Source organism: Agrobacterium sp. S7/73 (assembly GCF_019355535.1).
Classification (GTDB): Bacteria; Pseudomonadota; Alphaproteobacteria; order Rhizobiales; family Rhizobiaceae; genus Agrobacterium; species Agrobacterium tumefaciens.
In genome coordinates this window covers 57,672-115,342 of the sequence record NZ_CP072139.1, presented here as the reverse complement: position 1 = coordinate 115,342, position 57,671 = coordinate 57,672, and the positions used below count along the sequence as shown (strand labels likewise).

The following is a 57,671-nucleotide window of genomic DNA, read 5'->3' as shown; positions in this document are numbered from 1 at the left end:
GATATCTGGACGGCGCTTGCGACTTATCGCAACGTCGATCCGGCCAGCGTGCGCATCGTTATGAACGCAACCATGTGCCTGATCCGGGGCATGATTGCCCAGACGGTGCTGCGACCGGCAGACCCGACCTATTACGAAAACCTTCTGACGTTCTGGAAACAACAGGTGAGGGCTTATTTTGCAACGCTTGCCGATGATGCGGAGCGCCAGACATGAAGCCTCTTCTTCAGGTAAAAAATCTCGAGCGCGCTTTTTACGGAGTGCGGGTTCTGAACGGCGTCGACATCGAGGTGATCGACGGGTCGATTACCGGGCTGATCGGGCCGAATGGCGCCGGGAAATCGACGTTTTTTAATTGCATTTCCGGTCTCTACATGCCTGACAGCGGCTCCGTGACCTTTGCGGGCGTCGACATAACCCGCCTCAGCCCGCAGGAAAGAGTATCGACGGGCCTGGTGCGCACTTTTCAGCTTGCCCGTGGTTTTCCCAAACTCAGCGTTTTCCAGCACCTGATGCTTTATGGTCAGGATCATCCGGGCGAAGGCCTGTTTGCCAGCATCACCGGCAGCGCGGCCGGCAAGCGGCGCGAGGAGCAGCTTGCCGAGGAAGCCATCTCGATTGCCCGCCGGTTGCGCCTCACCCACGTTCTGGACAATCCGGTCACTGCCCTTTCGGGCGGGCAGAAAAAACTGGTGGAAATAGGCCGTGCGCTGATGGCGAAGCCGCGGCTCGTGCTGCTTGACGAGCCGATGGCGGGCGTCAACCCGACGTTGACGGCGGAGATTGCCGATCACTTGCGCAGCCTCAATGCCGAGGGTGTCACAATCTGCCTCATCGAACATGACATGAAGCTGATTGGCAGCCTTTGCGACCCGGTCATCGTCATGGCGGAAGGGCGCAAATTGACCGAGGGCAGTTTCGATACCGTCGTCGCCGACGAGCGGGTTCAGGAAGCATATCTGGGCGGAAGGCATTGACGATGTTGAAGGCAGAAGGCCTGGTGGCCGGTTACGGGGCCGCCGAGGAAATTCTCAAAGGCGCATCGGTCGAGGTGCATGCGGGCGAGATCGTTACAATCATCGGCCCCAACGGCGCGGGGAAATCAACCCTGCTAAAGGCGATCGCCGGGCTGGTTCCGCTGAAAGGCGGCAGCGTGGTGATGAATGGTGCGGATTTGACCAGAAAAGATGCGTTGGGCAGATCGAAAGCCGGCCTCGCCTTTGTGATGCAGGAAAAAAACGTTTTTGGTACGATGTCGGTAGCGGAAAATCTCGAGATCGCCAGCTTCGGTAATCCTTCCGGCATGTCGCAAAGGCGCGAGAGCGTCTATGGTCGTTATCCCATCCTTGCTGACAAGCGCAAAGCGCTTGCGCGTACACTGTCCGGTGGCCAGCGGCAATTGCTGGCAATGGGAATGGGCCTGATGACCGAGCCGAAGCTTTTGCTGCTGGACGAGCCGACGGCCGGGCTTTCCCCGAAGGCGGCTGAAGAGCTGTTTCAGGCTATCATCGAACTGAACCAGTCCGGCCTGCCCGTGCTGATGGTCGAGCAGCACGCTCTTGAGGCGCTCGAAATATCCACACGCGGCTACGTCATCGTCACCGGTCGCAACGCCGCCACCGGCGGCGGCCCGGAACTCGCCGCCGACCCCGAAATCCGTCGCCTGTTTCTGGGTGGCTGACATCGAATTGCCTGACATTCATTATTAAAAAAAAGGGAACAACGCATGAGCAGCTTTAAAATCAATCGTCGTGGTTTCATGGGCAGCGTCGCTGGTCTGGCCGCAACCGGCCTGTTGCCGCAGGGCGTTCTGGCGCAGACAGGCCCGATCCGGCTTGGCGCGCTGACGCCGTTGACCGGTTCCGGCGGTCCATACGGCCCGGTCATGGTCAAGGCCATCCAGGCTGTTGCCGCCGAGGTCAACAATGCAGGCGGTGTCCTCGGTCGTCAGATCGAAATCATTTCCGAAGACGACCAGACCAACCCCGAGGCGGGGGTGCGCGCCGCCCGCAAACTGGTGGACGTCGACAAGGTTTCGGCGATCCTCGGCACATGGGCATCCTCCGTCACCACAGCCGTTGCGCCCATCTGCTGGGAATCCGGTACATTGCTTGCCACCGTATCGGGTGCCGACGCCATCACCGCGCTGCCGCACCAAGGTTACATCATCCGCACCCAGCCGACGACCATTCTTCAGGGCCGCAAATTCGGCGAATTCGCCGTCGAACAGGGCGTGAAGAAGCTATTCTTCTTCTCGCCACAGACGCCGTTTGCCGAAAGCCAGTTTACCAACATAACCGCCGCCGTGACAGCTGCGGGCGGTGAAACCAAATCGATGATCTATGACGACAAGAAGCCCTCCTATCGCAGTGAGGTCGACGAGATGCTCGCCTATGAGCCTGACGTCATCGTGCTTGGCGGTTACGCAGCCGATACGACCGTTCTGCTGAAGGACATCTACCGCTCCGGCTACGAAGGCAAAAAAATCGCCTTCGCCTATTCGGTGAACCAGAAGCTGATCGACAGTGTCCCGGCGGAAATAGTGGAAGGCATCTACACAATTGCGCCTTCACCCGCGCAGTCGTCCACCGCTTACAAGCGGCTTGTGTCGCTGATCGGCGTCGAAAATCCCGATCCCTACACAACACAGGTCTATGACCAGACCAATCTCGTCATCATGGCGATGGCTAAGGCTGGTGCAGCGGACGGAAAATCCATTCGCGACGCCATCCGTTCGGTCTCCCAGGGCAAGGACGGCGAAATCGTGGATAACGCGCTCGATGGCCTAAAGCTGATCGCCGCCGGCAAGGCCGTCAATTACGAGGGCGCCTCCGGCCCCTGTGACTTTACCGACACCGGCGACATTTCCGACAGCCAGTTCCGCTACGAACAGGTGGAAGACGGCAAGCTCAAGCTGCTGAAAATCGCGTGAGGCATTGATGACAACCCTCGCTCAGGCGATACTCAACGGGATGATGACGGGAATGCTCATCGCTATTCCCGCCCTTGGCCTCACGGCGATCTTTGCCGTGCTGCGTTATGTCAACTTTGCCATAGGGGCCTATGCCACGGTTGGCGCCTTTGCAGCCTGGTATGTCAATACCAGGCTGGGGCTAGGTGTGTTCCCATCGGCGCTCGTCGCCTTCGTGGCGGGCGGGATCGTCGGTCTCGTGGCAGAGCAGACGGCGCTCGCAAGGCTTCGGCCATCGGGCGCACTGGCCGTGGCCATCGCCTCAATTGCCGTCAATCTCATTCTCGAAAATGTCATCCGCTTCATTTTCGGCAATGATCTTCAGGGCTTCGATCTGCCTGTCGCACGCGACTGGCGTTTTTCCGGCCTGCGCCTCGGCCCGCAGCAGCTGCAGACGGCGGCGATCGCCATTGCCATCATGGCGGCGGTGTTTCTCTTCCTGCGGTTCACACGCTTCGGCAAAGCCATGCGGGCAGTGGCAGATAATCCCGATCTCGGCAGATTGCTGGGCATGGATCCCTCGCGCATCGCCATGATCACCGTTGCTCTCGGTGCAGGGCTGGCGGGCGTTGGCGGTGTGCTGCTCGGCCTCGATACGGCCATCGATCCGATGACCGGCTCGCGCCTGCTCTTGTCCATCTTCGCCGCCGCCGTGCTGGGCGGGCTCGGCTCGATCCCCGGCGCCGTCGTCGGCGCGGTGATGATCGGCATCGGCGAGGAACTGGCCGTTCTCGTGCTGCCCGCCACCTATCGTTCCGCCGTCGGTTTCGCGACAATCCTGCTTATCCTGTCGCTGCGGCCTGCGGGAATACTGGGTGAAAGGAACACCTGATGCTGTCATATCTGCTTTTCACGCTCACGCTCGGCGGCATTTACGGTCTGCTGGCGCTCAGCCTCAATCTCATCTGGGGTGGCGTGGGCATGGTCAATCTGGGGCTTGCCGGCTTTTTCGCCGTGGGTGCCTATGTTTCGGCACTGGTGGCGATAGCGGGGGTTCCGCTACCGCTGGCAATGCTGCTAGCCTGCGTCATCGGCGCGCTGGCAGGCGTCATCGCCACCTTTGCAACCATTCGCCTGCGCGGCGACTACCTCGCCATCGTCACGCTCGGCTTTGCGGAAGTGGTGCGCATGGTCGCGCTGAACGAACGCTGGCTTACCCGCGGTTCCGACGGCATTTCCGGCATTCCGGCACCCTTCCGGGCCGAACTCGGCATAGACGGTTTCAACCTGTTCTATCTCGCGCTCGTCAGCGTCATCGTTCTCATCGTCTTCTTCGCCATGCGACGCATCGATGGATCGCCCTTCGGGCGTGTTCTCAAAGCTATTCGCGAGGACCAGGAACTGGCGACATTCGCGGGCAAATATGTGACCCGCTTCAAGATCCAGACCTTCGCGCTTTCCGCAGCGATCGCCGGACTTGCGGGCGCACTCTACGGACATTTCCAGACTTATATCTCGCCCGACCACTTCCAGCCGCTGATTACCATTTACATCTTTCTGGCTGTCACCGCAGGCGGTGTCGGCCGGCCGCTCGGCGCGCTGGCCGGCGCTTACCTCGTCGTATTCTTCCTTGAGGCGACACGCTTCCTTGGAGAAATCTTTCCCGGCCTCCAGCCTGGACAAGTCGCCGCGGTGCGCGAAATTCTCGTCGGACTGGCGCTTCTGGGCGTGCTGCATCTTCGCCCGCAGGGTCTTTTGCCCGAACGTATCGCCCCCGCACCCAAAACGGAGACATCACCTTGACCAATCTTCTCGCGGCTCTTTCAAGCCCCGGACAGCCGCAAACGCTGTATAGGGCGCTGGAAAAACACCTCTCGGAAACCATCGGCTTTGGCCTCTTCACTCTCCTCTACCGGGACGGTCAGGAGGTCGCCCGTGTTTATTCGACCAACGAAGAGGCTTACCCCGTCTTCGGCCGCAAACAGATGGGGCCAACGCCTTGGGGTGAAAAGGTAATAGATCGCCAGGAGGCATTTCTGGGTCCCGACAGAGAAGCCATCATCTGGGCCTTTTACGATCACGACCTGATTTTCAGCCTCGGACTTGGCGCGGTCATCAATATTCCCGTCGTTTACGATGGCGAGACAATCGGCACCATGAACCTGCTCGACAAAAGCGGCGCTTACACGCAGGAGCATCTGCGCCAGGCGCAGGCCGTGGCGCCGCTTCTCATCCCCGCCTATCTGGAAGCGCGTCGTCGCTGATACTTTCCCAGGAATGAACCTATGACTGCTATTATTTTCGAAAATGCCCGCATCGTCGATGGCACCGCCGACCGCCCGTCCGAACCCGTTCAGGTTCTGGTTGAGGGCGGTTCCATCCGCGAGGTGGAAAAGAACATTGCCTCTGCCTCGGCGCAGCGCATCGACCTTTCAGGCAAGACGCTGATGCCAGGCCTGATCGATGCTCACGTTCACGTCGTTGCCTCAACCGCCGATCTCGGCCAGAATGGCACGCTGCCAGATGCGCTGGTGACGGTGCGCGCCTTCAAAATCATGGGCGAGATGCTGGCGCGAGGATTCACTACCGTTCGCGATGTTGGCGGTGCAACCTCCGGTCTCGTGGCCGCAACCCTTGAGGCCGCATGGCCCACACCACGCCTGAACATTTCCGGCAAGGCGCTGGCCCAGACGGGCGGCCACTGTGATTATCGCGGTCCCTATAATGACGACCAGACGCGCACACGCGGCTTTGCGCTCGGTGCGTTGGGCCGCATCTGTGACGGCGTGCCGGACGTGCGAAAAGCGGCGCGCGAAGAACTGAAGAGTGGCGCGAACTTCATCAAGATCATGGCCAATGGCGGCGTATCTTCGCCCACGGATCCCATTCATTTCCTCGGTTTTTCCCGCGAAGAAATCCTTGCCGTCGTTGAGGAAGCTGAAAATGCCGGAACCTATGTTTCGGCCCATCTTTATACTGACCAGGCCATTCGCCGCGCGGTGGAGTGCGGTGTTCACTCGCTCGAACATTGCAACCTCATCGGCAGCGAAACGGCAAAATTTGCCGCCGAAAAAGGTGCTTTCGCCGTCCCGACGCTTGTTACCTATGACAAATTGTCCAGCGAAGGCGCCGCCATGGGGCTGCCTGCCGCCTCCATCGCAAAGGTAGATGACGTGCGTCTGGCAGGCATGGAATCGCTGACCATCATGCGTGAGGCCGGGCTGCAAATGGCCTATGGCAGCGATCTGCTTGGCGGCATGCATGTTTATCAGTCGGAAGAATTCGTTATTCGCGGGCGTGTCCTGCCAGCAGTAGAGGTTATCGCATCGGCAACGCATATCGCAGCCCGCCTGTTGCGCATGGAAGGCAAAATCGGCGCAGTTTCGCCGGGGGCTTATGCCGACCTGATTGTGGTCGACGGCAACCCTCTCGAGGATCTCACATTGCTGACCCATCAGGGCGCATATATGCCAATGATCATGAAGGCTGGTGTCTTCATCAAGCGCTGATTGCCTGTTGCCGACTTCAGCTGACATTCTGTACGCCCGACCAAGGCCGGGCGTCTAACAGTCCGGGGTCTTGCGCGCCCGATAAGCCGCGAGGGCTTCGCGTCATTCTGCCGGGCGCTTGCGAGCTCGGCTCGCGATTGCCGCTACGAAATGCGCACTGGCTTCGTCGTCCAGAACCATAACCGCACCTAAGACACGCGCAAAAATCGGCAGGCCGCGTCTTCGACCGCGACGGCTAACAAGGGATCGTGGGGGCGACACCCAGTCGGAAGCAATCTCGTCGGACATTATTTGATGCCGAACCCCAGGCGACGCAATGTCTGGCTCAGTTCCGCGCGACCCTTCAGGGCATCGGTGTCCTTGACGCGCTGTGCAATGGGCGCTGTCCAGCCGTTTTGTGGCAGGCCCTGTTTTTCCTGAAACGTCTTAAGGACCGCGTCATAGGAATCGAGATCATCCCGTGCGGCATCCGAATAGGTTTCATGAAACAGGATGGAAGATTGTGGCAGGCGCGGTTTGACGTCAGTCTTCACGTTCGGGTCGGGATAGCCCACGGTAAGGCCAAAGACAGCAACCGTCTCGGCGGGCAGGTTCAGTTCGCGGGATACGTCTTCCGGTCTGTTGCGAATACCGCCAACGTAGCAGGAACCAAGACCGAGTGAATCGATAGCGGCAACAGCGTTCTGCGCAGCCAGTGCCGCATCGATGGCACCGATTAGGAAGCTTTCCAGATAATCCAGCCCTTCTGCGTTGTTGCCATGGTTTGAAGCGACCGTTCGCAGCCGCTTGAGGTCTATTAGCCAGACGAGGAAAACAGGTGCATCCTTAATATGGGCGTTGCCGCCCGTGAAACCTGCCAGTCGTGCCTTGCGCTCCTTGTCCTGCACCGCCACCACACTCCACGCCTGAAGATTGGATGATGTCGGGGCAGATTGCGCGGCTGCGACCAGAAGTTCCAGGCTGCCCTCCGGCAGAGCCTTCGGCAAATAGGCGCGAGCGGTACGGTGGTTCAGCAAGGCGTCGATCGTATCATTCCAGAAAGGCGGAGAAAAATCGGCCTGCGTTCCGTAACGGGCCTCGAAGCGTTGCTGTGGGATTTCCGGTTTGGTAATCGGTCTGGACAGGGTCATCGGGTGAAACTCCATAAAGTTGGGCGCGGGAGGATGGGCTTGAGGTGCGGATTAGAAGAGCTGCGAAATACCCGCCATTTGATATGCCTCGCCAAGGTATCTGCCGAGCAATGTCCTTCTCATTTGCGATTTTTCAATGAAACAACATTTCCGCAGAAGGTCTGAAACGACCGTCGGCAAGATTTATTCGCATTTCACCATGGGTTCCAGAGACGCAACGAAGATCCAGATCAATGCCGTAATCCAGCGCAAGTTTTGGTGCTCCATTCCCTATGTATCGGAATAAAATTCCGCAAGTAACGATTTCTTTGGGCGACAGGAAGAATTTTCTTCTTAGTAATGCGCTGCTTTGCCCTGATGCTTTCCTCATCGAAACGACGTTTTCAAACGGGGATTTTCATGACGATAGGACGCCGCCAGTTCAACAAAATGCTTCTTCTGGCAACGGCAGGAACGGCCCTGCCGGGTTCGGTCTTCGCCGCAAGTGGCGATGCGAGCCGGCCCGTCTCCGGCGGTACGCTCAAGCTGCTCTATCGTGTCGATCCCGGCAACGCACTTTTCGCCATCAACACATCGTCAGGCACGGGGCAGGCGATCGGCCCGAAGATCGTTGAAGGTCTACTGACATTCGATTTCGACCTCAATCCGCAGCCCTTGCTGGCAACGGAATGGTCCGTTTCCGACGATCATCTGCGCTATACGTTCAAACTCAGGCCCAACGTGAAATGGCATGACGGCAAAGATTTTACATCGGAAGACGTTGCCTTTTCGATTTTCCGCCTCAAGGAGGCGCATCCGCGAGGCCGCATCACGTACCAGAACGTTCAGGCGGTGGAGACGCCGGATCCCCTCACTGCCATTATCGTTCTGTCCAAACCGGCACCGTTTCTGATTGCTGCGCAATCGAGTTCGGAATCGCCTATCGTGCCGAAGCATATTTTCGAAAAGCTGAAGCCGGCCGATGGCCAGACGCTTCAGACCGCTGTCGGCACCGGCCCCTTCAAACTGACTGAATGGACGCCGGGGAGCCATCTGATCTTCGATCGAAATCCCGATTATTGGGATCCCGGCAAACCTTATCTCGACCGTATCATCCTTCGCATCATCACCGACCCGGCCGCACGGGCCGTGGCGCTGGAAACGGGTGAAGTCGATCTTGGCGACAACCCCGTGCCGCTGGCAGACCTCGAACGGCTGAAGCAGAACCCCGATCTCGTTCTGGATACGAACACCTATGCCTATGCGGGTCCGCAGCAGCAGTTGTTCTTCAATTACGATAACGAAATCTTCCGCAAGAAAGATGTGCGTCTCGCCATAGCGAAGGCGATCAACCTCGATGAAATCGTTAATGTGGCGCTCTTCGGTTATGCGCAGATATCACCCAGCCCCGTCAGCACGGCCCTTCCCAACTGGTATGATGCTTCGGTCAAGGCATATGCCTACGACCCGAAAGAAGCGGAAAAGTTACTCGATGCGGCGGGATATCCGCGCAAGAAGGACGGCAAGCGTTTTCCCGTGCGGTTGACCTACAATTCGTATCTGACGCAGGGCTATGCCGATGTTCTTCGCAGCCAGCTCGAAAAGATCGGGATTGCCGTCGAAATCCGCAAATACGACCTGCCGACCTATCTGAAAACTGTCTACACGGACCGTGCCTTCGATCTGGTGGTGGAATCCCTCTCCAACACCTTCGACCCGTCGCTCGGCATACAGCGTGCCTATTGGAGCAAGAATTTCAAGATCGGGCTGCCTTTTTCCAATGCGGCAAACTACGCCAATCCAGAGGCGGATGCGCTTCTTGAGGCGGCCGCCATCGAACCGGATCCCAAGAAGCGCTGGGTAACCTGGAGCAGGTTCCAGCATCTCATTCATGACGACGTCGCCTCCGTCGATCTTGTTGCAGCGGGAAGTCAGATCGTGGCGCACAGGCGCGTCAGGAACTACGTCACCGGCGCGCAAGGGCTGAACTGGAGTTTCGGCGACCTATGGCTCGATCCGACAGCTTGAAACCAGATGTGAAAAACCAGAATTTGTCAGGAGGATATGCGATGTCCGTACATGCTGTAACCAAAGACCGCCTCATCGAGTGGCTGAGAGATGGCAAGGAACTTGCCGTTCTCGACATTCGCTCCGCAGGGGAGGTGGGGTATGCTTCGCCGCTGTTTGCGACCAACCTCCCAGGTGAAAGGCTGGATACCGAAATCGACCGCTTCATTCCGCGCCCTGCCGTGCGGACGGTTCTTGTTGATGACGGGAAGGGCAGTGCCGAGCGGGCGGCGGAACGGCTTGCCGCCAAAGGATGGAGCGATATTCATTTTCTCCGCGGTGGAATCCCGGCGTGGAACGAGGGCGGCCTAGACGCCCTGCCGACATTCGATATTCCCGGCGTTCCTTTCGCCCAAAAGGTGAGAAGTGAAAAGAACACGCCAGTGGTTTTCGCCCGTGAACTGAAGGCGTGGCAGGAAGCCGGCGAGGACGTTGTCGTCATCGACACCCGCACAATAGCGGAATATGAAAAGGCGCACGTGCCGGGCGCCATCGGCGTACCCGGTGCCGAACTTCTGCTGCGGTTTTCCGACCTCGTGCCATCACCCGACACAAGGGTTGTCGTTTCCTGCGCGGGCCTTCCGCGCGCTATCCTCGGGGCGCAGACATTGATCGACGCCGGTGTCGAAAACGATGTCAGCTATTTGCACGATGGGACGTGCGGCTGGACAGGTGACGGGTTTGAACTGGAAACGGGGCGTTCACGGATCTATGCGCTTCCGAGTGACAACGCGAAAGATGCCGCAAGGGCGCGCCTGGAAACACTCTCCCACAATGACGAACTGCTGTTTATCGATCGGGCAACAGCCGAAACGTGGCGGCGTGACACGACCCGAACGACTTATTTTCTCGACGTTCGAACGCCGGAAGAGTTCTCGGCGTCCCATCTGCAAGGTTCGATTTCGTCGGAAGGCGGGCAGCTTCTTGGTGTTGCCTATCGCACAATTGCCGTGCGCGGAGCGCGGGTCATTCTCGTGGACGACCTGCTTGGCGCACGCGCCAGGGTCGTGGCGCATTGGCTGCAACGTCGCGGTTTCGAAATCGCTCTTCATCTGCACGACTTCGAACATGGTGTCGAAGCGGCAGCCGCTTAGGCCGACTTGATTTTCGCCAACGTTTATTGAGACAGGAATTCGCCGGGCCGGAAAGATAGCCGGCACGCTGGTCATGGCAGACGAACAGCCTCGATAAAGCTGCCCAGTATTTCTGTCTCCAGACGGATCCAATCATGAAGCGCGATGTTGCAAGCATCCAGCAAACCATAGCGCGCTAGGAGTAACGGATGAGCTTCCAACTCTTCGACCTTTCGGGGATGCGGTCGTCTCAGGGGATCGGTTAAGGATGTGATATTCGGTTGTTCCTGCCGGTGATGGAAAGCTCCCTTGGCGTTCGCCGTGCAGTCTAGTAGAGCAAGTATCACGATATTGACGAGCCACACCGGGTCAAACATATACGCCAGAACTGGCTAATCGACCTCCAAAAGAAGGCGATTTTAAACCGTATGAAACACAAGTCGCTCTATATTTGGCTGCTGATGCTAGCTGTCCCTGTGTCGGTTCTGATAGCAGCTCAAGTCGATACAAGTTCTGCACCATCAATTGGCGGGGGAGGCTACGACCTTGGTCCGTTTGTGTATTCCTGGTTATTGATAATTTTCACAGCACTCTGGTCTCTCTGCGCTTTTGTGGCAGCGCTGCTTAAGAAAGGCCGAGCTTCCTCTTTTCGCGCTTTCGGCCTGGCAGGCTTTGGTGTTCTCGTCTTCACTGTAATGATGCTTTTTTACGGAGAAAACCTTTCATAACTGCTCGTCCTGAAAGCGCTTCGATGGTCTGGACCGGGAGAATGCCCCAGGGTGACGACTTATAGAACCACTCACCGTTTGCACCTGCGCGTATCGCTACGGTCCAATCAGGATTGAAAGAACATCGCCTTTTCGACAAATTGAGTTCCATAATATATGTTATGCAATTACTGTGTGTAGCCGGGTACATTCCAACCGTTCAGGCGTCCAGCACTCTGCGTTCAGGCGCGCGATGAGAACCTCTACGACCAAGATAACGGCGTTTTGCCGGCTTGCAATATCCGACCATCTCAGACGTTGTAGCCCTCCCAAAGATCGCCAATGGCAGACATTACCTTTCTGTTTTCAGCGCCCTTCGGCGGCGTATCGACAGCGACTTGATTTCAACATAGCAATGACGCCTGATCCAATTTCGAGATAGCTTGTTCAATGCGTGACAGCGACAAAACACTACGGCGGCGTCTCGTTGATGCCCTTCGCCCGCTGGCCGAGCGCGACACGCGCTTGATGCTCGAAAACGAAGATCCGCCGTTCATCTCGGCCTTCGTCGCCCGTCACAGGGAAACCATTTCCGAGCTCAGCATGCCCGCCGCCGGCCTCGTCATTGTCATCGAAGGCCGCAAAGAAGTGCTGTGGGGCGCGGAACGCAATATCTACCACGCCGGCGACGCCTTCGTGCTGCCGGCCGGTGCGGAGGTTGATGTTGTCAATGAACCAGATGCCGACACTGGCGTCTATCGCGCCCTCTTCGTCCGCTTCTCTCGCACCCTGGTCATTGAGGCGGCACGCCTTTGGCCGCAACTCACCAAGCGCGACATACCCCTCGGCTCGCCCATCACGATCAGTCCGACGCTCTGCTCGGCAATCATCCATAGTGGCGAGGCGCTGGCGGGTGCGCTCGACCTGTCCCGGCGCGTCGTAGATCACCGTGTTCTCGAGGTTCTGCTTATCCTGGCCGAACAGGGTGCGCTGCCATTGATGCCCAAATATGTCGACCGCTCAGTCACAGAAGCAGTGCGCCTCCTGATCCGCCACCGGCTCGATCACGCGTGGTCAACCGCCGCGGTCGCCGCGTCCCTGTCGATGTCAGAGGCCACCCTGCGGCGGCGACTACGGGACGAAAACCACTCACTACGCGCGCTGCTGCTCACCGAAAGAATGCATGCCGCTTACCTCATACTCTCGGATCGGGATGCCGATGTCGCCGACGCAATAGCCGCTACCGGCTATGCATCGCGTTCACACTTCTCGCGGCACTTCCAGGATGCCTTCGGACAGGCTCCTTCGACCGTTCGCAGGGCACGTAAAAAACCATTAGCCTGACCGCTTCAGGCTCATTGCTGATCAGATCGGGCCCACCCGCACTGGCATCGTTCCCTATGCTCGACTGAAATCAACCAGGCGAGACGAGATGAACAGGAATAAAAGAAGCATATGCGCCGCCATTGTGGCCGCCGCATTTTCGGCGACAGCGCCCATGGCCGCGGAATCCACGCTGTCCGTGAAGATCGAAGGGCTTGACGGTTCTGGCCGGTTTTCAGATTCCGCCGCCTTCTGCCCGCCCGGAAAAGGGGCGAAGGACGTGAGCCCGGGGGTCTCATGGTCGGCAGGCCCAGAGGGCACCAGATCTTATGTGTTACTGATGACCGATCCGGACGTACCACTCGATTTTAGCCTCATCAATAAACCTGGCACCACGATTCCAGACGACGCGCCGCGGATCAAGGTTTTCCACTGGGTTTTGGCCGATATTCCCGCCGGCATCATATCCATCGGCGAAGGTACGGAAAGCGAGGGTCTCGTGCTGGGCGGCAAGCCGGTCGGATTGACACCACACGGACTGCGCGGCGCCAATGTCTTTACGAGTTTTCTGGCCAAAACTGATGGCATGGCAGGTACCTATGGTGGTTACGACGGCCCCTGCCCGCCCATAAACGATCAGCGCGTTCACCGCTACATCCTTGAAGTGGTCGCGCTTGACGTTGTGACACTGGGCCTTGCCGGGCCGTTCACTGGCGAAGACGTGGAAAAAGCCATGGCTGGCCACATCCTTGCAAGCGGCAAGGCGACAGCGACCTATTCATTGAACCCGAGCCTGATCCCCGCCGCCACGGCGAAGTAGATTGCAATCCCGAAAGGTTCAGACACACCATGGCACCGATAAATGTTTCGTCCTTACCCGTCTTCAATCGGGATGCATCCGGCTACGACGCCCTTCGGCGAGGCCTTATTCCCTGTTTCGATACGTTTTACGGGACAGCGCTCGACTTGATCGACGACTGGCGGGACGCCGCGAAACTGCGTGTACTCGATCTTGGCGCTGGCACTGGCCTTTTCACGGCAATGCTGCTGGCCCGCCACCCCGATGCCCAGATCCACCTCGTCGATGCCTCCGAAAAGATGCTCGAGCAGGCCCGGCAACGCTTCGATGGCAATCCGGCCATTACCTATGCCGTGGCAGACATGTCAGATACCGAACTCGGCGGTCCGTGGGATCTCATCATCTCAGCGCTGGCGATCCATCATCTGGAAGACGCCGCGAAAAAGCATCTCTTCGGTGAAATTCGGAGCGCCTTGTCGGAGGGTGGCCTGTTCGTCAACGCCGAGCAGGTCCTCGGCCATGATTGCGAGGTAGAGGCCCGTTACGCCCGTATCTGGCTGCAACAGGTCAGGAGGCTGGGCGTACCAGAAGAGGAAATCACCAAAGCGCTCGAGCGGATGTCCCACGATCGTTGCTCCCCTATCGAGAACCAGTTGCAATGGATGCACGATACGGGATTTTCCGAGGTGGACTGCAGCTTCAAAGCATGGCGTTTCGCGGTGCTCAGTGGTCGGCGTCAGGGCAAGCCGCAAGCCACTACGAACTTTTGAGATAGCAGCAAGACCTGGCATCAGCGGTTTATGAAATCTGCAGGGGTTCTATAACGGGCCCCTGGCAGTTTACAGTTCCAATGATGACTTATGGTGGGCTCTGCAGTGCAGTTGCATCTTCCAGAGGGTAAAGCGGCACTGAAGGGACTGTGCCGGGCGCAATTGGCGCTGTCATGATGCATCATCTGAGAAAACGCAGTCACACTCATTGATAACCTGCGCACCATCGGCAACCACCGATCGTCCTCTTCGGCCGAGTGTTGGCAAGGCAGCCAAAGGCCGCCTTGCAAAGGCTTGTCACTTACCGGATCTCATCGCAAGGGCAAATAACCTAGCCTGCCGATCGGCGAACGCGCGCGGGTCGGCTGGTTTGTCCCCGTCAAGGATGCGGGCTTCGTCAAGCAAAAGCCACGCAGCATCCTCGCGAAACGCCTGATCGTCCATTGAAGCAATGTTTTTCACAAGTTCGCTCTGCCCATTGATCTCCAAGATCGGCTTCGACGTTGTTTGCAACCGCCCGGCGCCTTTCAGGAGTTTTTCGAGTTGGCGGTCGGGGCCATAATCCGACGCCACAAGGCAGACCGCACTTTCGGTCAACCGATCAGAAATACGCACGTCAGCGACCTCCTCACCAAGGGCGCTTCGCGCGAAATCGATGAAGGCTCCAACCTCGGGAGAAGCTTGCCGACCAGCCTCATCAGCGCCTCCCTCCCCGGCAACAGTGTTCAGATCGGCAAGACCTTGGGTGACAGATTTAAATGGCTTGCCTTCAAAATCTGGCACATTGGTCGGCCAAAAGTTATCGACACCATCTGTAAGCAGGAGGACTTCGATCCCTTTGGCCCGGAAACCCTCAAGGTGCGGCGACGATTTCAGCTGGTCCAAAGTGGAGCCGCTAATATAGTAGATCGCCGATTGTCCTTCCCTCATCGTGGCCAGGTAGTCAGCCAGGCTGCGTGTCGCCTCGCCCGATACGGTGCTGCGGAAGCGTGCCAGCTTCAGCAACTGTGAGCGCCGTTCGAAGTCCTCGTAGATGCCTTCCTTGAGAATAGCCCCGAACATATCCCAGAACTTGGCAAAGGTCTCGCCGTCGTGCTCGGCCATCTTCTCCAGCGCGGAAAGGATCCGGCTCGTCACGCCCTTTTTGATGGCCGCGAGGACCGGACTTTCCTGGATCATCTCGCGGGAGATGTTGAGCGGCAGATCCGAAGTATCAACGATGCCACGGACGAAGCGCAGATAGCGCGGTAGCAGTTCGGCATCATCGGTTATGAAGACGCGCTTCACATAGAGCTTCATCCGACCGTGTCGGTCCGGATCAAACACATCGAATGGCTGAGAACCGGGTATAAAGGCAAGAGTCGTATATTCGTGTCGGCCCTCAGCGCGGAAATGGACGTTACTCAGCGGCTCGTCGTACTGGCCTGAAACGCTGCGATAGAAATCGACATAATCCTGCTTGGATATTTCGTTCTTCTGCTTGATCCAGAGCGCTGCACCATCGGATACCTGTGAGGGCTCGGCACCCTCCTTCTCGACCAGACGGATAGGTACGGGGACGTGGCCGGACTGGTTTCGAATGATCTCCTCCACCGTCCATTTGCTCGTATATTTCTTTGCATCTTCCAAGAGATGTAACACGACGCGAGTACCGCGTGTCGGTGCTTGTCCCGGATCGACCGCAGCAATGTCATAGCTTCCTTTGCCGTCGGATGACCATTTCCAGGCCTCGTCCTTGCCGGCGCGGCGCGAGATTACTTCGACCCGGTGAGCGACCATGAACGATGAATAGAAGCCAACGCCAAACTGGCCGATCAGTTGCGCTTTCTCTCCAGCTTTGGCCGCCTCAAGCCGATCCATGAATGCTTTTGTCCCCGAGCGCGCGATCGTACCGAGCGCGTCGATCATCTCGTCGCGGTCCATGCCAATGCCGCTGTCTTCGACAACGAGTGTCTGCGCCTCTTCATTGAGCGTCACGAGAATTCCCGGCTGGATCCCATCGGCCGAGAGTTGCGGATTGGAAATCGACTCATACCGCAGCTTTTCGCAGGCATCCGCAGCGTTCGAGATCAATTCGCGGAGGAATACATCTTTGTCCGAGTAGACCGAATGCACCATCATGTGCAGAAGTCGGCTGACATCGGCTTCGAATACGTGTTGCTCGGGCTGGCGCTCTTGTACGGTCGTCATTGATACCTCCATTGCACATAAATCGCCGGTCAAATGGTTTTTCCAGAGTCATATTTCAAGCGTTATCTAGCGCTTGCGCCAGCGTTCCTGGATCGTCTTTCGACTAGATTGTTTCCGATTTTCAGTTTCCGTGAGCCTTTGAGATTGCGCCAACAACCTCCTCGCAAATAGTGCTGCGAAAAAAGATGACATTCGGTAGCTTTTTACCGGCAAGTCAGCAGAGATATATATCCGCTACCTACCGAAACTCCGGCGCAATGATGACTGGACACTCACGCGGTCCATAAATTCCCCCCTCAACTTCTGAGGTCTTGACCGCTTCATCGCCCAGCAACTCGATACAAAGTTGTTTGCTGTTGTCCTCGTTGAAATGGCGAACAGCACCGATAACCTCGCCGTCCCGGAGAACGGGTGTCTGCCCCATCCTATCGGTCCACATTGCAGATGCGGTAAAGCTAGATATCGCTGCGCGCAGAGCCGTTGGGCCGCAAATTCGTCTTTAAGCCCTGCCCGGCCATTGTCTGACAGCCTCAGAAATCGAAGCGCGGGAGGCGGCTTCCAGACACTCGATGCCTGACGCATTGGCGACATGTCACCAACCGCGATCTTTCCACCACTGCGAGCCTTAGAAATATCGAAACTGCCGCTTCTCCTTCAGCGCCCGGGCCCAGAACGCGCGCGCCCTCCCGATAAGCCCGCTGTTCCGCAGCCATGGAGATTGAAGGCACCATAGCCGGTCGGATCGGTCATTGCGCTGACCTGGCGGCGCGTGGCGGGAGTAAAGATCCCGCCACATGCCGCCCTGATGATCCATCAGAAAACTTTCGTCAATGAGACGGCGAACGTGCGTCCGCGTCCCTTATAGTCAAACACGGCTTCATTGGCCAAAGCACCATAAAGCGCGTTGGCGCGCGCGCCCCATATGGTTGTGTAATCCTTGTCGAACAGGTTCATCACGCCGAAGCGAAGCGTTGTGTCCTGCGCTTCGAAGCGATAGGCACCGGTTAGATCGAACAGGGTGTAACCATCAATCTTCCGGCTGTCGTCGTCGCTGAGATTGAAGGCATGCTGCCCGGCCAGCTTGATGTTGAAGTTATCTTTCGTCCAGCCAACATAACTGCCGAGCTTGGAAACACTGGCGGTACCGATGCTTTCCTTCTCCCAGTTACCGTCAGACTTGATTTCCGACTTCACCCAGTGACCGGATGCGCCAACATCAAACCCGTAATCCAGTGTCGCGCTGGCGCTGGCCTCCAGACCATAGACACGTCGCTCACGATCAACGACATCAACAGCCAGGGTCGTGCGGTTCAACTCGATGGATCGGTTGGAGAGCGAGTAATATGCCGCGGTCTGGAAGCTGAAGCTATCGTCATTGAAACGATAACCGGCTTCAAAAGAGTTGGTCTTGATCGCCTGGAGTGCGGAGTCGGCAACATTGACGCTGTCCAGGAGGACGTAACGGCCCCCGACAAGCCTATAGCTCCCGATCCCGTAGTATTTTGCCGGGTCAGGAAGCTCGAAACCCTGGCCGAAATTGGCATAGATTTGCTGCGTATCGGTGAGCTCATAGGTCGCGCCGGCGTTAAACAGAGCCGCATCGTAGCTGACTTCCCCGCCGGGAATGGGATCCACAGAGGAGCCGACCCGGTTGAGAACGGCGACCTGCTGTGCCGCGCCGGCGAAGCTCGATACGTCGGTGGTGACATATTGATAACGCACACCACCGTTGACCGTCAGCCGGTCCGTCGCCTCATAAGATCCCTGGATGAAACCGGCCAGGGTCGAGACATCGATATCGGGATAAAGCCCGGTAATGCCGCGTGTCCTGAAGTCCATCGCACCGGTCGTCGCGACTGTCAGGAAATCGAAGACGTTCTGTTTGGAACTCAGCGAATCCCGGTCGGCGTCGATGCCATATGTCACCTTAAGCCCGTCCAGCGGCTCCGAGATCATCGCTGCCTTCAGGCTATAGTAATCGGTATCCTGCGAGCTGCCGCCGAAATAGACGAAGGGGGAGAAAATCGCACTACCGGGAAACGGGTGGAACCGGATTTCTTCCCGCCGGAAACTGCCCTGCAGAAGCAGTTCCTGCCCCAGGAAATCGTTGTCGGTGTAAGTCGCGTTTACCATGGTACGGCGCGTGCGGGGGTCGAAATCCGATCGGTATCCGTCCCGCGTTTCAACCAGGTTGGAATTGCGGATCCCGGCAAGGCCTGCGCCAAGATAAAGCCCGAATGGCGAATCCTGGGCGCTGTCATAAAACTGGCCGGACACCTCAAGGCGCCTGTCGTCATCGATCTGCAAACCGACACTACCCATGAAATCGATGCGCTTGTTGAATGCTGTGGAAGTCTGGGTAATATCGGGGGTGAGCATCGTGCCGGAGCCGTCGTAAAAGCCTCCCGTCTGGTTGCCGGCGATGGAGAAACGCGCATCCCAGTTTTCGCTGTTATAGGTCACGGCACCTGCACCGTTGCGGTCAAGGTCACGGGTACGGCCAAAGCCACTGCCAAGGCCCGCCGTCACTTCACCGCGCAAACCGTCCGGCGCATCTTTCCCCTTCTTCGTGATGATGTTGATGACACCACCTGTTGCATTGCCGCCGTAGATTGCCGTCGCGCCAGACAGAACCTCGACACGCTCGACATTGAAAGGATCGATTGAATCGAATTGGCGGCTCAGGGAGCGCGCCGAGTTCATCGAAACACCATCGATGAGAATGAGGGCCGTGCGTCCCCGCAGGTTCTGGCCATAGGCTGTGCGCGCACCTTCGCTGGCGGGGTCGAAACTTGGAACCCTCTCAGCAAGAATCTGCTGAAGCGACTTGCCTGAACGGGCTTCGGCCTCGATGGCCTGTGCGTCGACGACATAAATCGTTCGCGCCGTCCGCGAGATTTGCTGGGGTATGCGGTTGCCACTTACAACGATCGGCTCCAGCACCGTAGAACCATTGTCTGATTGCGCGTTCTGAGACGTATCCTGCGCCTGAACGGCGTTGTTGCCGCCCCCGATTGCGACGACGATAGCCACAAGACTAACGCCGACATTCCACTTTCCGATCATGTCGCCCCCAATGCGCAAAAAATATCTTCCAAGTCGTCCCTCGGAAAATACAAGACTGTTTTGATCATGTTTTATGCGCTATGAAACCGCCGGGCTTGGATGGGAACGAACCCGATTTGGATAGATGCGAACATCAACAGCAAAGACAGGTTTGATTTTTCATGGAAGTAGTCCGCCCCCTGAAACTTGGAACCCTCTCGCTACCTGATCCAGAAAGCAGACTGGTCTGCCGCACAATCCTCCTGGACATGTTGGGAGAAGCAACAATCACCGTTGAAGACGGTGATCTGGCGGGTGTCACCGGCCTTGTCTGGAAACACGAAAACCTTTCTCTCGCAACCGTTTACCTGCCCAAAACACCCTTGCGGCTGACAGCTCATGGGATCGGCAGGCCCGATATCGCGATGTTGCGTGCAACTGACGGAACCTTGATTGTCCATCATCGCAAGCACACTTTCGAACTGGAACCCCGTGATGTCATCATCCTTCCCACGGATATGGCATCGGAAATTATTTTGCCGGAAGGCGGGCGCCTCGACTGCGCCCATCTTCCCCATGCCGCCCTCACCCTTGCACGAAAGTCGATCGACCGGATCTTGTTGCGGCCCTTTTCAGCAGAATGCCTGCCATTGCAGTTGTTGACCCACTATGCAGGATATCTTCTTCAACAGGACCATCAGGACAAAGAGCATGCCACCATGATGGTGGCGCACTTCTACTCCCTGCTTCCCGTTCTCGCCCGATATGGGAACGAGGTTCCGCCTTCGGCAGTTCCGCAAAACCGCATTGAAGCGATCAAGGCGATGGTTGAGGAAAATCTTGCCGACGGTGCGTTTTCGATAGCTGATGTGGCACGCACCGAAGGCATCACACCGCGCGCGATCCAGAAACTTTTCAGTCGGACAGGCACGACCTTTTCGCGCTACGTGCTGGAGCGGCGGCTGGTGCTCGCCAAGAGCCTGATTCTTGCCGAGAACACCGCAACTCCGATCAGCCAGATCGTCTACAGCGTCGGTTTCAACGACCTGTCATATTTCAATCGCACCTTCCGCAGTCGTTACGGAATACGCCCTACAGACCTTCGCCGCATGACGGCGCCTGACGAGGCAAAAAAACCTGTGAGGAATTAGGCCGTCTCGTGACACCGCTGGAAAGCGTCACTCCGGCCGCTTGTCATCATCGCCGTAGCGACGCGCCTGAACCGCGCCCGATCCTTCCAAGGAACCAGACGGAAAGTCCCATTCCGACAAGCGAAAGAACTGTTGCCGTCGAAAACAGCGCGGAATAACCCATCCGGTCGGCAACCAGGCCGGCTGCGGATGCACCAACCATGTAGACGACCAGTTCGGCACAGGTGAGAATTGTAAAATCCGTTCCTGGCTGATCGTCCGAAGAGTTCTTCATGAAGAATGAATAGATGGCGACCAGCTCCATGTAGCGGATCAGCGTCTGGAATGCCGAGGCCGACATCGCCACCCACATGCCGGGCCAGACGCCGGACGCATTCAGCGTGAAGGCGAGGAAGCACAAGCTTCTGAGGCAACCCAGCAGGATGAGCGTTGTCGTCAGGCCAACCTTGCGGATAATGGAGGCAGCGATACCCACGCCGATCAGGCCCGCAGTTGCCGCCGCTCCGCCAGAGAGGTAACCGATCCAGTCAGCCGGGACCTTGCTGTCAACCAGATAGGTGCCTTCCATCCCGCGCACGAGACCTTCGCTCGCCCTGTATGTCAGCGCAAATCCGAGGATCAGCCAGGCACTCGGACGGCGGAAGAAACCAGCAAGGCTTGCGCGCTTTTTTTCTTTGCCAACCGTGGGCGCTTCCGGCTGCATCGCCAGGGCTGCAAGAAGGGGCAGCAACGACAGCGCGGCTACCAGCAGTATCATCGTGCGCCATCCAGCGACATGAAACACCACCAGTGCCGCCGTCCCGCCAACGATTACGCCCAGCGCTACGGCACCCGCCTGCACGGCATTCCCCAGCGAGCGCGTCTTGTCGGTCAGGCATCTTACGGCGTAGCCGTCGGTTGCAATATCCTGGATTGAGGAGACAAGCGTGATCGATATGCAGATTGCAAAAAGGACCGTGGCATCGCTCGGATCCACCAGCGTCATGGAAGCGATACCGGCGCTGACGAGAAGCTGGGTCGGCACAACCCAGCCGCGGCGATGGCCAAGCTTGGGTAACGGAGACCATCGATCCACCAACGGTGCGACCGCAAATTTCAGGATGAGCGGCAGCATCAGCAACGAAAACAGCCCGATAGACGTGCGCGATGCCCCACTCTCGCGCATGATCGGCGGCAGGGCCACCAAAAGCAGATACGTCGGTATCCCCTGAGCGAGGTAAAGACCGCCCAGCACATACATCAACCGCCGCTCGAACGTCGAAGTCGAAACGGTGTCGCTAGGAATCGCGTCGTCGATTTGGGCCATTGCAAGAACCGAATTCATGAGCCCGGAACACCACAGACCCAGGTAAGGTTTTCAGCGCTTCAAACGCCGGTCTGTCCCGGAGCGTAAACAGGAGTATTTTTTAATCGTCTTTATCTCACCGGCAAGCAAATGCTTGGATATGGGCGAACCCGAATAAGACAATTGCGAACAGCCGCTCGATGCGACAGAGCTGAAGCAACAAATGCAGCGGCCGGCTGCCACCCCCCTCGCAAGACTGGTTCAGGGAAATGGAGATGCCAGTTTTGTTGTGAGCGAAGAGGCCGACATATCGAAGCGGCGGTGATACGATAAAAACCGATTGCAGCCCCAGGGATCGATGATATCTCGGCGTGACCACCATTAAATGGACTTAACCGGCACTCCTCCAATGACAGACTTGGCTCTTATGCGCGCGGCCTTTCGGTAGGCCCGGGGCGTGAGTCCCATCTCCATCCGGAAATAGCGATTGAAGTTCGACAGGTTGTTGAAGCCCGCCTCGAAACAGATATCGGTGATCGATATTTCGGTCTCCGCGAGAAGGGTTCTTGCTCGCCAGACGCGGACGGATCGGCTGTAGTCAGAAAAGTTCATGCCGGTTAGACGCCGAAAGGCACGCGAGAAGGCGGACGGCTCGAAACCAACCATCGCAGCCACTTCATGCATCTGCGCACCAGGATCCGATTGCAGGATCTGGATTGCCTGGTCGATCCGTCGGTGCCTGCGGTCCGACACCTGGTTATAGACCGCTATGAAGTGTTCGCTGGCGAGCAACCTCTTTTCGGTGGCCGCTTCGATTGCCTCCAGTATCTCTAAAAACAGCCCGAGCCCACCACGGTGTCCCACCGCGTGAAGCTCGAGAATCTTCGCTCCAATCAAGAGCGCGTCGGCGCCCAGAACCTCGATCCCCCGTTGGGCCAGAGGCTTCAGCCGGTGGAGCACTTCGAACTCAGGGCATACTGCGCGAATACCGATCAGGGCATCCGCGTCGAATTGCAGGACCATGTCTCGGCCTGGCAAAGCCGGTGCACCGGGTGTGATCCAGTTGTGCGGCAGATTTGTCCCGGTGAGCACCAGATGCCCGGGCCGAAACGGGCCGATATAGTCCCCCACATAAGCAAATCCTGAAGCGTCAGGGATGAAGTGAATCTCCCATTCGGGATGATAGTTCCAGATGCAGATCGGATTGGGATAGTCGTCCCTCCGGATCAGATAGGAAGCGCCTCCGGGTAAGACGATCTGCTCGCGCGTGGCGGTGAAAGTCTCAGAGACTGTTTGAGGAAAGTCTGATGCAATAGGCATTCAATTGCTCATGTTACAGCGCACAAATGTCAATATAATACTAGTTCTGTGACGGAGGCAAACTAGTACGCGCCCGTCGCTTGCGTAAATGTGGGCTGGTCGATGGCAAGGGAGTTGCCATTCAGGGAGGACATCATGACACTCAACGCTCTCCGCGCCGGTTGCGCGGTTATCGCCATATTTGCCGCATCCAGCGCTTTTGCCGCCGCACAATGCACCAGCGACGTGCGTGTCCTGGCGCAGCCGCGCGACGGACTGACCCTTCTCGAAAAATATGTCGATGAGTTCGAAGAGCTCTCCGGCGCAGGCTTCGAGATCAGTTATCTCAACGAGAACGATCGCCGCGCGAAGTCGCAGGCCGACGCCTCGACGGTCGGAAGCTTCAACGTGTATTACGTTGATGAAGCCAATCTGGCGCTTTTTGCCTCGTCTGGCTGGATCGTCCCGCTTGATGGCTTTTATCCATCCGAATACGACTACAAAGACTTTGACGCCGGTATGCGCGCAGCTGCGACCTATGACGGCAAAGAGTGGTTTGCACCGGTGCAGGGTGGCGGCGACCTGATGGTCTACCGTACCGACCTCCTGGAAAAGGCAGGCATCGCGCCGCCGAAGACCTGGGACGAATATTTCGCAGCCGTGCAGAAGCTGCATGATCCGGCCAACGGCGTCTACGGCACTGCGCTTCGCGGACAGCGCGGTTCAGGCGCCAACGTCTGGCGCTGGATGCCGTTCTTCAAAGCAAACGGCGGCGAGTGGTTCAAGGACGGCAAGCCGGCCTTCAATTCGGATGCCGCGGTAAAGGCGACAGAGACCTATCTCGAGCTCTTCAAATATTCGGCGCCGGGCACTCAGACCGGCTCTTGGGACGAGTCCACCGGCGCCTTCCGCTCCGGCAAGGTGGCGATCATCATCGAATCCGCACCCCTTGGCGGCATGTCCGTCGACAAGGCACAGAGCCAGGTTGCAGACAAGGTTGCGTTCTCCGTTCCGCCGTCGCCGCTGCCGGGGGCCGGTTACGCCCATGGTTTTGCAATCGCGTCCAAGGCCAACAAGACAGATGAGGAAAAGGCCTGCGCTGGTCTCTTTGTTGCCTGGGCAACATCCAAGGAACAGGAAGCCCGCCGCCTCGCCGCCGGCCAGCCGGGCGAGTTGACGCGCACAAGCACCTATCAGAGCCCGGAATACGCCAAGACCTTTGGCCAGAACCTTGCCGACGCCATGGCGGCGACCGGTCAAAAGACCACCGTCACCTTCTGGCAGGATCCGCGCTGGCAGGAATTGGGCAACCAGTGGGGCATCATGCTGGAAGAGCTGATCACCGGTAGCCGCACTGACATCAAGGCGACGCTGAACGACCTCGAAGCCTTCGCAGCCAAACTCTGACGCCTCCCAAGCCGTCTGACGGGCGCGTCTGATGACGCGCCCCTTTTTCCCAATCCGAGGATCTGCCATGCGCCGAGGCCGCTCGCTGCCTTACGTCTTTCTTGGGCCCAGTTTGGGTATCCTGATCATTCTGGCGCTCGTGCCGACGATCTACGCTATCAATATATCCCTGCAGAACCGGACCCTTTCGGCACCCGATGCAGACTATGTCTGGTTAGCCAATTATCTGGCGCTGTTTTCGGATGCCCGTTTCCTGAACGCGCTCTGGGTATCTTTCAAGTGGGAGGTCATCAGCGTCTCGTTGACCATGGTGACGGGGGTTGCGCTCGGGATTGCCATGTTCGAGGCAGCGAGCCCCCGTATGCGCAACGTCCTCTGCGTGCTCTTCATCATTCCCGTTCTCCTGCCACGCGTGTGCGCCGCTTTTGTGTGGAAGTTCGCCTTTCATCCGCTCTACGGCGCGCTGACCTGGCCGGTCAGGGAGCTCACCGGCATCACGCCCGACATTCTGTCGACGCCGCTCGGCGCCCTCCTTGCTGTTGCTTTCGTCGATGTCTGGCAATGGGGCTTGTTCTTTTCAGTGATCATCTTGAAGCTTCTCGAATCCCTGCCGCCTCAGCCGCTGGAAGCCGCACGCATAGATCGGGCGACCCGCTTCGAAATCCATCGTTTCGTGACCCTGCCGATGCTGAAAGCACCCTTGATCAGTCTGCTGCTGGTCAAGGCGATCGAGAGTCTTCGCTCCTTCGACCTCGTTTACGTCATGACGCGCGGCGGTCCCGGCATCTCAACCGAGACGCTTGACATGTATGCCTATTCCCAAGGCTTCATAGAAGCCGGCAAGATCTCCTATGCGTCCTCCATGGCCGTCATCATGATGGTCCTGACCATCGTCACCTTTACCTTTACCTGGAAGAGGCTGAACCGATGAAGATATCCACCTTTCTGCTCAGGCTTTTGTTGGTTCTTGCCGCTGCACTTGTCGTGCTGCCACTCCTATGGACCCTGCTAAACGCCTTCAAGACCAATGCCGATCTGCTGGTGTCAACGCCAAAGCTTATCTTCCAGCCTGTCTTCGACAATATGAGTTATGTGCTCAATCGCCGCTCGGTGGCGCGCGCACTTACCAATTCGTTGATCATCTGCTCGAGTGCGGTCGTGCTTGGCGCCGTACTCGGTGTACCGGCGGCCTATGTGATCGCCCGGTTCAAGAACAGGATCACGGCGGAGGCGCAGTTCTTCGTTCTGTCGCTGCGCTTTCTGCCGCCCGTCGCGATCGCTATTCCCATGCTGGTCATCTGGCTCGGTCTTGATCTCTATGACACCCGGCTGTCGCTGATCGTGACCTATCTCATTGTGACAGCCTCGATCACCATCTGGCTTTCCGTGCCGGCTTTCGAGCGTGTCAGCCTTCACGTTGAAGAAGCTGCCCGGGTGGATGGGCTTGGCCCATATGCGACCTTCTTCCGCATCGCCCTGCCGATTGCCCGTTTCCAGGTCTTCGGCGCCATTGCCTTCTCCTTCGTCCTTGTCTGGAACGAGTTCCTGCTTGCCATGATGCTCACGACCTCGAAGGCAAAGACCCTGCCGATCATCGCGTCCGAGATGTCGCAGCTCGGCATGAATGTGCCCTGGGGAATTCTGAACGCCGCCGTCGTCCTGTTGTCGCTGCCACCGCTGATCCTGCTCGGAGTGCTTGCCGGTGGCCTCAACGCCGCATTTTCCAAGAAAACTGACCAAGGTTGACTGACCCATGAAAGCACTTGTCCTCGAACATGTCGGCGAACTTTCCCTGCGCGATATCGAAATTCCTCAAGAGTTGGGGCCGGATGACGTTCGCATTCGTATCCATACTGTTGGCGTCTGCGGCAGCGACGTACACTATTACACCCATGGTCGCATCGGTGACTTCGTCGTGAACGCGCCCATGGTTCTCGGCCACGAGGCAGCAGGAACCGTCACCGAGACCGGCGCCAACGTCACCCATCTGAAGCCCGGCGACCGCGTCTGCATGGAACCGGGCATCCCCGATCCGAAATCGCGTGCGTCGCGGCTCGGCCTCTACAATGTTGATCCTGCCGTGACATTCTGGGCAACGCCGCCGGTGCACGGCGTCTTGTGCCCGGAGACAGTCCATCCGGCAAGCTTCACATACAAGCTGCCTGACAATGTCTCCTTCGCCGAAGGCGCGATGGTTGAACCATTTGCCGTGGGCATGCAGGCGGCCGCCCGGGCGAAGATCACGCCCGGCGATACGGCGGTTGTTACAGGCTGCGGAACCATCGGCATCATGGTGGCACTGGCTGCCCTTGCCGGCGGCTGCTCGCGAGTGCTGATCTCGGACATTTCCGCAACAAAACTTAAACTGGCCGAAAGTTATGGCGGCATCACTGGTATCAACCTCAAGGAGGTCGATGTCATTGAGACCGTCAACGAGGCGACAGAAGGCTGGGGAGCCGATATCGTCTTTGAATGCTCCGGCGCACCGGCCGCGGTCCGTGATCTCTTCAAGGTCGTGCGCCCGGGCGGAACAGTCGTTATCGTCGGTCTGCCGCCCGAACCCGTCGCGGTAGACCTTGCGGCGGCCTGCTTCCGCGAATGCCGTATTGAAACGGTTTTCCGCTACGCCAACGTGTTTGACCGTGCACTGGCGCTGATCGCCGCAGGCAAGGTCGACCTGAAGCCATTGGTTTCCGGCACCTATGCCTTTGATCAATCGATCAAGGCCTTCGAAAGGGCGGCCGAAGGCCGGCCAGAGGACGTAAAGCTGCAGATCGTCGTGGACGGGGAGACGAAGTGATGGCCACTGTTGAGTGCCGGGGGATCAGGAAAGTCTATGGTTCGCTTGAGGTCATGCGGGATTTTGACCTGAAGATCGACAACCACGAATTCGTCGTCTTTCTCGGCCCGTCAGGCTGCGGAAAATCCACCATGCTGCGGATGATTGCCGGGCTTGAAGAGATTTCAGGCGGGGATCTGCTCATCGGTGGCGAGCGGATGAACGATCGCGATCCGGGTGACCGGGGCATCGCGATGGTGTTCCAGAACTACGCGCTTTACCCCCATATGAGCGTGCGGGACAATATCACTTTCGGTCTCGAGAGGGCCGGAATAGGAAAAGCCGCGATCGATCAGCGCCTGGCGCCTGTGGTCGACGCGCTCGGTCTTGGCGTCTATCTTGCGCGCAAGCCGACGGAACTGTCCGGCGGACAGCAGCAGCGAGTGGCCATCGCCCGCGCCATGATCAAGACCCCGGAGGTCTTCCTGTTTGACGAACCGCTTTCAAACCTTGATGCCAAGCTGCGCGGCAGCCTGCGGGTCGAGATCGCGCGCCTCCACCGCGACCTGAAAACGACAAGCATATATGTCACTCACGACCAACTCGAAGCCATGACGCTTGCCGACCGTATTGTCCTGATGAAGGACGGCCGTATTGAGCAGATGGGCACGCCCGAAGAAATTTATCAGGCGCCTCGGACAGTGTTTGCTGCCGGCTTCATAGGCACACCGAACATGAATTTTCTTCAGTTGCAGATGACGCAGGAGTGGCTGGGCGACAATCTTGTCAGGTTTACAGCTCCGGCAGGCCTCCGTTCCGGTGAGGTTACCGTTGGAATTCGGCCCGGATCATTTCGCATAAACCAGGATGCTCAAGCCTTTCGCGGCACCGTCGAGCGGAACGAGTTCCACGGTGAGACACGTCTGATCTGCCTGAAAAACGACCGCCACGAGATCAATATTTCTGTTCCTGCAGACATAAGACCCGCCATCGGCGAGGTGCTGGGTGTTGAAGTGGCATCGTCCGACCTACACGTGTTTGATCCCGGCACCGGACTGAGGTTGATTTAGACCCACTCAGGTGGGACCTTCAATCACGTCGCGCAGGGCAACTGGACGGCTACAATCCGCCTGGCCTTTGGCATATGGCCTGTGACCGGAGCCGCAAAACGTCATTCGATCCTGGTAGGGTCGGTTACCCTGAAGAGACGGGCAGCGCCAGGCATTCACCGACGAGCAGTTCATTGGGATATTGAAAGAGCAGGATAGCGACTGATATCAGCCGTAAACACGCAATATGCAGGCTGCGATTTATGACCGAACGGTTGCCATACCGAGCGGCCTTACCAGTGACGTCGGCAAGCATGGCCTAAACCTCCCGGGCGGTGAAAGACGGCCAATTGCCATGGCAAGAACCTTCTTCTGGTCCTGCTCTTCTTTTCCTTACTGAGGCCAGCCCAGCGTGAAACGACGGAACCGACAGCCCGTGCCGGGGACGTCACTATAACCGCGATCACCCATCGTACAGCATTAATCACTATGAAGGATCAAGTGATCAACTGAGGCGGCAGAGAGATGAGACCGCAGCAAAAATGCGGGCGGGCATGCACGAAATGGATCGGCGGATGTACTGCCCGCTGTTGATGTATTCACGCCGTCAAAAGAGCAAACGAAACATTCAGTTGAACTCTCGTGAGAGTTTCAATCCGGCGGCGCTTGCAATCATCGTCGCTGTCCGTTTCGGACACATCCTGACAACGGATCAGCATCCCGCGATTCAACGGCAGAAATGACCCCGTAATTTTAGTGATCCGGCTGGTCGCTTAAATCTTTCTCATTCGACCAATAAATGGTCAGATCCCACAAATTGCATCAGACTGAAAGCGCGATTCTTGCAGGAAATCGAGATTGGCACGCTGTTTGCTTATGGCTGATTTGACCGTTTTGACTGATTTGACGGTTTATTCAAAATAGAAAAGGGGAACTCGATGGGTTCAGAATTCAGTCGTCGTCGCTTCCTGCAAGGATCCGCGGGCGCAGCCGCCGTCGCTGGCTACATGCAGATCAATCCTGACTTCTTCATCTCGCCGGCCTTCGCACAGGCCGGCAAGACCATGACGTTCCTGTCGGCCGAAAACATTACCGGCAACTGGGACCCGACCGCTCATACGACACTTTCTCAGAAGAATATCGAAGGTTTCGTCATGGGCTTTCTTACCCGCACGCCGATGAAACTCGATGATCCCGGCGCGGTCGTCTACGAACTGGCCACCGACATCAAGCTGCTTGACCCGCACCGGCTACAGATCAAGCTGCGCGAAGGTATCGTCTTCCATGACGGCAAGCCGTTCAAGGCGGAAGACGTCAAGGCAACCTTCGAATACGGCTCCAGGGCAGATCGTCCGGCGCAGTGGTATCCCGGCCCGACCGAGACGCTGACGATCGAAACACCGGACGATTACACCGTCATCGTCGACACATCCAAGGGCGGCTATCCGGCCCATCTCTTCATCTTTCTTGCATCCTTCCTGCCGATCATGTCGGCCAAGGATGTCGCCGGCGGCCCCGGCGGCCCGCTCTCCCAGCGGCTCAACGGCACCGGTCCTTTCAAATTCGTCGAACAGCGCGGCAACGACACCGTGATGCAGGCCTATGACGGCTACTTCAAGGGCAAGCCGGCCATCCCTGGCATCAACTTCACCTTCACCGGCGATTCCACCACCCGTATGTTGTCGCTGATGAACGGCCAGGCTTCGATCGTTGAACGTCTGGAGCCTGAACAGGTTGACACGATCAAGGACAATCCGGCGATTTTTATCAACAAGGTCGTTTCGGTCGAGAACAAGTATCTTTGGTTCCGCTGCTCGAAACCGCCTTTCGACGATCCGCGTATCCGTCTTGCCGCCTGCCATTCGATTGATCGCGACATGATCATGGAACTGATGGGCTCGGCCGGCCATGCCTCGTCGAATTTCGTCTCGCCGGTCAAATTCGGCTATGTCGATCTGGCGAACTACCCGAAATTCGACCCCGAGAAGGCCCAGGCCCTGCTCGCCGAAGCCGGTTTCCCAAACGGCAAGGGCCTGCCGCCACTTGAATACATCACGTCCGTCGGCTTCTATCCGAAGACCAAGGAATATGGCGAGATGCTGACCGCCATGCTGCAGGAGCAGGGATTTAACGTCAGCCTGACCGTGCTTGAACCTGCGGCCTGGAACGAGCAACTGTACCATCGCCCCGGCGGCGGCCCGGGCCATATGGTCGATTGCGGCTGGTCGACAGCGTCTCCGGAACCGGATCTGGTCCTGCGCACCCATTTCCATTCCACCTCGCACCGCATCTGCGGCATCGAGGACAAGGAGATCGATGCCAGCCTCGACAAGGAACGTTCGGCACCGACGCTGGAAGAGCGCAAGAAGATCCTTCAGGAAGAGACCATGCCTCTCATCACCGCCAAGATGCCGGCACTCTCGCTGTTCACATCCGTGATGATCCACGCAATGCAGAAGGACTTTGAGGGCATGTACATCTATCCCGACGGGTCGATCGACGCCGCCAAACCTGCTGCCTGACCGTGATCAGCCACACGCCGCGATCAGGCGGCGTGTGGACTTGCCCGTGACTTCTCGAGCGGAGTGACTGAATGTTTGCCGTGAACTTCCTGATGCGACGCCTCATGCAGGGCGCCATCATCATATTCCTTGTGTCCTTGCTGATCTTTACCCTCTTGCGGGTGGTGCCGGGTGACCCGGTACGCCTTATGGCGGGCGGCATGGCGCCCGAAGCACTGATCGAAAAGATCGCAACCGACATGGGCCTTCGCGATCCCATACTGGTGCAATTCGGTCGCTACATGGGCGGTGTGGTTCGTGGCGATCTTGGCCAGTCCTTCGTGCGCCCGGCAAACGGCGCCTCGACCGGTGGCGCGACATTCAACGACTCAACTCGAGGCGAACGAGCGAAAGTCTTCGACCTGATTTTCGATGCACTTCCAATGACGCTTCAACTGGCGGCCGTGACGCTGGTGATTGCACTGATCTTCTCGGCAATCATCGGCATTGCCGGCGGGCTTGCGATCGGCAGATGGCCAGACAAGCTTGCCTTCTACATCTCATCGATATTCATCTCGCTGCCAAATTTCTGGCTTGGCATCGTTCTGGCATTGCTTTTCTCGGTGAAGCTCGGATGGCTTCCTGCCATTGGCTATCAGGGCTTTGCCTACACAATCTTGCCGGCAATCGTGCTGGCGGTCGAATTGTCTCCGGTGCTGATCCGCACGCTGGTCAGTTCCGTATCCAGCCAGATGATGGAGCCCTATGTGGCAGTCGGACGCGTACGTGGCCTGAGCCGTTCGCGGATCATCTCCAACCATGCCCTGCGCAACGCCTCGGTGCCGCTTCTCAACCTGCTCGGTGTGCAATTCTCCAGCCTGCTCGGCGGGGTCATCATCGTCGAATATATCTTCGATTATCCCGGACTCGGCCTTCTGACCATCAATGCCGTGCTGCAGCGCGACTTTCCGTTGATCCAGGGTATCGCGATCGTCACGAGCGCCATCTTTGTACTGATCAACATTGTCGTCGATCTCGTCGCAACAACCATCGATCCGAGGCTTGAATACTGATGTCCATCACATCCGCACTCGACACCCCGATCATTTCGAAAATGGCAAGCCGCTCGATTGCGCGCCGCATATTCGATCGCGCCGCATCGACGCCCGGTTTTCGCATTGGCCTTGCGATCTTCCTGCTGCTTGCGATTGCCGCCGCACTTTATCCGGAAATCAGTGGCGTCGACCCGACCAAGATGGATGTGAAGGCCCGCCTTCTGCCGCCACTTTTCTTCGGCGACAACTGGAGCTGGGGCCACCCGCTTGGCACCGATCAGATTGGCCGCGACATGCTGGTGAGGTCGCTTGTCGGCCTGCGTTATTCCTTCCTGATCGGGATTGCATCGGTTGCAGTGACACTCATCATCGGCTGTGCCCTCGGCACGATCGCCGGTTACTTCGGCGGTCGTATCGACATGCTGATCATGCGTCTGACCGATGCGCAGCTGTCTATCCCGATGATCATTCTGGCGATCGCCGTTCTTGGCGTGTCGCGCCCGACAATTCCGGCCATCGTCCTGGTGCTTGGTCTCTCAAGCTGGCCGGTCTATGCGCGCATCATGCGCAGCATTGTAATGACGGAAAGGCAGCGGGAATATGTGCGCGCTGCCAAACTTGGGGGCTCGACCGATTTCCGCATTATCGTCAGCCTGCTTCTGCCGCTGCTCCTGCCGCCGGTGATCTTCACCTCGGTGCTTGATGTAGCACGCATGATGATCTTTGAATCGACACTCGGCTTCCTCGGCCTGGGTGTCCAGCCGCCGACGCCGACCTTCGGCAATATCATTGCCGATGGCCGAAAATATCTTCTGAACGCCTGGTGGATCGCTACCATGCCCGGCATTTTCCTCGGCCTCACTTTAACCAGCATCAATCTCATAGGCGCTTCGCTGGAACGGGCCCGCAACACCATTCATGGAGGGTCCGAGTGATGATCAAGCCGCTTCTTGAGCTGAAAAACCTCACCGTTAATGCCGGTCGCTCGGACAAGGCGAAGATTATTCTGGACAATATCTCCTTCAGCCTCGCGCCGCGGGAGATCGTCGGTGTGGTCGGGGCCAGCGGAGCCGGCAAGACGGTGCTGTCCAAGGCAGTCGTCAACTGGCTGGAACCGCCGCTTTCCGTGCGTTCCGGCAGCGTCCTTTTCGAAGGCAAGGATATTTACGGCATCTCCGAGAACGAGATGCGTACCCTGCGCCGCCGGGTCGCCTATGTCGGCGCCAACCCGATGGGTGCACTCGATCCGACGCTGCCGGTCGGCGTCCAGATCGTCGAGAAGCTGCGTGCGGTCGTTCCAGGAACCTCGCGGAAAGAGGCGGAAAAGCGCACGATCGAGCTTCTGGAGGCCGTCCGCATTCCCTCGGCCCGCAGCCGTTTCAGCGACTACCCTTCGCAGTTTTCCGGCGGCATGATGCAGCGCGCACTGATCGTTGATGCGTTGGTGACGAACCCGGCGCTGCTGATTGCAGATAACGTCACCCAGCCGCTCGACGTTACCGTCGCAGCCCAGGTCATCCGTCTGATGAAGGAACTGACCGATGGTTTCAATACCGCTGTGCTGTTCGTCTCCTCCTCCCTTCCCGTTGCCCGCGAAGCCTGCAACCGGATTTTGGTGATGGAGAAAGGTCGCATCGTCGAGGAACAGGAAACCGAAAGGCTGATCGCTGCCCCTGCATATGCCTATACGAAGGAGCTTGTAGAACAGACGCCTAAGATCTGGATCGAAAAGACCGAGATGCCGCGTCTCAACGACAAACGCGACGTTGTCTTGAGCCTGCGCGATGCCTCACAGGTCTACAGGGTAAAGAAGAAGACCGGCTTCGGTGGCTTCAACCATGTGCGTGCGGTTCGCAACGTCACCTTCGATGTCCGGCGCGGCGACAGTTTCGCGATCGTCGGTGAATCCGGTTGTGGCAAGTCGACGCTGATGCGGCTTCTGAGCAGGCTGGAACTGCCGAGCTCCGGCCAGGTTCTGTGCGGTGCCGACGATATCGCCATGCTCGGTGGCAAAGACCTTCTGACCTTCCGCAAGAAGCTGCAAATGGTACTGCAGGATCCGTTCGGTTCCCTGCCGCCACGCACATCGGTCGGGAAGATGCTGGAGGGCCCGCTTCGCACGCACGGATGGAAGGACAGTGCCCAAATTCGTGAGCGGGTGCTCAAGGTCATGGGCGAAGTCGGCCTCTCCGCCGATCTCTACGAGGAATTGCCGATCGGCCTGAGTGCCGGCCAGCGCCAGCGCATCAATGTTGCCCGTGCGCTGGTTCTGGAGCCTGAAATACTGATCATGGACGAAACGCTTTCTGCCCTGGACCAGACAGAACAGTTCAAGCTTCTCGATCTTTTCCAGAAGCTGCAGAAGGAATACGACCTCACTTACATCTTCATCTCGCACGACCTTGCGATGGTCCGCAAGGTCTGCAACCGGGTGGCGGTAATGTATCTCGGCGAGGTCTTCGAACTGGCTGATAACGAGCGGTTGTTCTTCGATCCTGGACATCCGTACACAATGGCGTTGCTCAGCGCGATGCCGACACTTGAAGAACGCCGCTACAAAGCGGAAGACTGCCTTCTGGAAGGTGAACCACCAAGCCCGATCGATATTCCTCCAGGTTGCAGCTTCAAGTCGCGCTGTCCGCGTGCGATGGAGAGATGCGGCAGCCTGCAGCCCGCGCTTACCGCGCGTGGCAGCCAGGATTTCGCCGCCTGTCATCTCATCCAGCCATTGGCTCTCGATGACGCAACCCGTCAAATGGCTTTAGCCTGACCATGGTTGCGGCGCCACAGACGGGGCCGCGACGATCACTAGAATCCAGGGTGCATTCATGAGTTTCACCGAACATCGCCTCAAGCTTATCCTCGACATGCTGAAGCAAACCCAGCGCGTCAATGTGAGGGAGCTTGCCGATTATCTGCAGGTCAGCCAGGAGTCGATCCGGCGCGACCTCAAGGAACTTGAGATGCGCGGTTATGCCCGCCGCGTCTATGGCGGCGCGGTCCTTGACCAGCAGGAAAGCGATCAGCCGTTTACCGACCGACTGCGTGTCAGCTCACGCGAGAAAGCCAAGATCGGCGAGGCCGCAGCGTCGCTGGTCGAGGACGGCATGAAGGTGTTCATCGATACCGGCACCACAACGATTGCCTGCCTGAAACATATCGAGACGCGCAAGGACTTGACCGTTGTCAGCAATTCGCTGGCGGTCGCAGCCCACTTCTTCAATCTGCCGCAGGCAAGTGTGCGGGTTCTTGGCGGTCGCATGCGCCCAGATTATCAGGCGACATACGGCCATGAGACCGTGGCCGCGCTGAAGGAGCATTTCTTCGATCTCGCGATCATCGCCATCAGCGCCATTCACGCCGAACGCGGGTTCATGGATTTCGGCGAGGACGAGGCGATCCTGCGCCGCGTCGCCAAGGCCCAGGCAAAACGTTCGATCATTGTTGCCGACAGTTCCAAGTTTGGTCGCCTCGGCTCCATCCACACATTCGGCCTCAGCGAAATCGACGCGGTGGTGACCAGCGGCGTCATCGCGCGGGAATTTTCAGATCAATTCAATCAATCCAAAGTGGAAATCATACATGCCTGACGTCTCCTCCTCCCCTGTCCCGATCAATGCCGAGCGGCTCCAGATGCTGATGGAGACCCTCTCCACTTTTGGCGGCGGCCCCGATGGCTCGATGACCCGCCTGACGCTTTCCAGGGAAGACGGAATGGCGCGCGACTGGCTGGGGCACTGGTTTGCCGAAAACGGCTTCGAGCAGGCCGTGGACTCGATCGGCAACCAGTTCGGCAAGATGACCTTGGCGGGCGCAAATGCGCCCGTCGTCATGGTCGGCTCCCATATCGACAGCCAGCCGAACGGCGGCCGGTTCGACGGAGCGCTTGGTGTCATCGCCGCCTGCGAGGCGGTTTTGTCCGTCAGCGAACGTCTCAAGGCGGAAGGCAGGTTGTCCGCCTGCAACTTCCAGATCGTCAACTGGACCAATGAGGAAGGCGCCCGTTTCCAGCCGAGCCTGCTCGGCAGCAGCGTGTTTACCGGCGCCATTGACCTGGAATGGGCGCTGGAACGGGCCGACGGTGATGGCATTACGGTGCGCCAGTCGCTGGAAGAGATCGGTTATGCTGGCAAGGAAAAGGTGGAAATTCCCGACGCATTGATCGAGCTGCATATAGAAGGTGACACGACGCTCAGCCGCGCCGGGGAGCGGTTCGGTATCTTCACGCGGTTCTGGGGCGCGACAAAATATCGCCTCGCCTTCCATGGACGCCAGGCACATACCGGCGCAACCCCGATGGCCGATCGCAAGGATGCGCTGCTTGCTGCTGCCTATCTGATCGCCGATCTCAAGCAGATATCGACCGAACACGGGCTGGACCTGCATACGTCGGTTGGCCGCCTGGAAGTCTTCCCCAATTCACCCAATGTCGTGCCGGCCGAAGCCGTGCTGTTCATCGAGCTGCGCTCGGGATCGCCAGACGTCCTGACGGAGGCGGAACGCAAGATGAAGATCAAGATCGAGGAAGCGGCGATGAAAGCCGGCGTCACCTCGGAGGTCCGCTCCATCGACCGCCGCAAGGCGGGAAGGTTCGCGCCGGGCCTGGTGACGCTTGCGCAAAGTGCTGCGGCGCATCTCGGCCAGAGCGCCCGTCACCTCGATACGATCGGCGGCCATGATGCCGTTGCCGTCTCTGATGTCTGCCCGGCGGTGGTTCTGGCGGTTCAGAGCCGTGACGGCGTCATCCACCACCCGACCGAGTATACCTCGCCTGAAGACCAGGCCCTTGGCACGCAGATAGTGGCGGACATGCTTTACAAGATCGCCTGCGAAGGTTTGAAAGTTGTCGAACTCAGCGAGGCTGCCGAATGAAGAGATCGGGCTCTCCTCAATCACCGATGGAAGCCCGCGCGGAGAAGGCGCTTTCAGTCTTTTCCGCAGTGATTGGCGACACCCCTTCCTATGCGCCGGCGACGGCAGCTGTCGCATCGCCGTCCTATCATGCCGTCGAATCCTGCGGTTTCGTGGTCGCGCCGACAGACGGGGAGGCACGCTATTTCCTGCGTCTCGGTGCCGATGAGGTAACCGATCTCGTGGATGCCGAGACCGCAAATGCTGCGGCACACCGTTTTCACAGCCTTGGTCTTTCGCCAGAGCCGATTGGTTACGATGCTGGGACGGCCAGCATGCTGTTTGCCCGACTTGGCGACGGCTGGCGAGCGGCAAGGATCGACGATCTGATGCAGCCGCAAACTGTTGCCCGCCTGATCGAGATGCAGACGACGATTGCAGGGGGTGTTTCCACCGGCCGAACATGGTCAGTCTTCGACGGCATCGATCAGCTCTGGGCGATCGTGAGTGCCGGTGACGCCAGCCTGCCCGGCGATGTCGAATGGATGCTCTCCTGGATGACGCCGATCCGCGAGGCAGTTTCAGCGGCCGGCCTGGACCTGAAACCGGCCCATGGTGATCCGCAGGCTTCGAATGTCATGCTGGGCCCAGACGGGAAAATGCAGCTCGTGGACTTCGACATGGCCGCCGACATCGACCCCTACTACCAGCTCGGCGTTCAGATGAACGAACTCTACCAGTTCGAAAGCCAGATGAGGCCGTTGCTGGAAATGCACGATGGAGGTTTCAGCGAAAGAAACTTCAACCGGTGCCGTGTCTATGCGGCGGCAGACGACCTCTACTGGGCGTTGCGCAGCCTCGTACTGGAGCTTCGTTCGCCGCCGCGGGGTGTCGAATTCCTGAAATATGCCGGCTGGCGGTTCCTGCGTTGCCGAATGCTGCTCGGCCAGCCGGATTTCGAGGCCAGGCTGAGAGCGCTCTAGGCATACGATAACGATAACGGGCTAGAAACAATAACGGGAACAAGCCTATGAATGAACTGGGAATGGCACGATCCGATGCCGAACGGGCAGTTGAGGCTGCAATCATCCAGGTACCACCTTGGGAAGGACGGCGGCTGCGCTACAGTCCGGTTTCCGGCGGAATCAGCAACACCAATTTCCGCATCGAGGTTGAAGGCGAAGAGCGTGGCTATTTTCTAAAGATTCCCGGCCGCGGCACCGAGATGTTCATCGATCGTAAGGCCGCCGCTGCCGCCAGCAAGCAGGCAGAAGTGATCGGAATCGGCCCGAAGACATTCGACTATCTCGATCACCTCGACATCGAAATCGCCGAGTTCATCGACGGTCGCCGCGCCTCGACACATAGGGATTTTGCAGACCCGGCGATCCGCAACGAAGCGGTGCGCGTCTACCGGCAGTTTCACAATGCCCTTGCCCTGCCGCTGACAAAAACCGTCTTCGACATGATCGAGGAACATTTCGACCAAGTGCGCCAGCTTGACGGCCACTGGCCGCTCGACCACGACTGGCTCTTGCGCAACTACAGACAGGCGCGCGCCGCGCTTGAGGCATCCGGGCTCGATCTGGTTCCCTGTTTCAACGACCCGATGCCGGGCAATTTCCTCATCGGTGACGACAAGTCGATCAAGCTGATCGATTTCGAATATGCGTCGAACAATGAGAGGCTCTACGATCTCGCGATCTGGAGTGGCGAGATGTTCTATTCCGAGGCGACCGACTGCGAGATAATCGAGGAGTATTTCGGTCGTTACGACAAGGCGCATCACGCTCGCTTCATCGTCCACAAGGCACTCGCCGACATCAAGTGGAGCACCTGGGCGATGGTACAAAACCGGATATCGACCCTCGATTTCGACTTTTACAAGTACGGAATCTGGAAGCATATGCGCGCCCGCTCGATCATCCACGACCCCCGTTGGCCCCTGTTCCTGAAAGCCCTTTGATGCCAGTCACCGATATCAGCCCGCAAGAAGCTGCGACCTATATCACCTTCGCCGCGGAACTTGCCGACGCCGCGCGTCCGCTGGCGCTCTCCTATTTCCGGACCCCGCTCGACGTTATCTCAAAACTCGACGATAGCCCGGTGACAATCGCCGACCGGACGATCGAAAAACATCTCCGCGAGATGATCGAGGCGCGTTTTCCCGATCACGGCATCCATGGTGAGGAGTTTGGCGTAAAGGCAGGTAACGCCTTTACATGGGTGCTGGACCCGATCGACGGCACCAAGAGCTTCATCACCGGTTTCCCGCTGTTTGGTACGCTTGTCTCACTGACATTTCAGGAAAAGCCATTCTGTGGTCTGATCGATATTCCGGCCACCGGCGAACGCTGGCAGGGCCGGCCGGGAGAGACACTCTTTGCTGGCAAGCCGGCCAACGCCAGCGGCTGCGAGAACATCTCAAGCGCCCGTTTTTATACGACTTCGCCGGATATGTTCGTGGACAGCGAAGCTGAAAGCTTCGAGCGTCTCTCCCGCAAAGCCAGGCTGCGGCGTTTCGGTGGAGACTGCTACATCTATGGTCTGATCGCTTCCGGCCATTGCGACATCGCTCTCGAGACGGGACTTCAACCTTACGACTACATGGCTCTCGTGCCCGTTGTGACGGGTGCCGGCGGATGCATTACGGACTGGCGGGGAAATGCGCTTTCGATCCATTCCGACGGACGGGTTCTGGCGTCGGCCACCCCGAGACTTCATGACGAAGCCCTGGCCCTCCTCAACCGGTGACGTGAACAAATGCCCTATACAACGACAATCGAGCAGACTGTCTTCCGCTTTGATGACCTGAAAATGCTGCTGGCGAAAGCAACCCCGGAGCGCTCCGGCGACCAGCTGGCCGGCATTGCGGCGCAAGGCCCGGTCGAGCGCTTGGCAGCCCAGATGGCGCTGGCCGATCTCCCCTTGAAAGCATTTCTCGGCGAGGAGCTCATTTCGTCGGAGGATGACGAGGTTTCCCGACTGATCGCGCAACGGCACGATCCGGCAGCCTTTTCCGCAGTTTCCTCGCTTACTGTCGGTGAATTGCGCGAATGGCTGCTCAAGCCCGAGACGTCGCATGAGCGGCTGGAGGCGGTGACCTTTGGACTGACGCCGGAAATGGTCGCGGCCGTGTCGAAGATCATGCGCCTGCAGGACATGATAGCTGTTTCTGCCAAGCGACGTGTCGTGACGCGATTCCGAAACACGATCGGGCTCGCCGGGCGGCTTTCCACCCGCAACCAGCCCAACCACCCGACCGATGACAGCCGCGGCATCATAGCGTCTGCCATCGACGGGCTGCTGATGGGGTCGGGAGATGCCGTGATTGGCGTCAATCCCGCGACCGATGCGACGGATGACTATATCCGCATCGTTTCCTTGCTCGACGAATTGCGGGAAAAGCTTGCGATCCCGACACAGACCTGTTGCCTTGGCCATGTAACGACGGCGATCCAGGCAATCGAACGGGGTGCGCCGGTCGATCTCGTCTTCCAGTCGGTGGCGGGATCGGAAAAGGCCAATCGCGGCTTCGGCATCGATCTGGCGCTTCTGAAGGAGGCACATGAGGCGGGGCGGTCGCTTGGTCGTGGCATGCCGGGCGCAAACGTCATGTATTTCGAGACTGGGCAGGGCGCGGCGCTTTCGGCCGATGCGCATTTCGGCGTCGACCAGCAGACGATGGAGGCACGTGCCTATGCCGTGGCGCGCGAGTTCGATCCACTGCTCGTCAATACGGTCGTCGGTTTCATCGGGCCGGAATACTTGTTCAACGGCAAGCAGATCATCCGTGCCGGCATCGAGGATCATTTCTGCGGCAAGCTCCTTGGCCTGCCGATGGGCGTCGACGTCTGCTACACCAACCATGCCGATGCTGATCAGGAAGATATGGATACGCTGTTGACGCTCCTCTGCGCAGCCAATGTCAATTTCGTCATCACCGTTCCCGGCGCCGACGATATCATGCTGAACTACCAGTCGCTATCGCATCACGATGCCGTCTATTGCCGCGAGACGCTGAAACGGCCACCCGCACCAGAGTTCGAGAAATGGCTTTTCGAAATCGGCCTGACCGATCCAGATGGCGCGCTGGTCGGCGAGCCTGTCGCGCTTTCCAATTATGTCCGCAACAGCGCATTGATCGGAGCCTGACATGGAAGAGGTGAGAGAACCCACTGCTGCCGGAAAAAACCTCACTATCAAGGATATGACCGATGCGCGTGTTTCGCTCGGCCGTCATGGCGCGGGTCTTCCGACACGCGCTCAACTTGCCTTCCTTCTCGACCACGCGCGGGCACGCGAAGCGGTCTGGACGAGCGTCGACCGGCCCTCGCTGGCAGACAGACTCGATCGTCTCGGCCTTCCGGCTGTCAATGTCGATAGCATGGCAAGTGACCGCAGCACCTATGTGCGGCGGCCGGATCTTGGCCGGCGGCTTGCGGCGGGATCCGAAAAACGGCTGAAACATGAGAGAACGATCAATGGCTATGATGTCGCAATTATCGTCGCGGATGGCCTGTCGTCCCACGCGATCGATCTCAATGCCGTGCCGTTGATCGAGGCGCTTGTTCCGAAGCTCGCTATCCTGAACCTGACCGCTGCACCAATTGTGCTGGCGAGCCAGGCGCGCGTCGCGCTCGGCGATCCTGCCGGTGAGGCATTAGGTGCAAAACTGACGATCGTGCTTGTCGGCGAACGTCCGGGACTTTCAGCTGCCGACAGCCTCGGTGCTTACATCACTTACGGTCCCAAGTCGGGAAACCTGGATTCCAGCCGAAATTGTGTCTCCAATATCAGGGATGGTGGTCTGCCGGTCTGCGAAGCTGCCGAGATCATTGCGACGCTGACCAGGGATATGATGAGGACCCGCGTCAGTGGCGTGGCGCTCAAGGCTGCCATGGTGGAGTTTCTCGAAAGACATGACAATTCGCTTCCAGCTAAAGACCTACTGACAATTTGAAGTCTTCGCGGTGCGAAGCCTTCGGGACGTGGCCCATCTGCTTTGGAAGGATTGCGGCCTGTCGTCGAAAGTCCAGTCGACTGCCTTTTGTTGAGTGCGGAGACAACAGTCCCTGCACTCAACATCATCGTTCGCAAGCTGCCGTGCTAGCAGGCAGAGAACTTCTGGACGGCGGTTACGTCGAAATAGTCCCGCCATTCGACAATCTTGTCGCCTTCGAGCTCGAAAATTCCCATGATCATCACGCGCCCGATTTCACTGCCGTCGGCGCGCTCGAACCGGTCAAGCCTTTCGGTGAGAACGCGGGATCCATCGGCGGCAATCGCGAGCATATCGATATGGACTGTCGATATTCCCAGCGATGTCTCCAGTCCGTCGATCATCGCAATGGCCTCGTCGGCGCCCGTCGTGACTGACACGCCTTCATTGACCCAGCGCGTGGCGGGTGTGAACCAGCGGCGCACGGCTGGCCTTCCGCCGTCTTCAACGAACGTGGCGCAAAAAGCCGAAACGGTTTCGATTGGGGTGGGCATGGCAGTTTCTCCTGGGCCATCAGAAGCCCCGTTGGCCTCTGTCTTGCCGCGATAGTAGGATTTCGACCCCAATGCCACGATGCCGAAACTTCCGGCACTCTTGCCTGATCTTCCGGAATACTTGATAGAACTGGGCAATCGACTTAGGGTGACTCCATGAGCGAACTCGACAAAATACGCGCCATCGCCATGCGCCATGCTGGCCGTCCCAGTCTTAAATTGCCGCGACTGTTTGCGTATACTCTCGACCATACGACCGAGGTCGATCCGCTGATCTACGATCCTGCGGCGTCCCTGGTGATCCAGGGTACGCAGCGCATGTTTATCGGCGACAAGATGTTTGAATACGGACCCGGCCAAAGCATGATCGTCGCAGCCGAGATTGCCGCCTTGGGCCAAGTTTGCGAAGCGTCGCCAGACAGACCGTTTGTCGCAATCGGTTTATATCTGGACCCGCCTATGCTGTCCGACCTCGTCCTTGAGATGGCGGCGATGCCGGAGTTGCCGATGGAATCGGGATACGGCGTCAGCACCGCGAGTGCGTCGCTTCTCGGTGCTTGGGGGAGATTGGTAGAACTGCTCGATCGCCCATCCGAAATCCCGGTCATGGCTCAGTCTCTGGAGCATGAGCTGATGTTTCGGCTACTGATGGGGCCGCATGGCGGCCTGCTGCGTCAGATTGCCGGGGCTGACTCGCGTCTGATGCACATCCGAAAGGCAATGGCCTGGATACGCGACCACTACGCCGAACGTCTCGATTTCAAGGCGGTCGCGGCACTTGCCGGCATGAGTGTATCCGTGTTTTACGATCGCTTCAAAGCCGTCGCCGCCGTCAGCCCGCTTCAGTATCAGAAATATATCCGGCTCCACGAGGCCCGCCGGCGCATGATCGCGAACCAGGCAGGTGCGGCCGAAGTTGCGTTCGCCGTCGGCTATGAGAGCGCCTCGCAGTTCAGCCGTGAGTACAAGCGCCTCTTCGGAGCGCCCCCGGGTCAAGACACCAAGCGAGCAAAGGCTGGCCTGGGGGGCATCAATCCGCCAAAAGCACCCGGTGCGCGGCCAGAGGTTGCTTGAACCGCTGACCGTAGTCCTGACTGACCGCTGCAACGACACTCGCTCGTAGAGCCAAAGCCTCGCGCCATCGCGTGACGCGCGGGAGACCCTGAGATATCGTTTGCGTTATGGCTGGGTCGATGAAACCGAAGTACCGGAAAAGAGGCGCGAACACCGATCGACCATCTCGAAGATCGCGATGCCAGCGGCATGAGCCGCGCAGGCCTGCATCGCCATTTTCTGGCGATAACAGCGTTCAGTCCTAGTCAGTACCACAAGCATCTCAGATTGCAGGAGGCCCGACTAGCAGCCGGCCATAGCGCCTCGCAATTCACGACTGGAATGCAGGCGCTTTGCCCAGTTGCCAGAGTCAACTCTGTTACAGTCGAAACTACGGCGTTGCCGTCCACGGAAAGCGGACGTATCAGTCGGCATAGATGATGGAAATGTAGCACCACCGGGAACATGCTGTTGGGACGCCAAGAACATGGCAACCAGCTCGCTCTCGATCTTAAATGCCTGATCGGGTGCAATCGTCGGGCACCGCAACTAACGAAACGTTTGCTCAAGGCGTTAGCCTTATGTGCATATAAAGACAAAAACAGCGGGCTTTCACAGGCGACGGCTCGATGGAACAATGGACGAGCCCATATCTCGGGTGTAAGCTCACAACACACTACACGCATGCGATGAATCTCGAGGGGGACGGGAGGCGGCTATGCAGACGACGGTGTCCACGGCTTCAACTGCAGCACGAGACCCTCCGGGAATAGAGGAAGTCCGGTCGCAACTCGAACGCATCGTCGCGAGCGCGGAGTTTCCCGGCTTGGGGCGAAGTGCCGCATTTCTGCGATATGTTGTCGAAGAAGCCATCGCCGGGCGGGCCGCCCGCATCAAGGGTTACTCCATCGCAATTGAGGTATTCGGCCGCAATGAAAGCTTCACGCAGGACGATCCGGTCGTGCGGATCGAGGCCGCGCGTCTAAGGCGTTCGCTAGAACGTTATTATCTGGTGGAAGGTCACAAGGACCCGGTCAGGATCGACATACCGAAGGGCGGATATGCCCCGGTGTTCTCATTGAATACTGCGGTCGTTTCCAAGAAGGTCGATAATGGGTCCGTTCCGACCTCACAGCTATCGCCGATGGTCCGATGGTGGAGCGTGAGGCGGCTTTCGCTTGCTTGCCTCGCCCTGCTTACGGCTGCGTCTGCCTATCAATTCTCAAGTCACTCAAGATTGGCGCCAACAGAAGAGTTAGCCGAAAGCACGGCTCCCGACAGACCCGCCCTAATTGTGGCTCCTTTCGCCAATTTGGGCGATGGACCAAACGCCCAGTTATACAGCCTCGGGCTTACGGAGGAGCTTCTGACTGCCCTGCCCCGCTTCAAGGAGATCAAGGTCTTTGGTCGCGAGACGTCCAAAGCGCTGCCGTCGGACGTCGATGTATCCAAAGTTAGGGAGGAGCTGGGGGCCCGTTATCTTCTGACCGGGGGTGTGCGAACTGCTGGAAACAGCCTGCGCGTGACAGCCCGTCTTCTTGACACCGACGATGGCGAAATAGTCTGGTCCCGGGATTATGACAACGATCTCGGATCGAAAGACCTGTTTTCCATACAGGCGGACGTGGCTAGAAGAGTCGCCACCGCCATTGCGCAGCCATATGGTGTGATGGCACAGGCCGACACCGCAAATCCTCCACCGCAGGATCTTGGTGCATACGAATGCAGCCTGCGCTTTTACGCATATCGTAGCGAGCTCAGCCCCGAAGAGCATGCACACGTTCGCGAATGCCTGGAAACATCCGTTGCGCGGTATCCGACCTTTTCCACTGCCTGGGCGATGCTATCAATCATCTATCTCGATGAAGACCGCTTCAAATTCAATAGGGGCCAAGGTCCGGAAACACCATTGCAGCGGGCGCTTCGCGCGGCGCGGCGGTCGACCCAGCTTGATGCGAGCAACACGCGAGGGCTTCAGGCGTTGATGATGGCCCTGTTTTTCAACCGGGAGCTTACCGAGGCGATGCGAGTAGGCGAAGTGGCCCTCGCTACCAACCCCAACGACACCGAGTTGATGGGCGAGTTCGGCACCAGACTAGCCCTTGGCGGCCAGTGGCAACGGGGAGCCAACCTGCTTGATCAGGCTATCGCACTCAATCCAGGCGGCAGCGGCTATTATAACGGCACACGCGCTCTTGCAGCCTACATGCTCCACGACAATTCAACCGCCGTCCGCGAGATCACCAAGGCTGATATGCAAAAATTTCCGCTGTTTCATGCGGTTGCGGCGGTCATATACGCAGATGCCGGAATGATGGATCAAGCCCGGCACGAGGCAGAGATTTTCGTTCGAATGCGCCCGGACTTCCTGCCAAACGTCGTTGAAGAACTGGCGATGCGGAACGTACAGCCAGGTGATCGTGACCGACTGGTAGAGGGACTTCGCAAAGCCGGAATGCTGCCTCCCAAGGTTAAAGAACCCGCCGCGATAACCATCAGTGCTTCGGATTTGCAGCCGCGCTAGCGCAGAGGCTTAATACGCTGAAAATCGAAATGCCGCCCGCTGCGACGTACCAAACGGGCAGGTAGGAAAGGTGACGCCAATATCTCTTTCCTTCAGGCCTTTTTCGAACGCCCACATCTTACGCGGATACTTCCAGATCCACGCACCGCTGTAGAAATCAGACGAGCTGCGTTTTCATGGGTTTATCCTTCTCAGGTGCGGCCTTCTGGGCCACAGAATGGTGGCGAGCAACAGAGTGTAGGTCAAAGCTAACGCGATATAGACAATGCGGGTGGCGAAGCTTTCCGCAGCACTGCCAGGCAGGGGCGACACACCGAGCCCGAACAGGATAAGGAAAATCGTCAGTGCACCGGCAAACATCGGCGCCTCCCTGGTACGAGCTGCTGCCCGACCTCCCAGAAAGAGGGCAACGACAAGGACAATCAGAAAGATCGAGAACAGGTTGGGGCGAAGCGTGAGGATCGCATAAGCTAAAGATGCGAGGACGCCGCCGAATAGATTGACCATTATAAGCCCAACAGCTGCCCGCGTGCTTGCGGCGACGTCGAGCTGGCCGAGTAAGGATGCAACGGTGATCGGAATGACCGCCGCGGCCGTCAGATTGTCGCTCGTCAGGCAGATCACGACAGATGCCAGCAGAATCAGCGTATTGGCCAATGCTCTCAGCAGAGCCGGCGGCTGGTCGAAGGATGGCGCGGCACTTCCGTCCAGAACTACCGGTTCGGGAAAGATCGCATGGGCGAGCCACATCAAAAGCGTGCCCGACAACACGCCACCAACAAGAATCGAGAGGATGGAATTGGCCAACTCATCGTTCAAAATACCGAGCAGCGGAACGATGATCGCGACCACCAACACCAGAAAGACCGCAGGCCCGCCCTTTCCCGACGCCTGTAAGGCAAAACACAGGAAATAGGTTAGCCCCAGAAGCAGGAGAAAGGGAACAGGACGATTGCCGAGGCTGCTGGTCAAGATCATCATCGCCATTCCCGCGACCAGAATGACGAGCGCCGCGCCAAGTGTCTTGGCAAGCGGCATCGGTCGAGAGCTTCCCAGCAGAAATTGCGCGGCGAAAAGCGGCCCGAGGAACGGAACAAAGGCCCCCCAATACACCGCCAGCACAAAGCCGATCGAAACCGCAAGAGCGACCCGCAATCCTTTTCGTTTCTGCTGGGCGGCGGTGCTGTCAGTTGACATAGGTGAGCACCGACATGATACGGATCCAGAGTGATCCCCAAGCATTGGTGACCGGATTGTTACCGGTATAGATGATGACGGTCGCCTGCGAACCGTAGCGCACGCCGCCCTTGGGTCTTTGAGCTTCATCGATATTGAGACGGACCGGAAACCGCTGCGCTTCCTTGACCCAGCCGCTGTCACTGCGCATGGTTGGCAACCCGGTGCTCGGATCCGTGCTCCCTTGCGAGACACCGAAGCCGACGCTTTCTACCGTGGCAGGGAACAGTCGGCCTGGAAGGGCATCAAAAAGGATTTCCGCCCTGTTGCCGACGACGACATTTTCGAGGCTGTTCTCCTTGAACGCGGCATTGATCCAGATGGTGCCCACATCGATAAAGGTCATGGCCGGTTGGCCGGCTGGCAAGACCTTGCCACTGGTGAGCTGAAGGTTTGTCACGACCCCGGACGAAGGCGCCCGCACTGTGGTATGCATCAGGTCCAGCCTGGCCTTCTCCAATCCCGCAAGAGCTGCGCGCAGTTGCGGATTGTCGTTTCCGGAAGGGCCGAGCTGCTCGCGGGCCTTGGTGAGATCAGCCTGCGCACCGGAAACCGAGGCCTCTGCCTGATCGAAGGCAGATTTGGCGGCGTCGAAACGGGCTTTTGAAAACACGCCGTTTTTGAGGAGTTCGGAGGCCCTGGCATATTGGTCGCGAAGGTTGTCCCTGTCGGCACGGATCTGGACAAGCTTTGCTTGGGCGGCATCCACCGCAGCGGTCGATGCGCCGATTGACTGGCCGACACTGGCCAGACCGGCCTCCGCCTCGTTCACGGCGAGTTGGTAGCGCTGGGGATCAATTCGGAACAGGATCTGGTCGGCCTCCACCCGCGTATTGTCGTTAACGCCCACTTCCACGACGCGACCTGTGACTTCAGGCGCTATACCAACGACATACGCCTGGACCTGCGCTTGAGATGTTGATGGTGTCCGCCGCTCCATGAAGATTGACAGCACGAACAGGACCAGCGCCAGACAAACGACAGCGAAAGCGATCCTCCGCAGGGGATTGCGGGGTGGCGGGGTAGTTACAGGCTCGTGTGATATCTCGGAAGCCACGATCTCGTTCCTTCGAAGTTAACTGCCCATCCGGCGGAATTACACCGGGCGCGGACCAGGTGAGCGATGAAGAGAGACAACGGTGGCTCGGGCGAGAGCATCTTCAATCTCTCTGCCAAGGGCCGCCAACAATTCCCTGTATTCGGCCACACGGTCATCTCGGACTGGATCGGAAGAAGCCGCCTCCCATCTTGCCAACTCCGTCTGGGCTTCGGCAAAATCCTGGCAGATTTCACAGAATATGACGTCGCGCGACGCAAGCTCGTTGATGGCCTGAACTCTTGTGGGAAACCGCAGCCTGACCGCAGCCACACCTTCATCCATTGTCCTCTCCCACCCTCACAGCGTCACGGCGACGCCGAATGTCTCGATGGCATATTCTTTGATGAAGCGCGGCTCGTGCAGTATGTTACCGTAATATACGCTGGTGCGATCAGCTTACCGGGGTCGGATTGCAGCACCGTCAAGGTCTCGCATGTTTTAACACGCTAGCGAGCGGGCGAGAAAGACGACGGTTACGGGGCCGCGTGTGATTGTCTCTGGCAACTTCCACACTTTCACGCATTCAGATGACGGCATCGTCCGCCGGATGCCCGTAACATACCCGATGTTACGGGAAAACAGCCCGTCATTCGCATAGGTTTTTTGTGCGCCGACGTGGCGAGGACAAAGCTGTGACATATGGCGGCGGGCGATCTGGTGAACGGCAACGATACAAGGGACCTCCGTAACGGACGCTTTCCATATCGAATGGGAAGGCTCCCTTTTTGTGTGATGTTCGCAGCTCTCGTTGGTTGCGGCGGCCACGCGAAAAACGTTCTTGTCCCTGTTGCCGATAGCGCCCCCACATCCACCAAGGTGGACATGCTGATCACAACAACGCGTAGTCGCTCCGCGAACAAAGGCGAGATGTTTACGGGTGAACGCGCAAGGGATGCGGCCTTCGCGGAGATCACCGTGTCCATCCCTCCGGGAAATGTCCGCAAGATTGGTAATGTTGCCTGGCCGAAAAGGATTCCTCCCAATCCAGCCACTGATTTTGCGACGTTAAAGGCACAGGAAATCAGCCGCGACGATGCCCGGAAATGGCTGAGCGCTTCCGTCAGAAAGAGCCGTGACGGCAGCGTGCTGGTCTTCATTCACGGCTTCAACAATCGATTTGAAGACTCGGTCTATCGCTTTGCCCAAATCGTCCAGGATTCCGGCGTAGCGAGCGCTCCCGTACTGGTCACCTGGCCGTCGCGCGGAAGCCTACTTGCGTACGGCTACGACCGCGAGAGCACCAACTATACGCGCAATGCCCTGGAGTTGCTTTTTCAATATCTGGCCAGGGATAAGCAGGTGAAGGAAGTTTCGATCCTTGCTCATTCCATGGGTAACTGGCTCGCGCTCGAGGCGCTTCGTCAAATGGCCATTCGCAATGGAAGCCTTCCGGCCAAGTTCAAGAATGTGATGCTCGCATCTCCCGACGTCGACGTCGACGTCTTCCGGCAACAGATCGCCGACATGGGCAAAAAGCATCCGAAATTCACTTTATTTGTCTCCCGGGATGATCGGGCATTGGCCGTGTCCCGCCGAGTGTGGGGCAACGTCGCGAGGCTTGGCGCTATCGACCCTGAGCAGCCTCCCTACAAGAGTGAATTGGCCGAAAGCCAGATCTCGGTAATCGACCTCACCATGATCAAAGCCGGGGACAGCCTCAACCACGGGAAGTTCGCGGAGTCGCCAGAGATCGTCCGGCTGATTGGAGCCCGGATTTCTGATGGACAGACTTTGACGGACAGCAAGATTGGCCTTGGAGATACGATCCTTGCAGCAACAACCGGCACGGCAGCGGCAGTGGGCAGTACCGCAGGGCTGATCCTTGCCGCTCCGGTTGCCGTCGTCGATGCCGACACCAGAGACAATTATGCCGGGGGCGTTCAGTCCCTTCTTGGTTCAGGTGGCACGACACGGAAATCATCGCACTGCAACACACCGAACACTTCGACTGAAGCATGTCATCACTAGCGGGTCGAGCGTCCTTCGGAAGGGCGCCGAGGTACCACAACAGGGACAGACAATGGTAATGCGCCTGAAATTTTTGCTGATGAAAATATCTCGCACGTCTATTGCGGCGATGCTCATCCTTTTCGTTGGCATCTCAGCCGTAGCAGCGCAAATGCCTGACGCGCCCGCTCCGGCGGAACAACCACCCAATGTCCAGCACTTCATCACCCTAATGTCGGATCCCGATGTTCAGAAATGGTTGCAGCACGTTGCTCGTGGAGCGAATCCTGAAGCGCCGCCTTCGACCAGCGCAGAGGCGGGTCCCTCGTTTGCCGCATCGACAATGCGTTTCCGCGCCCATGCCGCCGCAATGGTCGACGCTGCACATTCTTTTCCGTCCGAAGCAATGCGTGGCGCCGCTTTACTTGAGCAGGACATCAAGACGATTGGCGGGACCCGGCCCATCGTGCTGGTGGTCGCGTTTGTTGTCGCAGGACTTGCCGCTCAATGGGTATTTTGGTGGATCAGTGCTGGCTGGCGGTCATGGATGGCGGAAGCCTCGTTCACGACCGTTTGGCACAGGATTATTGCCATAACCGCCCGGCTGCTCTGGGCGGCTTTTTACGTGCTGTCGTTCGGGCTGGGCAGCATCGGTTTCTTCCTGCTTTTTGAGTGGCCACCGATCGTTAGGGAAATCGTCGTCGGCTTCCTGTTCGCTGTCGTCATTTACCGCCTCGCCAGCGCAGTACTGGATGTGTTTTTGGCGCCACGCTCGAACGAGAAAGGCCATTTCCGCGTGGTTCCGATCTCTGACGAGACGGCAGGTCACTGGGCAAAACGACTGAGCTATCTCGTGGGTTGGTACGCCTTTGGCTGGGTGACCATTCGGCTTCTCGGTACGCTTGGCCTATCGATCCCGGCGCGGCAGCTCGCGGCCTACTTCCTGGGTTTCATTCTTCTCGGCATTGCTATCGAGGCCATATGGCGACGCCCGCCTCATTCCTCCACGTTACAGGGCAGCCGGATTGGATTGAATGGTCGCAACTGGCTTTGGACTGCCTATTTAACCGGTATCTGGTTGCTCTGGGTGGCGGGCGCGACGACGCTTTTCTGGACTATGGTCGTCTGCGCCGCATTGCCAGGCGCGATCGTTCTTACCAAAGCATCTATAAACAACATTCTGCGCCGCTCCGGCGCTGAAGAGGATGGTCATAAACGTGTCACAGTGGTTTCGGTTGTCGTCGAGCGTGGGATAAGGGCAGCCCTGATCGTTGCAGCCATCCTCTTCCTCGCCGATGTCATGGACGTTCGACTGACCGAGATGACGATGCAGGATTCACCCGCGCTACGGCTCTTACGTGGAGTGCTAAGCGCCGGCATCATTCTCCTCGTCGTCGATCTGGCATGGAATGTCGTTAAAGTGCTGATCGATCGGAAAATGGGAGACACGGAAGCCGCGCTTGAGATTGGAAGCGAGCGGGAGCGGCGGCGTACCCGTTTGAGAACTCTTCTACCGATCCTGCGCAACTTCGTCATGATCCTTTTTGCAGCGATTGCGATCATGATGGCCCTGTCTTCACTCGGAATCGAGATCGGACCATTGATCGCCGGTGCTGGCGTCGTAGGCGTCGCCATTGGCTTTGGTGCGCAGACCGTCGTCAAGGACATCATCAGCGGCATGTTCTATCTACTCGACGATGCATTCCGGATTGGTGAATACATTCAGAGCGGCAGTTACAAAGGAACCGTCGAGGCGTTCAGTCTCCGCTCGGTCAAGCTTAGGCACCACAGGGGCCCGATATTCATCGTCCCATTCAGTGAACTGGGTGCCGTCCAGAACATGAGCCGCGACTGGTCAGTGGTCAAATTCCTGCTGTCCGTGTCCTACGAATCCGACGTCGCCCAGGTCAAGGCAATCACCAAAGCCGTGGGCAAAGCCCTGTACGATGACCCCGAATTCCAGCCGTTCATTATTGAGAACCTCAAAATGAAAGGCGTCGAAGAGATCACAGACATTGGAATAAAATTGAGCTTTGGGATGACGTTGAAACCTACCCAACTTCAATCGGCCATCCGTCGCAGAGCTTATGCAATGCTGCGGGAAGCATTCAACGCCCAAGGCATCAAGATCGCCGTTCCGACCGTGCAAGTCGCAGGCGGAAAGGAAGAGGGTCTTGCTGCCGCTGCCCAACAGGCGCTGGCAAAACACAACGCCGTGACCGTGCCCGGGCCAGCTTGATCACGAAGTGAACCAGGCGAAACGCCATCAAAGATCACAAGGAGGATATGAAATGAAAACCTCAAAAATCGTATCACACCTACTCAGCCTGATCGCCGTGCTGATGCTGATCAGCATACCGGTTCTTTTACCCTCGACCGCTGAAGCCCGTCGTGGGGCTGCAGCCTGCGGTCCCCGAGGCTGCGGTGTGGCGGCGTGCGGACCGCGCGGTTGCGCTGCTGCCGGACGTCGTCATGCACCCGCATATCGCCCCGCCCATCGGCCTGCGGCCCCGGCCTACCGGCCAGCGCGGCGCGGCGTTGTCGTTGTTGCTCCCCGCCGCTACTGGCGGCCGGGCGCCGCGATAGCTGCAGGCGCAGCCATTGGCGTCGTCACCGGTGCAGCAGCTGTCGCACTGGCTGGTACACCGCCGCAGCCCGGCCAGTGCTGGTATTACACGTCTCCGGCCAAAACGACCGGCTTCTGGGACGTTTGCCCGCACTGAAACTGCTTGGCTGGGACAATCATGCTGCTCGCGCACGCGCAGATCATCAACGAAGGGGATCTTCCATGGACTTCAACACCATCGACGCCACGCTTGTCGGAAAGCTTCTTCTTTTGCTTTTGATCGGCATGGGTCCAAAAATTGCCCTCGTGCCGTTTCTTGAGAAAACCCATAGTTTCGACACCGCGACCAAAGTGCGCATCGGCCGCCAGATGGTACTGACAGCACTCGTCACAGCACTGATCCTCTTTGCGACCGGCGCGCTTCTGATGCGACTTCTCCACATAACCGGCGGCGCCGTCGCTGTGGCAGGTGGCATCATCCTTGCGCTCATAGCGATCAAGATGGCATCCGGACCGACGGAAAAGCCGCATGACGAGCTTGCCGATCCGATCGATCCGGACAAACTCGCAGTGTTCCCGCTTGCGGTTCCCTATTTGCTCAACCCCGTCGGCATAACCGTCATAATCCTGGCGTCTGGCGAAGTTGTCTCAGTCGCCAGCGCGGTAGTTGTCGCTGTTCTGATCCTGATTGTCGCTGCTTTCGACTATGTCGTTTTTACCAATACCGACAAGCTGTCCAAACACATGAAGCCAGCGAGCATGGTCGTCTCAGAGGTCGTGTTCGGGATTTTGCTGACCGCTGTCGCAGTCCAGCTGATTGTCAGTGGGCTAGGGCGTCTAGGGATCATTGCGCCGGCGGTGGGCCATTGACCCATAGGGCGCAGCCTCTCCAGGCGGCTCGAAGGGAATGCGCATGATGACTGATCGAAGGAAAAATGCTCTCGCTTACGGATCACTCATCGTGCTCCAGTCCCTGGCGGTCGCATTCCTGCTCCGGGTTATCTTCCCGATCTTTTACGCCGTCGTCACCCATCTTGGCGAACGCCAACAAGTGCCCGTGTCGACATTGCTCACAATCCTTGCGGTTGCGCTGCTTTTACAGGCAAGCTACTGGACAAGAATGCGTTGGGTCGAGGTCCGCGCACCGTTCCACTCCATATTCGTATCTCACCTCTTATCGTTTGCCGCACGCCTGGCCTTCCTGTTCGGAGGCGTCTTGTTCTCAACGATCTTCTTTCGACACTTGCCGGAATCCAACACGCTGCCTCCGCTTGGTCACACGGTTCTGCAGGGGGCTTTGATCCTGTTGGTACTGTTCAGTTTTTTTTGCTACTCCGTCGAACTTGAACGCCTTGCGAAGGCGATCGAAGATCCAGCTGAGACATAAATTGCCTCCGGTTACAGCTCAGCAATGTGGTGTTGGCCGCCGCTGTCGAAGCCGACTTGGCGGTGGAACCGATGTCCATATCGCGTTCCATCCAGGCTACCGAATAGCGCCGCGCGGATGAAGGGTAGTTAGACATCGCTCGGTGGAGCAAAGAGGGTGTGTGCGTATTCTCGATGCTCAGGCGAACACGCGGAAGAATTTTGATCCCATGATTTTAGATTTGCGAGTGTTTTCAGCTCTCCTCTGTGTTGCCACGGGACACGGAAACTGACATCATCGTTTTGCAGGCTTCAACGGGCCGCTGATATTCCATGAGCAGGGTAGCTCTCGACCGGAAACGGGCGGGAGCTTTTTTATTTTTTGGTGGGCGATGATGCATTCAGAAAGCTGGCGGGTCGGTGTGCTGTTCTCCGAGACGGGTGTGACCGGAGCCGTCGAAAAAACCCAGAGGTTCGCGACCTTGCTGGCGATTGACGAAATCAATGCGGCTGGCGGCGTCCTTGGCCGGATGATCGAGCCTGTCGCCTATGACCCTAAATCGACGCCCAATCTCTATAAGGAACTTGCGGTCAAGCTTTGCGACGAGGATCGGGTCCGGGTCGTTTTCGGTTGCCATATGTCTAGCACCCGCAAAGCCGTACTGCCCGTCATCGAAGCTCGAGATGCCCTGCTATTCTATCCGACACTGTATGAGGGGTTTGAATACTCTCGGCACTGCATCTACACCGGGGCCGCACCCAACCAAAACTCCGTGCAGCTGGTCGACTTCCTCACCAAGCATTATGGAAAGCGGGTTTTCCTTGTGGGTTCGAACTACGTCTACCCTTACGAATCCAACCGGACGATCAGCGATCTCTTTCTTCAGCTGGGCGGTCAGGTGCTGGACGAAATATATGTTCCTCTCAACCTAAAACCCGAAGATGTCGCCAAAATCATCCGGCATATTCGCGCGGCACGGCCGGATGTCATCTATTCGACAATCGTCGGCGACGGTATCATTCCCTTCTACACGGCGTTCAAAGAGGCGGGTTTTGATTCAGCGACGATGCCAATCGCCAGTCAGTCGACAAGCGAGGCCGACGTGATCCGGATGCGGCCGGAAGTGGCCGAGGGGCATATCACCGCGGCCCCGTTTTTCGCCTCCCTGGATACGCCGCGCGCGCGTGCCTTCGTCTTGGCTTACCAACAGCGATACGGCCAGCAGATGCTGCCGACCGCGCCGGCCGAAGCGGCCTATTTCCAGGTCTATCTCTATGCGGGAGCTTTGCAGCGGGCCGGTGGCGACGGGCTGGAGCAGCTTCTTCCAGCCCTTTACGAGGTCGAGTACGACGCTCCGCAGGGCGCTGTGAAGATAGACCGGCTGACGAACCACACCCATCTGTGGCCAAGGGTTGCAAAAGTAAATGCGCAAGGCAGCTATGACATCGTCCATGACCCGTCGCTGCGCGTGGCGCCAGATCCCTTCATGCGAGAATATCGCCCGGATCTGACGCAGCCGTTCCCACATCGTGTTCAGGTCTGAGAAGGAGCGACGATGTCTTTCGCCCTTCTTAGAGATTTGCGGGACCTCAAGGTTCTGGTGATTCATCCCCGGACATCCGAAGGAGAGTTTCTCGTTGATCACCTGCGCCGTATCGGTTGTACGGTCAGTTGCCTCTGGCCGGTCCCTGCCGAGTTGCCACACGGCACGGATGTCGTCTTTCTTGCCATGGAAGACGAGGCGCGACCGGAAATCGAACGCCTGCTGAAGTGCCTCCCCAATCCCGCTCCGACCATGCTCGCCATCGTCGGTTACGAAAATCCCTCCACATTGCAGATCGTTCTGGAAAGCGGCGCGCTTGCCATTGTCGAGAGACCGATCAAACCGTTCGGCCTGCTGACAAATCTCGCCATAGCGCGCAGTCTCTGGCTTGAGCGCCAAAGGCTCGTCAAGGAAGCCCGTAAATATAAGCGCAAGGTCTTGGGAGACCAGAAGCTTGCCCGGGCAAAGGCCATTCTCATGGCCAATCGCGGCACGAGCGAGAATGAGGCGTATCGTGAAATGCGCGAGCAAGCGATGGCTCGGCGGGTCCCAATCGATGAAATCGCCAATTCGATTATCAACGCCGAACAGCTCTTGCGCCCTTCCCAAAAACATGATTAGTTTTTGATGTGTTCCAGATGAACACCTCCGGCACATCCCTTCGTTTCGCGAAGCCATGTGCCGCTGTTGCACGCGGCGCAGCCGTGATGCGATGATGGCAAGGGTGCCCGCAGGCTGTGAAAAGCCTCGCGGGTTTTTTGTTATCTGCTGACAGTGAAGTCGGCCTTCCAGTATTTTTTCGGCATGAAAGCCTCGCCGTAGAGCCGGGCAGTGCCGTCGCGTGCGCCAATCAAAAAAAGGGGAACCAAGATGGTGTTCAACAGACGTGACTTTCTGAAAACCGCAGCCACAGCTTCCGCCGCACTCGCCTTGCCGGCGCTGGGCGGCCGGGCATTTGCAGCCGATGCTATCAAGGTCGGTGCGCTCTACTCCCAGACGGGCGGGCTTTCTGTCGCCGAGAAGCTTCTCGCCAACGGTGTCATGATGGCCGTGGCCGAAATCAACGCAGCCGGCGGCGTTCTTGGCCGCCAGGTGGAAGTCGTCGTCGAAGACGGCGCTTCCGATCCGAAGACCTTCAGCGAAAAAGCATCGAAACTGATCCTCAAGGACAAGATTTCCACCATCTTCGGCTGCCACACCTCTGCCAGCCGCAAGGCCGTGCTGCCGATCTTCGAACGGCGCGGCGCGATGCTGTTCTACCAGACGCACTATGAGGGCTTTGAGTGCTCGCGCAACGTCGTCTATTCCGGCGCCGTTCCAAACCAGCAGCTCTCCAACTACATTCCCTGGATTGTCGAGAAACTGGGCAAGAAGAAGTTCTTCATCGTTGGCTCCAACTATGTCTATCCGCGCGAGATGGCCAAGGTTTCCAAGAAACTGATCGAGGCGGCGGGCGCAGAATGGGTGGCGGACGAATATCTGGAACTTGGACACTCCGAATGGGCTGTCATGGTCAGCAAGATCAAGGAATCGGGCGCCGACGTGGTTCTTTCCAACGTGGTTGGCGACTCGATCATCGCCTTCTACCGCGAGTTCAAGAACCAGGGCCTCTCGCAGGAGGTCATCCCGATCTGCGCGACAGTGACCTCCGAAATCGAGATCGCCGCCATGGGCGCCGAATATGCGGCGGGCAGCTACACATCATTTCCATATTTTATGTCGATCGAAACGCCGGCCAACAAGAGCTTCATCGAACGCTTCAGGACCTTCGTCAACGATCCGAAGGCAGTGACATACCATTCGCTCGAGGCCGCCTATTTCCAGGTATTCCTGTGGAAGCAGGCAGTGGAGAAATCCGGCGACCTGTCCGCCGACGCGATCCGGGCCGGTATTCGCGGCCAGACCTACGATGCGCCCGGCGGCAAGGTGACGACCGACCCCGACAACCTGCATTGCTGGCT

General features: G+C 58.1%; 52 protein-coding genes and 2 pseudogenes (2 of these 54 cut by a window edge). 43 read left to right on the top strand and 11 right to left on the bottom strand.

Features of this window, described 5'->3' with window-relative positions; translation table 11 throughout:
* The 8 genes in view from J5276_RS29870 to J5276_RS29835 are tightly spaced (at most 45 nt apart) and all read left to right on the top strand, a layout consistent with a single transcriptional unit that may run on beyond the window.
* A protein-coding gene (locus J5276_RS29870) for a TetR/AcrR family transcriptional regulator (protein WP_174066556.1) crosses the window boundary here: on the top strand, positions 1-216 show its final stretch. Its footprint begins 444 nt before the window's first position; the window shows 216 of its 660 coding nt (coding positions 445-660); its start codon lies beyond the left edge, outside the window; it ends in the stop codon at positions 214-216.
* Positions 213-977, top strand: a complete 765-nt coding sequence (locus J5276_RS29865) for an ABC transporter ATP-binding protein (RefSeq protein WP_025591729.1) — start codon at positions 213-215, stop codon at positions 975-977. Before J5276_RS29870 ends, J5276_RS29865 begins: the two co-directional genes overlap by 4 nt.
* Positions 978-979: 2 nt before the next feature.
* A complete protein-coding gene (locus J5276_RS29860) occupies positions 980-1,681 on the top strand; it encodes an ABC transporter ATP-binding protein (protein WP_003519309.1) in 702 nt (233 codons plus the stop codon).
* Positions 1,682-1,726: 45 nt separating this feature from the next.
* Positions 1,727-2,932 (top strand): ABC transporter substrate-binding protein, encoded by a 1,206-nt coding sequence (locus tag J5276_RS29855; RefSeq protein ID WP_174043585.1) that lies wholly within the window; start codon positions 1,727-1,729, stop codon positions 2,930-2,932.
* 7 nt (positions 2,933-2,939) lie between these two features.
* Entirely contained in the window at positions 2,940-3,803 is an 864-nt protein-coding gene (locus tag J5276_RS29850; protein WP_019567206.1) for a branched-chain amino acid ABC transporter permease, read from the top strand.
* Entirely contained in the window at positions 3,803-4,714 is a 912-nt protein-coding gene (locus J5276_RS29845) for a branched-chain amino acid ABC transporter permease (protein WP_019567207.1), read from the top strand. Before J5276_RS29850 ends, J5276_RS29845 begins: the two co-directional genes overlap by 1 nt.
* The gene (locus tag J5276_RS29840; protein ID WP_019567208.1) at positions 4,711-5,175 is read left to right on the top strand and encodes a GAF domain-containing protein; all 465 of its coding nucleotides are present in this window, start codon (positions 4,711-4,713) and stop codon (positions 5,173-5,175) included. The genes J5276_RS29845 and J5276_RS29840 overlap by 4 nt, the downstream gene beginning before the upstream one ends.
* A 21-nt stretch (positions 5,176-5,196) precedes the next feature.
* A complete protein-coding gene (locus J5276_RS29835) occupies positions 5,197-6,420 on the top strand; it encodes an amidohydrolase family protein (protein ID WP_209159772.1) in 1,224 nt (407 codons plus the stop codon).
* 287 nt (positions 6,421-6,707) lie between these two features.
* Here J5276_RS29835 and J5276_RS29830 read toward each other — a convergent pair whose 3' ends face one another.
* Complete coding sequence (locus tag J5276_RS29830) at positions 6,708-7,550, bottom strand: NADPH-dependent oxidoreductase (RefSeq protein ID WP_174066554.1); 843 nt, start codon at positions 7,548-7,550, stop codon at positions 6,708-6,710.
* 399 nt (positions 7,551-7,949) lie between these two features.
* On the opposite strand from J5276_RS29830, the gene J5276_RS29825 reads away from it, so the two are divergent.
* The 6 genes from J5276_RS29825 to J5276_RS29800 all read left to right on the top strand — a co-directional run bounded on the left by J5276_RS29825 (position 7,950) and on the right by J5276_RS29800 (position 14,268).
* Complete coding sequence (locus J5276_RS29825; RefSeq protein ID WP_209159771.1) at positions 7,950-9,557, top strand: ABC transporter substrate-binding protein; 1,608 nt, start codon at positions 7,950-7,952, stop codon at positions 9,555-9,557.
* Between the two features lie 41 nt (positions 9,558-9,598).
* On the top strand, positions 9,599-10,690 hold the full coding sequence (locus J5276_RS29820; protein WP_209159770.1) for a rhodanese-like domain-containing protein: 1,092 nt from the start codon (positions 9,599-9,601) through the stop codon (positions 10,688-10,690).
* Between the two features lie 407 nt (positions 10,691-11,097).
* On the top strand, positions 11,098-11,397 hold the full coding sequence (locus tag J5276_RS29815) for a hypothetical protein (RefSeq protein ID WP_035200743.1): 300 nt from the start codon (positions 11,098-11,100) through the stop codon (positions 11,395-11,397).
* 429 nt (positions 11,398-11,826) lie between these two features.
* Complete coding sequence (locus tag J5276_RS29810; RefSeq protein WP_142851258.1) at positions 11,827-12,720, top strand: AraC family transcriptional regulator; 894 nt, start codon at positions 11,827-11,829, stop codon at positions 12,718-12,720.
* 154 nt (positions 12,721-12,874) lie between these two features.
* On the top strand, positions 12,875-13,519 hold the full coding sequence (locus J5276_RS29805) for a YbhB/YbcL family Raf kinase inhibitor-like protein (protein ID WP_247749990.1): 645 nt from the start codon (positions 12,875-12,877) through the stop codon (positions 13,517-13,519).
* A gap of 29 nt (positions 13,520-13,548) precedes the next feature.
* Positions 13,549-14,268: a class I SAM-dependent methyltransferase gene (locus J5276_RS29800; protein WP_035200767.1), complete on the top strand. Its 720-nt coding sequence runs from the start codon at positions 13,549-13,551 to the stop codon at positions 14,266-14,268.
* A 297-nt stretch (positions 14,269-14,565) separates the two neighbouring features.
* On the opposite strand, the gene htpG is transcribed toward J5276_RS29800, so the two are convergent.
* The 3 genes and pseudogenes from htpG to J5276_RS29785 form a co-directional block, all read right to left on the bottom strand.
* Entirely contained in the window at positions 14,566-16,458 is a 1,893-nt protein-coding gene (gene htpG / locus J5276_RS29795; RefSeq protein WP_127966314.1) for a molecular chaperone HtpG, read from the bottom strand.
* Positions 16,459-16,698: 240 nt separating this feature from the next.
* Positions 16,699-16,855, bottom strand: a pseudogene (locus tag J5276_RS29790) (DUF4172 domain-containing protein); the annotation flags it as partial.
* 416 nt (positions 16,856-17,271) lie between these two features.
* Complete coding sequence (locus tag J5276_RS29785; protein ID WP_013637582.1) at positions 17,272-19,524, bottom strand: TonB-dependent receptor; 2,253 nt, start codon at positions 19,522-19,524, stop codon at positions 17,272-17,274.
* Positions 19,525-19,685: 161 nt separating this feature from the next.
* On the opposite strand from J5276_RS29785, the gene J5276_RS29780 reads away from it, so the two are divergent.
* Entirely contained in the window at positions 19,686-20,654 is a 969-nt protein-coding gene (locus J5276_RS29780; RefSeq protein ID WP_013637581.1) for an AraC family transcriptional regulator, read from the top strand.
* A gap of 46 nt (positions 20,655-20,700) precedes the next feature.
* Here the strand turns inward: J5276_RS29780 and J5276_RS29775 are convergent, their stop codons facing one another.
* Positions 20,701-21,960, bottom strand: a complete 1,260-nt coding sequence (locus J5276_RS29775; protein WP_051377010.1) for a RhtX/FptX family siderophore transporter — start codon at positions 21,958-21,960, stop codon at positions 20,701-20,703.
* A gap of 360 nt (positions 21,961-22,320) precedes the next feature.
* Positions 22,321-23,259, bottom strand: a complete 939-nt coding sequence (locus J5276_RS29770) for an AraC family transcriptional regulator (protein ID WP_013637579.1) — start codon at positions 23,257-23,259, stop codon at positions 22,321-22,323.
* A gap of 135 nt (positions 23,260-23,394) precedes the next feature.
* Between J5276_RS29770 and J5276_RS29765 the strand changes: the two genes are divergently transcribed.
* From J5276_RS29765 to J5276_RS29745, 5 genes are all read left to right on the top strand, one after another.
* Positions 23,395-24,645: a sugar ABC transporter substrate-binding protein gene (locus tag J5276_RS29765; protein ID WP_013637578.1), complete on the top strand. Its 1,251-nt coding sequence runs from the start codon at positions 23,395-23,397 to the stop codon at positions 24,643-24,645.
* A 67-nt stretch (positions 24,646-24,712) separates the two neighbouring features.
* Positions 24,713-25,576, top strand: a complete 864-nt coding sequence (locus J5276_RS29760) for a carbohydrate ABC transporter permease (protein WP_003516941.1) — start codon at positions 24,713-24,715, stop codon at positions 25,574-25,576.
* A complete protein-coding gene (locus J5276_RS29755) occupies positions 25,573-26,391 on the top strand; it encodes a carbohydrate ABC transporter permease (RefSeq protein ID WP_003516943.1) in 819 nt (272 codons plus the stop codon). The genes J5276_RS29760 and J5276_RS29755 overlap by 4 nt, the downstream gene beginning before the upstream one ends.
* 7 nt (positions 26,392-26,398) lie before the next feature.
* Positions 26,399-27,445 (top strand): NAD(P)-dependent alcohol dehydrogenase, encoded by a 1,047-nt coding sequence (locus J5276_RS29750; protein WP_035200777.1) that lies wholly within the window; start codon positions 26,399-26,401, stop codon positions 27,443-27,445.
* Positions 27,445-28,494, top strand: coding sequence for an ABC transporter ATP-binding protein (locus J5276_RS29745; RefSeq protein ID WP_003516945.1), 1,050 nt, complete (start codon positions 27,445-27,447; stop codon positions 28,492-28,494). Before J5276_RS29750 ends, J5276_RS29745 begins: the two co-directional genes overlap by 1 nt.
* Positions 28,495-28,618: 124 nt before the next feature.
* On the opposite strand, the gene J5276_RS29740 is transcribed toward J5276_RS29745, so the two are convergent.
* Complete coding sequence (locus tag J5276_RS29740) at positions 28,619-28,789, bottom strand: hypothetical protein (RefSeq protein WP_013637576.1); 171 nt, start codon at positions 28,787-28,789, stop codon at positions 28,619-28,621.
* A gap of 238 nt (positions 28,790-29,027) precedes the next feature.
* Between J5276_RS29740 and J5276_RS29735 the strand changes: the two genes are divergently transcribed.
* The 12 genes from J5276_RS29735 (at position 29,028) to eutC (ending at position 41,843) form a co-directional block, all read left to right on the top strand.
* Positions 29,028-29,216 carry a hypothetical protein gene (locus J5276_RS29735; protein ID WP_244517151.1) on the top strand — a complete coding sequence of 63 codons (189 nt, stop codon included), beginning with the start codon at positions 29,028-29,030 and terminating at the stop codon, positions 29,214-29,216.
* Positions 29,217-29,411: 195 nt separating this feature from the next.
* Entirely contained in the window at positions 29,412-30,995 is a 1,584-nt protein-coding gene (locus J5276_RS29730) for an ABC transporter substrate-binding protein (protein WP_025591696.1), read from the top strand.
* Positions 30,996-31,066: 71 nt separating this feature from the next.
* Positions 31,067-32,047, top strand: coding sequence for an ABC transporter permease (locus tag J5276_RS29725; protein ID WP_013637573.1), 981 nt, complete (start codon positions 31,067-31,069; stop codon positions 32,045-32,047).
* Positions 32,047-32,964, top strand: a complete 918-nt coding sequence (locus tag J5276_RS29720; RefSeq protein ID WP_003516951.1) for an ABC transporter permease — start codon at positions 32,047-32,049, stop codon at positions 32,962-32,964. Before J5276_RS29725 ends, J5276_RS29720 begins: the two co-directional genes overlap by 1 nt.
* On the top strand, positions 32,964-34,799 hold the full coding sequence (locus J5276_RS29715) for an ABC transporter ATP-binding protein (RefSeq protein ID WP_013637572.1): 1,836 nt from the start codon (positions 32,964-32,966) through the stop codon (positions 34,797-34,799). The genes J5276_RS29720 and J5276_RS29715 overlap by 1 nt, the downstream gene beginning before the upstream one ends.
* A gap of 58 nt (positions 34,800-34,857) precedes the next feature.
* Entirely contained in the window at positions 34,858-35,619 is a 762-nt protein-coding gene (locus tag J5276_RS29710) for a DeoR/GlpR family DNA-binding transcription regulator (protein ID WP_013637571.1), read from the top strand.
* Positions 35,612-36,901, top strand: a complete 1,290-nt coding sequence (locus J5276_RS29705; RefSeq protein WP_013637570.1) for a Zn-dependent hydrolase — start codon at positions 35,612-35,614, stop codon at positions 36,899-36,901. The genes J5276_RS29710 and J5276_RS29705 overlap by 8 nt, the downstream gene beginning before the upstream one ends.
* Complete coding sequence (locus tag J5276_RS29700; protein ID WP_065703939.1) at positions 36,898-37,863, top strand: phosphotransferase; 966 nt, start codon at positions 36,898-36,900, stop codon at positions 37,861-37,863. Before J5276_RS29705 ends, J5276_RS29700 begins: the two co-directional genes overlap by 4 nt.
* 47 nt (positions 37,864-37,910) lie before the next feature.
* A complete protein-coding gene (locus J5276_RS29695) occupies positions 37,911-38,846 on the top strand; it encodes a choline/ethanolamine kinase family protein (protein ID WP_013637568.1) in 936 nt (311 codons plus the stop codon).
* Positions 38,846-39,634 (top strand): histidinol-phosphatase, encoded by a 789-nt coding sequence (gene hisN / locus J5276_RS29690; RefSeq protein WP_219256784.1) that lies wholly within the window; start codon positions 38,846-38,848, stop codon positions 39,632-39,634. Before J5276_RS29695 ends, hisN begins: the two co-directional genes overlap by 1 nt.
* 9 nt (positions 39,635-39,643) lie before the next feature.
* On the top strand, positions 39,644-41,035 hold the full coding sequence (locus J5276_RS29685; RefSeq protein ID WP_060641971.1) for an ethanolamine ammonia-lyase subunit EutB: 1,392 nt from the start codon (positions 39,644-39,646) through the stop codon (positions 41,033-41,035).
* A gap of 1 nt (position 41,036) precedes the next feature.
* On the top strand, positions 41,037-41,843 hold the full coding sequence (gene eutC, locus J5276_RS29680; RefSeq protein ID WP_219256782.1) for an ethanolamine ammonia-lyase subunit EutC: 807 nt from the start codon (positions 41,037-41,039) through the stop codon (positions 41,841-41,843).
* A 146-nt stretch (positions 41,844-41,989) separates the two neighbouring features.
* Here eutC and J5276_RS29675 read toward each other — a convergent pair whose 3' ends face one another.
* A complete protein-coding gene (locus J5276_RS29675) occupies positions 41,990-42,376 on the bottom strand; it encodes a limonene-1,2-epoxide hydrolase (protein ID WP_209159997.1) in 387 nt (128 codons plus the stop codon).
* Between the two features lie 156 nt (positions 42,377-42,532).
* On the opposite strand from J5276_RS29675, the gene J5276_RS29670 reads away from it, so the two are divergent.
* The 3 genes and pseudogenes from J5276_RS29670 to J5276_RS29665 all read left to right on the top strand — a co-directional run bounded on the left by J5276_RS29670 (position 42,533) and on the right by J5276_RS29665 (position 45,953).
* Positions 42,533-43,450, top strand: coding sequence for an AraC family transcriptional regulator (locus J5276_RS29670; protein WP_003516963.1), 918 nt, complete (start codon positions 42,533-42,535; stop codon positions 43,448-43,450).
* Between the two features lie 177 nt (positions 43,451-43,627).
* Positions 43,628-43,798: pseudogene (locus J5276_RS30910) on the top strand (AraC family transcriptional regulator); the annotation flags it as partial.
* Between the two features lie 349 nt (positions 43,799-44,147).
* Positions 44,148-45,953: an adenylate cyclase gene (locus J5276_RS29665; RefSeq protein WP_219256780.1), complete on the top strand. Its 1,806-nt coding sequence runs from the start codon at positions 44,148-44,150 to the stop codon at positions 45,951-45,953.
* Between the two features lie 174 nt (positions 45,954-46,127).
* On the opposite strand, the gene J5276_RS29660 is transcribed toward J5276_RS29665, so the two are convergent.
* From J5276_RS29660 to J5276_RS29650, 3 genes are read right to left on the bottom strand one after another with little or no spacing between them, the layout of a single operon-like run.
* Positions 46,128-47,150, bottom strand: a complete 1,023-nt coding sequence (locus J5276_RS29660) for a DUF2955 domain-containing protein (protein WP_013637561.1) — start codon at positions 47,148-47,150, stop codon at positions 46,128-46,130.
* Complete coding sequence (locus J5276_RS29655) at positions 47,140-48,246, bottom strand: HlyD family secretion protein (RefSeq protein WP_035252442.1); 1,107 nt, start codon at positions 48,244-48,246, stop codon at positions 47,140-47,142. The genes J5276_RS29660 and J5276_RS29655 overlap by 11 nt, the downstream gene beginning before the upstream one ends.
* Before the next feature lie 39 nt (positions 48,247-48,285).
* Positions 48,286-48,570: a hypothetical protein gene (locus tag J5276_RS29650; RefSeq protein WP_035200796.1), complete on the bottom strand. Its 285-nt coding sequence runs from the start codon at positions 48,568-48,570 to the stop codon at positions 48,286-48,288.
* A 426-nt stretch (positions 48,571-48,996) separates the two neighbouring features.
* On the opposite strand from J5276_RS29650, the gene J5276_RS29645 reads away from it, so the two are divergent.
* The 8 genes from J5276_RS29645 to J5276_RS29610 form a co-directional block, all read left to right on the top strand.
* Positions 48,997-50,256, top strand: coding sequence for an alpha/beta hydrolase (locus J5276_RS29645; RefSeq protein WP_035201433.1), 1,260 nt, complete (start codon positions 48,997-48,999; stop codon positions 50,254-50,256).
* Between the two features lie 52 nt (positions 50,257-50,308).
* Positions 50,309-52,474, top strand: coding sequence for a mechanosensitive ion channel family protein (locus tag J5276_RS29640; RefSeq protein WP_013637557.1), 2,166 nt, complete (start codon positions 50,309-50,311; stop codon positions 52,472-52,474).
* 52 nt (positions 52,475-52,526) lie between these two features.
* Positions 52,527-52,958, top strand: a complete 432-nt coding sequence (locus J5276_RS29635; RefSeq protein ID WP_013637556.1) for a hypothetical protein — start codon at positions 52,527-52,529, stop codon at positions 52,956-52,958.
* A gap of 65 nt (positions 52,959-53,023) precedes the next feature.
* A complete protein-coding gene (locus tag J5276_RS29630; protein WP_003516981.1) occupies positions 53,024-53,671 on the top strand; it encodes a MarC family protein in 648 nt (215 codons plus the stop codon).
* 37 nt (positions 53,672-53,708) lie between these two features.
* Positions 53,709-54,188, top strand: a complete 480-nt coding sequence (locus J5276_RS29625) for a hypothetical protein (protein WP_236742473.1) — start codon at positions 53,709-53,711, stop codon at positions 54,186-54,188.
* A gap of 370 nt (positions 54,189-54,558) precedes the next feature.
* Positions 54,559-55,710: a transporter substrate-binding domain-containing protein gene (locus J5276_RS29620; protein WP_013637554.1), complete on the top strand. Its 1,152-nt coding sequence runs from the start codon at positions 54,559-54,561 to the stop codon at positions 55,708-55,710.
* 12 nt (positions 55,711-55,722) lie between these two features.
* Positions 55,723-56,331, top strand: a complete 609-nt coding sequence (locus J5276_RS29615) for an ANTAR domain-containing response regulator (RefSeq protein ID WP_003516987.1) — start codon at positions 55,723-55,725, stop codon at positions 56,329-56,331.
* Between the two features lie 249 nt (positions 56,332-56,580).
* A protein-coding gene (locus J5276_RS29610; protein ID WP_209159995.1) for a transporter substrate-binding domain-containing protein crosses the window boundary here: on the top strand, positions 56,581-57,671 show its 5' portion. The gene runs 160 nt beyond the window's last position; the window shows 1,091 of its 1,251 coding nt (coding positions 1-1,091); it begins with the start codon at positions 56,581-56,583; its stop codon lies beyond the right edge, outside the window.

Excerpts from the sequence above, each read along its gene's own strand:
- J5276_RS29630 (WP_003516981.1), top strand. The coding sequence starts at position 53,024 with ATGGACTTCAACACCATCGACGCCACGCTTGTCGGAAAGCTTCTTCTT.
- J5276_RS29745 (WP_003516945.1), top strand. The coding sequence starts at position 27,445 with ATGGCCACTGTTGAGTGCCGGGGGATCAGGAAAGTCTATGGTTCGCTT.
- J5276_RS29865 (WP_025591729.1), top strand. The coding sequence starts at position 213 with ATGAAGCCTCTTCTTCAGGTAAAAAATCTCGAGCGCGCTTTTTACGGA.
- J5276_RS29855 (WP_174043585.1), top strand. The coding sequence starts at position 1,727 with ATGAGCAGCTTTAAAATCAATCGTCGTGGTTTCATGGGCAGCGTCGCT.
- J5276_RS29765 (WP_013637578.1), top strand. The coding sequence starts at position 23,395 with ATGACACTCAACGCTCTCCGCGCCGGTTGCGCGGTTATCGCCATATTT.
- J5276_RS29755 (WP_003516943.1), top strand. The coding sequence starts at position 25,573 with ATGAAGATATCCACCTTTCTGCTCAGGCTTTTGTTGGTTCTTGCCGCT.
- J5276_RS29815 (WP_035200743.1), top strand. The coding sequence starts at position 11,098 with ATGAAACACAAGTCGCTCTATATTTGGCTGCTGATGCTAGCTGTCCCT.
- J5276_RS29635 (WP_013637556.1), top strand. The coding sequence starts at position 52,527 with ATGAAAACCTCAAAAATCGTATCACACCTACTCAGCCTGATCGCCGTG.
- J5276_RS29800 (WP_035200767.1), top strand. The coding sequence starts at position 13,549 with ATGGCACCGATAAATGTTTCGTCCTTACCCGTCTTCAATCGGGATGCA.
- J5276_RS29845 (WP_019567207.1), top strand. The coding sequence starts at position 3,803 with ATGCTGTCATATCTGCTTTTCACGCTCACGCTCGGCGGCATTTACGGT.
- J5276_RS29750 (WP_035200777.1), top strand. The coding sequence starts at position 26,399 with ATGAAAGCACTTGTCCTCGAACATGTCGGCGAACTTTCCCTGCGCGAT.
- J5276_RS29725 (WP_013637573.1), top strand. The coding sequence starts at position 31,067 with ATGTTTGCCGTGAACTTCCTGATGCGACGCCTCATGCAGGGCGCCATC.
- J5276_RS29665 (WP_219256780.1), top strand. The coding sequence starts at position 44,148 with ATGCAGACGACGGTGTCCACGGCTTCAACTGCAGCACGAGACCCTCCG.
- J5276_RS29640 (WP_013637557.1), top strand. The coding sequence starts at position 50,309 with ATGGTAATGCGCCTGAAATTTTTGCTGATGAAAATATCTCGCACGTCT.
- J5276_RS29785 (WP_013637582.1), bottom strand. The coding sequence starts at position 19,524 with ATGATCGGAAAGTGGAATGTCGGCGTTAGTCTTGTGGCTATCGTCGTC.
- J5276_RS29770 (WP_013637579.1), bottom strand. The coding sequence starts at position 23,259 with ATGCCTATTGCATCAGACTTTCCTCAAACAGTCTCTGAGACTTTCACC.
- J5276_RS29730 (WP_025591696.1), top strand. The coding sequence starts at position 29,412 with ATGGGTTCAGAATTCAGTCGTCGTCGCTTCCTGCAAGGATCCGCGGGC.
- J5276_RS29850 (WP_019567206.1), top strand. The coding sequence starts at position 2,940 with ATGACAACCCTCGCTCAGGCGATACTCAACGGGATGATGACGGGAATG.
- eutC (WP_219256782.1), top strand. The coding sequence starts at position 41,037 with ATGGAAGAGGTGAGAGAACCCACTGCTGCCGGAAAAAACCTCACTATC.
- J5276_RS29695 (WP_013637568.1), top strand. The coding sequence starts at position 37,911 with ATGAATGAACTGGGAATGGCACGATCCGATGCCGAACGGGCAGTTGAG.
- J5276_RS29735 (WP_244517151.1), top strand. The coding sequence starts at position 29,028 with ATGCACGAAATGGATCGGCGGATGTACTGCCCGCTGTTGATGTATTCA.
- J5276_RS29710 (WP_013637571.1), top strand. The coding sequence starts at position 34,858 with ATGAGTTTCACCGAACATCGCCTCAAGCTTATCCTCGACATGCTGAAG.
- J5276_RS29705 (WP_013637570.1), top strand. The coding sequence starts at position 35,612 with ATGCCTGACGTCTCCTCCTCCCCTGTCCCGATCAATGCCGAGCGGCTC.
- J5276_RS29720 (WP_003516951.1), top strand. The coding sequence starts at position 32,047 with ATGTCCATCACATCCGCACTCGACACCCCGATCATTTCGAAAATGGCA.
- J5276_RS29760 (WP_003516941.1), top strand. The coding sequence starts at position 24,713 with ATGCGCCGAGGCCGCTCGCTGCCTTACGTCTTTCTTGGGCCCAGTTTG.
- J5276_RS29740 (WP_013637576.1), bottom strand. The coding sequence starts at position 28,789 with ATGCTTGCCGACGTCACTGGTAAGGCCGCTCGGTATGGCAACCGTTCG.
- J5276_RS29670 (WP_003516963.1), top strand. The coding sequence starts at position 42,533 with ATGAGCGAACTCGACAAAATACGCGCCATCGCCATGCGCCATGCTGGC.
- J5276_RS29625 (WP_236742473.1), top strand. The coding sequence starts at position 53,709 with ATGCGCATGATGACTGATCGAAGGAAAAATGCTCTCGCTTACGGATCA.
- J5276_RS29820 (WP_209159770.1), top strand. The coding sequence starts at position 9,599 with ATGTCCGTACATGCTGTAACCAAAGACCGCCTCATCGAGTGGCTGAGA.
- J5276_RS29780 (WP_013637581.1), top strand. The coding sequence starts at position 19,686 with ATGGAAGTAGTCCGCCCCCTGAAACTTGGAACCCTCTCGCTACCTGAT.
- J5276_RS29835 (WP_209159772.1), top strand. The coding sequence starts at position 5,197 with ATGACTGCTATTATTTTCGAAAATGCCCGCATCGTCGATGGCACCGCC.
- J5276_RS29775 (WP_051377010.1), bottom strand. The coding sequence starts at position 21,960 with ATGGCCCAAATCGACGACGCGATTCCTAGCGACACCGTTTCGACTTCG.
- htpG (WP_127966314.1), bottom strand. The coding sequence starts at position 16,458 with ATGACGACCGTACAAGAGCGCCAGCCCGAGCAACACGTATTCGAAGCC.
- J5276_RS29810 (WP_142851258.1), top strand. The coding sequence starts at position 11,827 with ATGCGTGACAGCGACAAAACACTACGGCGGCGTCTCGTTGATGCCCTT.
- J5276_RS29615 (WP_003516987.1), top strand. The coding sequence starts at position 55,723 with ATGTCTTTCGCCCTTCTTAGAGATTTGCGGGACCTCAAGGTTCTGGTG.
- hisN (WP_219256784.1), top strand. The coding sequence starts at position 38,846 with ATGCCAGTCACCGATATCAGCCCGCAAGAAGCTGCGACCTATATCACC.
- J5276_RS29715 (WP_013637572.1), top strand. The coding sequence starts at position 32,964 with ATGATCAAGCCGCTTCTTGAGCTGAAAAACCTCACCGTTAATGCCGGT.
- J5276_RS29675 (WP_209159997.1), bottom strand. The coding sequence starts at position 42,376 with ATGCCCACCCCAATCGAAACCGTTTCGGCTTTTTGCGCCACGTTCGTT.
- J5276_RS29685 (WP_060641971.1), top strand. The coding sequence starts at position 39,644 with ATGCCCTATACAACGACAATCGAGCAGACTGTCTTCCGCTTTGATGAC.
- J5276_RS29830 (WP_174066554.1), bottom strand. The coding sequence starts at position 7,550 with ATGACCCTGTCCAGACCGATTACCAAACCGGAAATCCCACAGCAACGC.
- J5276_RS29700 (WP_065703939.1), top strand. The coding sequence starts at position 36,898 with ATGAAGAGATCGGGCTCTCCTCAATCACCGATGGAAGCCCGCGCGGAG.
- J5276_RS29650 (WP_035200796.1), bottom strand. The coding sequence starts at position 48,570 with ATGGATGAAGGTGTGGCTGCGGTCAGGCTGCGGTTTCCCACAAGAGTT.
- J5276_RS29645 (WP_035201433.1), top strand. The coding sequence starts at position 48,997 with ATGGGAAGGCTCCCTTTTTGTGTGATGTTCGCAGCTCTCGTTGGTTGC.
- J5276_RS29620 (WP_013637554.1), top strand. The coding sequence starts at position 54,559 with ATGATGCATTCAGAAAGCTGGCGGGTCGGTGTGCTGTTCTCCGAGACG.
- J5276_RS29805 (WP_247749990.1), top strand. The coding sequence starts at position 12,875 with ATGGCCGCGGAATCCACGCTGTCCGTGAAGATCGAAGGGCTTGACGGT.
- J5276_RS29660 (WP_013637561.1), bottom strand. The coding sequence starts at position 47,150 with ATGTCAACTGACAGCACCGCCGCCCAGCAGAAACGAAAAGGATTGCGG.
- J5276_RS29860 (WP_003519309.1), top strand. The coding sequence starts at position 980 with ATGTTGAAGGCAGAAGGCCTGGTGGCCGGTTACGGGGCCGCCGAGGAA.
- J5276_RS29825 (WP_209159771.1), top strand. The coding sequence starts at position 7,950 with ATGACGATAGGACGCCGCCAGTTCAACAAAATGCTTCTTCTGGCAACG.